The organism is Bifidobacterium callitrichidarum (assembly GCF_003129905.1).
GTDB classification, from domain to species: domain Bacteria; phylum Actinomycetota; class Actinomycetes; order Actinomycetales; family Bifidobacteriaceae; genus Bifidobacterium; species Bifidobacterium callitrichidarum.
Genome location: NZ_QFFM01000007.1, coordinates 1 through 57671, shown reverse-complemented (window position 1 = coordinate 57671; position 57671 = coordinate 1). Strand labels below are relative to the sequence as shown.

Here is a 57671-nt window from a genome sequence, read left to right as displayed (position 1 = left end):
CAGCGTCACGGCTTCGCCGCCGTCGCCGGCCTGTCCGACCACGTCCATATCCGGCTGCGAGCCGATCACCATGGCGAATCCGGCGCGGACCAGTTCCTGATCGTCCGCGATGACCACGCGAATGCTGTTGCTTTCGTTCATGCCTTCCACTCTATCCATTCCTCCTGCGGACGACGGTTTGCAGCCACCCTGATTATTCCCTGAATATTGATTGATATGTGACCAAGCAGGCGATCTCTCGGATGACTCCGCCGATAGCTCTTTCGGCCACAAGTCCGAGCGGCAGGGATCGCGCTGTTCTTGGTCTTAACGGAGCTTTGCTTTTCGGGAATCGCGGTCAGTGCGCGGCCGCATGCAGCTGACTGTCCAGCGACGCCGCCGGCGCAAGCTGCATCGACGGCTGCACGCCCGCATGCGCCTCGTCGCTGAAGCCGGTCTCGCGCAGCACCTTCAACAATCCGCGCATATGGGCCAGCGCTGCACGGCCACGCGCGCCGATCGCCGCGAACGAAGCCGCGATTTGTGTGCCGTCAGGGGCAGGGGAGGCGTTCAGCATGGTCAGGCCCTCATCGGCCTGGACAATCACCGATTCCAACGTGGCCATCACTTCGGCCTGCATGGCGGCACCGATGCGTTCGCGTTCCAAGTTCGCCGCCAACACCTTCTGCCGCTCCCGCTCGGCACGCAACGCATCCTCGCGCTGCTGTAGCACCAGCGCGTTCGACCCACGCGAACGGATCCACCGGGCGGCCGCGATGCACGCAAACCCGGCTAGCATCACCATGCCACCCGGCAGCAGTCCGGAAAGCACGATACCCCACTTGTTCAGCGTTCCGTAGTCGGAGGACAGCACGAATCGGGCCAACGAATTCTCGCCATTCCATCCGGTCATCACCTTGACGCCGAACATCCACGCATCGATCACCAGCGCCGCGCCCACCCAGCGCCACGCCCGTTCCCGGCCGTACAACACCGCCGAATACACGAACACCAACGCGAACATGTCGATGGTGAGTACGGTAGGCACGACCAGCAGCTGCAGGAACCCCATGATTGCCACGGCCAGCGCGCTGGCCTCCGGGAAACGGCGGCGGAACGCCAGCGGTGCCAGCAGGATGACGGTCATCGCCGTGGCCACCGGGTGCGGAAGCCCCGATCCATAGGCCGTCTGCCAGTGCAGATCGCCGAACGTGGCCGAATCGAACAGCATCATCAGCACCACGGCGCATGCCGAATCCACCAGCAGATAGTGGCGTTCGGTCCATTGGGACAGCCGTCCGATCCAATTCAGTCCATATCCGTCGCCCTGATCGAGCGGCTTGGACTTGAGCTTCCGGGCGAACGTTCGCATTCCGGACCATAGCCGCGCCCAGGCGTGGGAGAACGGCGTGAAGGACATGACGCTCGTCCGCGTATGGGCCTCGTCGCTGCCGGGCGCCGTGCCGGATTGTCCATCACCGTTGGAATGGCTGCCGCAGCGGTGTCCGTTCGATTCGACGCCCTTGGAGGCGTCCCGGGGGACGGCGTTGCCTTCGGTGCCAACCGCGGGGGAGAGCGGAATGGTCGCCGTCACGATGAACCCGCCGTTCGGTCCCGGTCCGGCCGTGACGCTGCCGCCCACCGATCCGATGCGCTCGCGCATGCCGATCAGCCCGTAGCCCGGCGTATGCCCGTCCACGGCCGAAGCGGCCCCGCGACCGTTGTCCGCAATCGTAATGGACAACATGTCGTCCGACCAGATTTCATCAATCACGGCACGGGCACCGGGACCCGCGTGCTTGCGCGTGTTCGTCAACGACTCCTGTACTAGACGGAACACGGCCTCGCTCGCCTTCGCGCCGAGACGGTCCGGGCTGACCTGCCCGGACACGCTGCGGGAGACGGCCACGGACCCGTCGAGCAGCGAGGGGATGTCCTGATATCCGTTGCCGGCATGCGTGCCGAACACGGAGAACAGCCGCTGCATGTCATGCTGCGCGCGTTCGGCCTCATGCCGGATCGTACCCATGGTCTTCCGCGCGACCTCAAGATCGGCGGCACCCGCATATCGTCCGCCGTCCGACTGCACGATAATCGTGGACAACGTATGCGCCACCACGTCATGCATGTCGCGGGCGATGCGCGCGCGTTCCGCCAGCGCGGCGATGCGCGTCTCCTCGGCCTCTCGCGCGATAATCGAGGCATTACGCTCCCGCATGGCCTCCACCGTGGCCCGTCGGGCCCGCTGCCAGAACGCCATCACGGTCACACTGAGCATGCTGACGCCGATTATCGCGGCCAGTACGGCGGCGTCCTCCAGTATTTTTACACCGCAGGAACCGGACGTGGAACTGACGGCATCGATCGAGGAAATCCCCGGACATACCGGCAGGGTTGTGGCGGTGGGCAGCCAGCCGGTCCAGGCGATGGTGCCGGCGTCACCGGTACCGAACAGCGGGCCCAGATTGAACGCAGCCGACCACACCGCTCCGGTCAGCAGGCTCATCGTGAACGCCGCCACCACGAATCGCATCGTATGCCGCGTTCTGCCGTACACGAGCACCGAATACAACAGCACCGGGGCCAGAAAGTCGCTGTACACCGCTGCCGGACCGGCCAACAGATGGACGGCGGTCAACCCCACGTACAACCACGCGGCAAGTTCGGGACGTACTCGGCGCAACGTCATGGGCACCACGATCGGCAGTTCCCAAAGCATCATCGAAAGCGTGGATGAGGAGAACAGCAGACCGGGATTGGTCTCCGAAGCCGTGCTGGAGATTATCGGCACGGACAGACCGACGAAGATCACGCCCAGCAGCGCATCGAATACCAGCGTGCGGCCCGACTTACCGGCGAACCAGGCGCGGGCGCGCGCAAACCACCCCAGAGTTTCCATAGTCCCCAAGGCTAACCCGTCCGCAAGCCAGCCGGTATCACCCGCAGGATTGATTTGTGGGCTAGAGTCAAGGACATGACCATGCTGAGCAAATACTATGTACCCGGCCTCGCCATCGAGGACCACTCCATCGATGTGCCGCTGGACTGGACCGGCCATGAACCCGGTCAGGCATTCGACGGCGAAACCATCAAACTGTTCTACCGGGTGGTCACCACGCCCGAACACGTGCACGACGACCTGCCGCTGCTCGTCTTCCTGCAGGGCGGCCCCGGCGGCGCAGGTCCACGACTCAACAGCCCGACCAGCGACGGCTGGATCGAGGAGGCCACCAAACATTTCCGCGTGATCCTGCCTGACCAGCGCGGCACCGGACGTTCCTCCCGCGTGGACACGCACACCATGGCCCGCCTGTCCGCCACCGGTGCGGACGCCCGTGCACAGGCCGACTACTTGAAGAAGTTCCTGGCCGACTCCATCGTGCGTGACTTCGAACACCTGCGCCTGGCCGAATTCGGCGGACGCAAGTGGGTCACGATGGGCCAGAGCTACGGCGGATTCCTGACGCTCACCTACCTGTCACTGTTCCCGGCCGGCGTAATCGCCAGCTTCACCACCGGCGGCATCCCGCACGTGCCGGCCGACGCCACCGAAGTGTACGAGCACACGTTCCCGCGCATGGCCTGTAAGACAGCGCAGTTCTATGCGCGCTACCCGCAGGACGTGGAGCGCGTGGAAACCCTGGCGGACAAGCTGCCGACCGTGGAGGACGTTGCCAAATTCACCGCGAAGCTGAACGATTCGGTGCTTGGCTCCATGGCCGAAACCGACGTCGACCACCGGTTGGGGTTGATCGCCGGCATGGCCGCCCATGGATTCCCGCTGCTGCCGAACGGCGATCCGTTGACCGTGGAACGGCTGCAGTGCCTTGGTTCCGATTTCGGCATGAAGCCGAGCTTCGAACGGGTGCATTGGATTCTCGACGACGCCTTCCTGACCGGTGACGGTTCGTCCTGTGCGGACGCCGATCTTTCCGACGAGTTCCTGGCCAAGGTGATGAACGCCACCTCCTCCCGCCCGCTGTACTGGCCGCTGCAGGAGTTCATCTACGCCAACGGCGAGCTGGACGAACCCATCCGCTGGGCCGCGCAGCGCGTGCGCGACAGCCGGCCCGAGTTCGGCACCGATGTGCGCCCGCTCAACTTCACCGGCGAGGCGATGTTCCCGTGGATGTTCGAGCAAGAGAGTGCGCTGCGCCCGTTCAAGCCCGCTATGGACGTGCTCATGGAGGACACGCGATTCGGCGTGATCTACGACGAGGATCAGCTGGCCCGCAACGAAGTGCCGCTGCAGGCCGCCGTCTACTTCGACGACATGTACGTGGACTCCGGCATGCAGCTCGACACGCTGAGCCGCGTGGGCAACAGCCACGCCTGGGTGACCAACGAATTCGAGCATGACGGACTGCACGGTTCGCTGGTGTTCAAGCATCTGTGGAACGAGGCTTTGAATCGCGGCGACCTCGAGGAACTCTTCTGATTCCGCGGAAACCCGCATGAAAGACCGTATGAAAGAAGGCATTGTATGAGCAATCTCACCATCGGATTCATCGGATACGGCAACATGGCCCAGGCCATCGCCAGGGGGCTGGTCGACGCCGGCGTGGTCAACGGCGGGCAGATCGTGGCTTGCGCCGCCCACTACGACAAACTGGAACGGACCTGCGCCGAAGTGGGTGCCCGGCCGTTGCACAACCCCATCGAAGTGGTGGCCGCCGCCGACGTGGTGGTTATCGCCATCAAGCCCTACCAGATTGAAACCGTGATTAAGCCGTTGGCCGGGGAACTCGCCCGCCCCGGCAAGATCGTGGTCTCCATCGCGGCCGGTTGGGATCTCAAGAAGTACCAGTTGTTGTTCGCCGGTGAGGACGGCGAGGACGCGGCCCCCACGGACATCCATATCCAGTGCACCATTCCGAACACCCCGATGGCCGTGGGCAAGGGCGTGCTCGTGACCGAAACGGACAACACGCTGACCGACGAGGAGACCCGCATCTTCGAGAAGCTGTTCGAGCCGATCAGCCTCATCGAGCGCGTGGATTCCGCGCACATGAACATCGCTATGGTGGTGGCCGGCTGCGCGCCCGCATTCACGGACATGTACATCGAGGCGCTGGGCGACGCCGGCGTGCAGTACGGCCTGCAGCGCGCGACCGCGTACCGTCTCGCCGCCAAGATGGTCGAAGGCGTGGGTGCGCTCTACATGGCAACCGGCACGCACCCGGGTGCCATGAAGGATGCGGTCTGCTCACCCGGCGGCACCACCATCAAGGGCGTGGCCCGGTTGGAGAAGGACGGGTTCCGCGGCGCGGTGATCGACGCCGTGGACGCCATCGTCGGCTAACCTCCGTGTGATCGGCTCCCTTCCCCCGAGGGGAGCCTTCATCGACGACGGCCGAGGGGAGTTCCTGCCACACGCGCTGAGACCGCTCGGTCGCCGCCGGGTTGGGCGGTGTCGCGGCTAAGCTAAGGAATCATGTCTCTTACTATCGGAATCGTCGGACTGCCGAACGTTGGCAAGTCCACCATGTTCAATGCCCTGACCCGCAACAACGTACTCGCCGAGAACTACCCGTTCGCCACCATCGAGCCGAACACCGGCATCGTGCCGCTGCCGGACAAGCGTCTGCCGGTGCTCGCCGAGCTGGTCCACACCGAGAAAATCGTGCCCGCCACGGTGACCTTCGTGGATATCGCCGGCATCGTCAAGGGCGCCTCCGAGGGCGAAGGCCTGGGCAACAAGTTCCTGGCCAACATCCGCGAGGCCGACGCGATCTGCGAGGTCGTGCGCGCCTTTGAGGACGACGACATCGTGCATGTCAACGGCAAGGTCGACCCGGCCGACGACATCGACACCATCAACACCGAGCTGATCCTCGCCGACCTGCAGACCATCGAGAACGCGCTGCCGAAGCTGGAGAAGGATCTTCGCGGCAAGAAGATCGAACCGGCCTACATGGAGGCCGTCAAGCAGGCCAAGACCATCCTCGAGGGCGGCGAGACCCTGGACAAGGCCGCGCGCGAGGGCCGCTTCGACAAGGACTCCGTCTACGATCTGCACCTGATGACCGCCAAGCCGTTCATCTACGTGTTCAACGTGGACGACAACGAGCTGGCCAACGACGAGCTCAAGAAGAAGCTGGCCGACTCCGTGGCCCCGGCCCCCGCCGTGTTCCTCAACGCCCAGTTCGAGGCCGACCTCACCGAGCTCGACGAGGCGGACGCCCGCGAGATGCTCGCCGACGCCGGTCTGGAGGAGTCCGGTCTCGACCAGCTGGCCCGTGTGGGCTTCGACATCCTCGGCCTGCAGACCTTCCTGACCGCGGGCGTCAAGGAGGTGCGTGCCTGGCAGATCCACAAGGGCTGGACCGCCCCGCAGGCCGCCGGCGTGATCCACACCGACTTCGAGAAGGGCTTCATCAAGGCCGACATCGTCTCCTACGACGACTTCGTGGCAGCCGACGGCTCCATGGCCAAGATCAAGGAGGAGGGCAAGCTCCGCCAGGAAGGCCGCGACTACGTCATGCAGGATGGCGACATCGTCGAGTTCAAGTTCAACGTCTCAAAGTAAGTAATTCCAACGATTTTCGCTTGTCAAAATTTGTCAAAAACCACGGCGTGTCGGCATGTTTTTGTACAAGTTTTGACAAGCCGGACATAGATGGGGCGGCATCGAATCCACGTTCGATGCCGCCCCATCTTGTTGGCCTATCGTATGGGTTCTGGTCAGTTGCCCACTATCTTTCGCTTTGATTGCATTAGGTAATCCTCATTGAGGTCAATGCCCACGTACTTACGGCCAAGCGATCGCGCTGCGAGTCCGGTTGTGCCGCTTCCGCTGAATGGGTCCAGCACGACGCCATTACGTTTGCATCCCGCCCTGATGCATCGTTCGGGTATTTCTATTGGGAAGACGGCAAAATGAGCATCATGCGAATAAGCCGGACATATTGGCCAGACATCTCTTAGATTCCGACCGACTTCAATGTCGCCGACCGCTTTGATGGTTTTGGTTCCGCCGCTGCCGCGATCGGAACCGGCAAGATTAGTGTACTGGAGTCTCTTCTTGGAAACGTCGGTCAAAGGAACGCGCACATCATCTATGTTGTAAACGTTCTCAGCGGTCTTGGTGAACAGGAAAATCTGTTCATGATTATGGTTCAATCGATTGCCTGACGCGCCGGGAAGCACTCGTGTTTTATGCCAGATGACTTCGTTACGCAACAGCCATCCATCCTGCATCATAGCGAGAGCCATCCGCCAAGGAAGTCCCATCAGAGAGTGCGCAGGAGCGGGGTCGCGTGCATCTCCTGTCGAATAGCAATCATCAATATTCAGCCACAGAGTACCGTCATCCGCCAGTATGCGCTTTACCTCATGGAATACGCCGACGAGATTCTTAATATATGCGTCGCTCGTATCCTCGCGGCCTATTTCCCTACGGCCACCGCTGTAGTTTCGCTGATTGAAATAGGGCGGGGACGTGACAACGCAATCAATGCTTCGCGCGGGGAATTCGCTCATAACTGCTTTTGCATCCCCCAGGTATAGCCGCAGCCCATTTTCGTGATGCCAGAGACAGCGTGCGGGTAACGAATCGTCCCATTCCATCTCAGTGTCTTGCACCGGAGTGAGGTCGTTTAACACGGTAAAGCCATTAGCGGCTATACGGATAGCACCGATTGTTGTCTTTTCAAGCTCTTGGGCCGCTGCGGTTACCGTCTGCCTGAAACGATTGCGCCCACCATTACCAGTTATGGCGTACAAGTCGTCATAACTAACAGATGCTCCGGCAGGCTGTCGCCGTGCGATAAGGTACAGGTCTACAGACATGGATGACCGCAGTTGCCGTACTATCGAGGAATCCACGCTAATGACATGGGCCAGGCGATGCATGAACTGTCGCGTCAACACGACTTCTCCCTGCTTGTTTTGACGTGAGACTGATAACGACCGCCAACGCTGGCCGTCGTGTTCGGAGTATCGGCAGCTAAGCAGTAATGAGAGCTGGCGTTCTACGCGATCGTATTGCCGACCGCCAACGCTAACGCCCGCCCGGGCCATAAACTCCCGCAAGCCAGAACGACTTATACGTCCTGTTCTGGCATCAACGCATCCATCCTGCTGAATGAGACTGGTACTTATCCACATCAGCACAAGTCGTGCCGTCTTGCCTGACGGAAGAGTCGCCGCTGTGGTGGACACACGATGCCGTCCACGAATTAAAGACTGCTGCCCTTTGTCCCTGTGGGGAAAGGCCATATCCAGACCAAGTTTCGGAAAGAACATCTTCATGGGCGCTCCAAGTCTCACCTTAAACACAGTCAGTATCGACTGCCGCGACAGTTTAACCGTAACAGATGTGCAGAAGGTGATGATGCGCGATATGTGCGGCGAGTCCGCAGATGGGCCATACGCATGAGACAATAGTGCTGTCAAGTAACGCTGGGAAAGGAATGCAGCATGCCGGCACTGGAATGGATGGGCAAGGATAAGGTCATCGGATACCATCGCCAGGTTCCGTACCGTGTACTTGACCAGGTCCCAGACAAGGGCGTGCTTGCCTCTGATGGCACCGATCATGGCAACAAGGTCATCCACGGCGATAATCTGGAGGCGTTGAAATCGTTGTTGCCCGAGTACGAGGGTAAGGTCGATTGCATCTACATCGATCCGCCGTACAACACAGGCAACGAGGGCTGGGTGTACAACGACAACGTCAACGACCCGCGCATCCGCCGCTGGCTGGGCGAGGTCGTCGGCAAGGAAGGCGAAGACTTCTCGCGGCATGACAAATGGCTGTGCATGATGTACCCGCGTCTCCAGATGCTGCGCCTGCTGCTGAGCAACACTGGCGTCATCTTCATCAGCATCGACGACAACGAGGAGGCCGTCCTCAAGAGCGTATGCGACGAGATTTTCGGCCGCAGCTGCTTCGTGTCGAACATCGCATGGCAGCGCACCTACTCGACCCGAAACGATTCCAAAGGCATCGTCAACGAGGTCGAGCACATCCTCGTCTACAGCCGATACCCCGACTGGAACCCCAACAAGCTGGAACGCACCGCCGAGATGAACGCCAAATACGGGAACCCCGATGGCGATGCATCCGCATGGCGTACGGATAACGCATTCGCTCCCGGCGCAGCAACGCATCAGGGAATGGTGTACGCCATACAGCACCCGTTCACAGGTGAGCTGCTGTATCCCGCAAACGGGTCCTGCTGGCGCTACCAGCAGGATGTGATGCTTGACATCATGAACGGCTGGTGCCCCTACGAGCTGCGCAATCTTCACGATGAGGAGAAGCGCGCCCATGTATGCGGCGTGGCGACAGACGATGTTCGACCCGACGTGCCGGCTATCATGCTGAAGGAATCAATGGAGGAATCCAAGAAGAAGTCCGCCATCGTACTGGAACGCGGCCCGTGGCCTCGATTCTTCTTCACCAGAAACGGTCAGGGCGGCATCGCCCGCAAGACCTATCTCGACAGCGTCGGCGGTCGTCTCGTCACCAACCTGTGGCCCTATGCTGAGGTCGGTCACACCGATGAGGCGTCCAAGGAGATCAAGGCCATGTTCGAAGGGCGTGCAGCGTTCGACACACCGAAGCCGACCCGCCTGATTCGCCGCATCATCGACATCGCCACATCGAAGGACTCCATCGTCCTTGACTCGTTTGCCGGCTCCGGCACCACCGCCCAAGCCGTGCTTGAAGCGAACAAGGCCGATGGCGGACACCGGCGATTCATCCTTGTGGAGATGTGCGATTATGCCGATCACATCACCGCCGAACGCGCCCGCAAAATCATACAAGGGTTCGAGACGTCGGCCAAATTCGCCCGGACCGTATATGAGAAGAAGCTGACGGCAGCGAATCTGAAGAACGCAGCGAAATACATAGAAGAGGCGAAAGCCGCTCAACAGCAGGCCATTGAAGCCGGCGAATACGACAAAGTCGGCAATCCCAGGCTGATAGACAACACACTTACCGTAATTGGCGAGACCAGCAAGGGAGAGACAGTACCAGGCATCGATTCCGGCTTCTCCTACTACGAACTCGGTCCGGTACTGTTTGAACCGGACGGAATGCTCAATCCCAAGGTGCCGCGTCAGGAGCTGTTCCACTACGTCTGGTACACGGAAACCAAGGCTGAATACCAGAACCTGACCGATGAGCACCCGTATCTACTCGGAGAGTTGGCGGACACCGTGTATTACCTTGCCTACGACGGTGCAGATGAAAGCGTGCTCGGCTATGACCTGCTGCGCACGTTGCCGCGTCGTGGCTCGACCACCGTCATCTATGCCGATCGATGCGTACTGCCGCAGGACCGGCTTGACGCCCTGAATATCGTCTTTAAGCAGATTCCCCGTCAGATTGCGAGGGTGTGATTAGTATGGAATTGAAGAAATACCAGCGTAAAGTCCTCAATACCATCCGCGAGTATGCGCGTTTGACCGTGGCGCTCGGCACTGGTGCCGCCGCCTACGACCAGCTGCTTGCACAGGACGGGCTGTTTTCCGGCCATGGTGACATCAGATGGTATGTCGATGATGTAAACGGTGCGCCGAAGGTCTGTGTGAAGGTGCCTACAGGCGGCGGCAAGACCTATATCGCGGCGAACGCGCTGCATGTGCTGACCGAAGAGCTCGACGTGAAGACGCGGGCGGTGGTGTGGCTGGTGCCACGCAATGAGATTCTTCGTCAGACGCTTCGCCAGTTGCGTGACCCGTCGCATCCGCTGCGTATGGCGATAGACCGCGATTTCTCCCATCGCGTCGAAGTGCTTGATAAAGAGGATGGCCTTGCCGGACGTGGCCTCAATGGCCCGGCAGTGGAAGACCAGTTGACGGTTTTCGTACTCTCCTATGATTCATTCAAGAACAAGGATGGACGACGTGCGTATGCAGAGAATTCGTCATTGGTCGCATTGACCAATTATCAGAAATCCCAAGGCGATGCAGTGGAAGTCGATGGGGCTGATGATACGGCTCTCATCACTGCACTGGCGGGCATGCATCCGATTGTCGTGGTGGATGAATCCCACCACGCGAAGTCCAACCTGTCCATTGAGATGCTGCGCAACTTGAATCCCTGTTTCATTTTGGAGTTGACTGCCACCCCATCCAACAAATCCAACGTCATCGCACGAGTATCCGCACAGGAGCTCAAGGCAGAGGAAATGGTGAAGCTGCCGGTCATCGTCTACCGCAGGGACGGCAAGACCGAAACCATCCAGGATGCCATCATGCTGCGCAGGCGATTGGAGCAAATCGCCGCGATCAATGAGGAGAAGACCGGGCATCACATCCGCCCAATAGCCTTGCTTCAGGCGGAACGCAAAGGCGCGGATAATGCTGCGACATTCCGCAAACTCAAGGAAAAGCTTGTGGATGCAGGCATTCCCGAAGAGCATATCGCCATCCGCACCGGTGACGTGGACGAACTGGGAGGCACGGACCTCCAGGCACGCGGATGTCCGATTCGCTACGTGATAACCGTCGAAGCGCTCTCGGAAGGCTGGGATTGCCCATTTGCCTACGTGCTCGCCACGGTCGCCAATAAAACATCGCGTACCAGCGTTGAACAGCTTGTCGGCCGCGTGCTGCGCCAGCCGTATGCGCAGCATGCCAAGTCGGGCGCATTGAACACGTCATATGTGCTGACCTCGTCCGCTGATTTCAACGCGACGATAGACCAGGTGGTGGCCGGACTCAATGGAGCCGGCTTCTCCAAGCGCGACGTGTTGGCGGATACGACGGATACAGCCGAAGGTGTCGCATCGGGTCCGGTGCCTGTCCAGGGGCTAATTGACGAGTTGATGCAGCATCAGGGCACTGAAGACGAGACAGGCTCCGAAGACGAGCCTGACGATTTCAATGACTTGGCGATTTCCCTGCCGGATGAAAATGCGAAGCTGCCGGAGTCTTCGCAGGAAGTCCCGGACACTCGCCATGTCTCCATTGACGCAATGATTCGTACATCCGAAGCCGCCGAAGCCGAATGCGCGAAGAGCGCTAAGGATGACGCGGAAACCCTTGCCGGCGGCACTACTGGAATGGGAGACGATATGAACACGTTCCGCATAAGGGATACGGTGGCCGACACCGTACGTAATCTAAGGATTCCCCGTTATCGCCTCGAACGGCAAGCCGGTCTGTTCTCAGACTTGGATGACGCTGAAGGTGAACTATTCGATCGCGACTCCCTGCTTGAGCATTTCATGCTTGCCAAAATCGGCACGGAAGACATCAGACTGGATGCTATGCATGTTGCTGACGCCAAGCAAATCGACATCTCGAGTGATTCCGAGCTCAAAGTTCGTAATCTATCTGATGTACAGCGTCGAGGCATGAAGGAGCTTTTCGCGCGCGACAGCAACGAAGGCCGTCGCCGGAGCGCCAAACTGGACCTGCCCAACCTCATGAGCCCGCAAGTGCAGAAACTGTACGGCGCGCACGGCTTGAAATCATTTATTAACCGCGTTGTGGACCAAATGAGTGATGATGAACTTGAAGGATACGTGGACAACGCATCCGCTTATGCGGCCATAATCAGTCATGCAATCAAGGACAAGGCAGATGCATTCCGCGTTAGGGAGTTCGATGTGGAGCGCCGTCGTGGCGACATCACCATTACGCCTGATTACGCATTCCCATCCTCGGCGTACCTTCCCAATCCATTGACTACGCTCGATCGCACGCTGTACGAAGCTGAAGACGGTGGTATGAACGAGCTGGAACTTCAGATGGCTGACGCTTTGGCCAACTGCGAAGGTATCATCTGGTGGCATCGCGTTGTGGAACGGCGCAAGGGCGAGTTCTACATCAACGGATTCATCAACCACTACCCGGACTTTTTGGCGATGACACGCGGCGGTCGCTTGTTCGTCATCGAAACCAAGGGGGAACAGCTGAAGAATGACGACAGCCGTGACAAACTCAGACTCGGAAACCAGTGGGCCAGCGATGCCGGACCAAACTATCAGTATTTCATGGTGTTTGGTAATAGCCCGATGGACATTGATGGCGCATATTCGTTTGCCACGTTCAAGACCGACTTCCTGAACCACTTGTAAATCGATGGAAAACCATCATCTAATGCAACGAGCGCGAGAAAGAGAAAAATGGGAGTAAGTTCCACATTTCAAGGCTTTTGTTCATCCTTACTCATGGATGAAGATATAACAGATACCATTAGTTTGAGATACCATAGCATTGTCAAGCTGATAAATATTTTTTACTGGGACATTTCCAGTGAGTCGCTCCATGGTTTATACGTCGGTTCTTATGGCAGAGGGACTGAAATCTCGACCAGTGACATCGATATTCTAGTAGAACTGCCGCCTGAAACATTCCATCGTTATAACCATTATGCCAGTAATGGTCAATCTGCTTTATTACAAGAAGTAAAGACTGTAATACAAACTAAATATTCAAACTCGCATTTACGAGGTGATGGACAAGTTATCGTTATTGAATGGTCTGATGGAATTCGCTTCGAGATTGTTCCTGCATTCTCCCAAGATTCTGGTAATGCATATTACTACCCGGACACACATAACGGAGGTTCATGGCAAGTAACAAATCCCAAGGATGAAATCAATGCGCTGAATAGTCTTTCATCATACTATGAGCATTCGCCCAAAGATTTATGTCGCATGCTTCGTGCATGGAGAAATGCCAATAATGTCAACATTTCCGGCATCGCAATCGATGCGTTAGCTTATGACTTTTTCTTGCTTAATGATGTACCAATTGAAAAGTACAAAAACTATTCCAAATATGGGGAGATGACTCGCGATTTCTTCGCGTACCTTGTAAAACATGGCAACGATTCCAGCTTATTTGCTCCGGGAAGTCTTTCAACTATAGACTTTTCCGTAGATGTTACAGCAAAAGCAAATATTGCATATGAGCATGCTAAAGAGGCTCAATATGACGTAGACCTTGGTATTGATTCATTAGCAGAAGATGAATGGAAGTCTATATATGGTGACCAATTTAAAGCCAGATTATCGTGAGCGGCTTCGGTCTGAGCTGGTAACGCGGTACGGAAAAGTGGTGTACACATTCACCGCGCATGAAAAAGACGCGCACCGGTTAAGGGCGGAAGACCGTAGACTCCGGTGGTGCCAACTCATCCTCTCAGCAATAACTGCGGGTGGTTTTTTGGTGACTGTATTCCCTACATGGGCTAAAGCTATTGGGGCGGTTTTTGCCGTTGCTCTCGTGATTGTAAATGCCGCAACAAAGAATTTTAATCCGGCGGCGAAAGCTGAGGAACATCAGAAGGCGGCCGATCGCCTATGGATAGTACGTGAGGAATATGAGGCACTACTTACAGATTTTAACGAGCTGAGGGATGACGAGATTCGTGAGAAGCGTGACAACTTGACTAAGACCGTAGCGAACATCTACGCAACGACGCCGCGAACATCTGAGAAAGCGTATCAGGAAGCGCAACATGCGTTAAAGAAAGAAGAAGAGCAGACCTTCAACGAAGGCGAAGCCGAACGGTTCCTGCCGCCTGTATTGAGGCGGCAATGACTGCCTGTCAGGCCGCGATCGTCGGAACGTTCATGCGACTTCTTCTCGTTCATACAAGCCAAACAGCTGGCAACGGCTGTATTGATTGTTATATAGAAACAACTGGCACGTAGTGGTGGGGCCGCCGAACTGATTGTTCGGGGGCCCCACCACTACGTGCCAGTTGAGATTATGACCGAAAATCGGCTTCGCCGTCATCCGCGTTAACGGTTTCGTATTGAACATATTGGCGGAGGTCGGTCAGCCAATTGAATGTGACGGACTGCTCCAGCGTCCAGTCCACGTTACCGGTTCGCGCACGTTGCAAGTAACGATCGCAGAGCCGTCGCTCATCAGCATCTTGAAGCACTTGAGCGATGATGCCGGTGCGAGAGATGAGACGCGCGCCTGATGTGGCGTCTATTTGTGGCAGGATTTGGTCGAGCTCGTCCTTGCTGGTTTTTACGAAAAGTTCATCCGGCTTGAAGGCATATTTGCAGGTTTCTTGTATAGCGGATTTCAGCAGTTCGGGATGCCTGTTAAGTTTCCTTTTTTGTTCCGACGTCATATTTTTTCCCTTGATGCTGATAGCTTCGATATCAATTACCGCTCCGTTGGCCCAAGCCTGCTTTTCAGCTTCCCGAGCGGCATCATAGGCGACTGTACCCGGCTCGCATTGTTCAACTTGAGCCTGGGCTTGCTCAATGGTTTGTTCCACATCGGTGCGGCGCATGCTCAGAAACCGTTTCCAACGGCCAGTCTGGAAATCATCGTGTGCTATCCCTTTTGCCCGGTCCTGCCTGATGACGGAGTTCACGGCTTTCTGGACGGCGCTGGTCCACTCCAACTTCCACCACAGACGGTCTTTGTATAAGTGATTGGCCTCTACGATGTCACCTTTGTAGTCGTGTCCATTCTTAATGTCGTTGCTATGAAGCTGGTCATGGTAATAGGTTCCCAACGTCGCGAAAATCATGTGGGCGTGTACGTGCCATTCGCCGCCCGCCCGAATGTCGGTTATCTTCTGGCGAAGTTCATTTAGTTGTGTGTCGGTCAAGTCGTGCATAGATTCGTGTTGCTGTAGCTGGTATTCCAGTTCGTGCAGTCCTGCGTTGATGTACCGATTGGTCGCTTCGTCGCTGCGCGTGGTGCCGACGATGCCTTGCGTGAACACTCGTTCGCGTTCGCTCATAATACGGCCGGTATTCGTGTGAGTGAGCTTACGGACGGCGAGATTGAGCACGCGGATACCGAGCGCAAGGTCATCGAAGTTGGGCATAGTCGCCGTGAAGAAGGCAGGTGTCGCAAACCGCATCCTGGCAATACGCTCATACAGTTCATCAGGCAGTAAATCCTGGTAGCATTTGGGGTTAAACAAACAATCGAGTGCCGCGCCAACGCGCAGTTGGTTGCGCACGGCCCGTCTTCCCATACAAATATTGCAGGTCTTCTGGTTGCAGAACCATGCGTGCGCCAACAGGCTGCGTCGAACACTTCCGTCGGTCATGGTCTCGAACGTTAGCTTATCCGCGCAATCCGTCAGCTTCGCTGCCACCTTTACGTTGCCTAGGCGTTGGTAGCTCGCGACGACACGACTCTGCTGCTTTTTCTGGATGGCGATGTTCTGTGCGGTCCTGTTGTCCTCGATGACATCTTCCAACAGGTGACGACTACTGATGTCGCGGTGGAGCTTGCCGAGAATCGTCTCTGAATCGGATGACTCTTGCAAGGCGCAGTCTTCAAGTGTGAGATATGGGCCGTAGACTGTGGAAGTGCGGCCGCCGGGGAGAATCGTTTGGTCGGGATAGGAGATGATGAGCCCCAGTCTCGCTCGTGTCATTCCCACATATAGCAACATGTCCGCTTCATCGCTGCGATCGCCCCATACGGCTCGACTCACGCCCACCAGAACGACGATGTTTGCCTCATCACCTTTGTATGAATGGATGGTGCGGAAGGCATCCTCGTTTATTGGCATGCCGCGTTCTGCAAGCGTTCGTTTCAGTTCTCGGAACTGGCTGCGACGCCACGCAAGGAACTTGATGTTGCTCGCCGCAGTATGCCCATCGGACAACAGGCCTTCAATAATGTCGGCGATTTTTTCTGCTTCGTCCTGTTCATTGTTCGCTCGTATCAGCTGTGGTACCATGCCGGTCGTGGCATTACTGGAGGCCTTGATGTGGTCCCCGAAGATGCGATTTGCGACATTGACTATTTTCGGTGCGCATCGGTGATTGATAGGAAGCTCTAATGTCTGGTCGAAGTTTGTGCCGTCACGAAACCAGTCGGGCGTCGCACCTTGAAAGGTCATGATGCCTTGCCGCCAATCACCGGCGATGATGGTCTGCATCGTCGTGGCGGTGATGCTTTCTACCAGTTGTATTTGCGTAGGATTAAGGTCCTGGGCTTCATCCACGCCTAGTATCTCAAACTGGAGGCCAGATTTTGGGTAGTGCTGCGCGGCGAGTAACTCGATGGTCGGCCATTCGGCGCTGTAAATATCCTTGCATTGTTTGGTATATTCCTTCAGGATGGCTTTGAGGTATTCGGATTCGGGCTGTTCGTCAGGATGCATGGCATAATACGTCGTGTCATGCATCATTTGTTTCAGCGTGATGCGTTCGTGCGGCTGTTCTTCCATGCAGGTTTTTCGGATATCGGTGAGGATTGCTCTCTTGTCAGCGTCGGTGATAGCGTTGATATGTATGCCAGCAGCTTTTAGTATCCGCAGAGCGAGTGAATCGAGTGTGCTCACGCTGGCGCCGTACACGCCATTGCGTGTGAGTGCACCATCGATGACGCGCGTCGCCTTGCGAGTGAACGTGATAACGGCGATGTGTTTCGCGTCGTGAAGCGTGGCTGCGGCCGCGATTGCGTTGGCGAGTGTCCGGGTCTTACCGGCTCCGGCCGACGCGACGATGCGCAATAGATGGTCTGTGTTCCTCGCTGCCAGCAGCTGCCAGCGGGACATTTCCAGTTCGCCGTCATGGATTCGCTTTTGCAAAACGCTATTACGATGCGCGCGTTCAAGTTGACGCTCATCTTTGGCGAGTGTGAGCCGTTGCGCGGTAGATATTGCTGTTGAGGACATTACGAAACACCTCCATGTTTCAGTTCCGCGGGAGGGAAGCCCGTGTTATCGTCAGTTGCTCTTACGTCGGCCGATGCCATTATGGTGGCGGCCGACGTTTGGTTTTAAGGGAATATAGAGAGTCCTGTTCCGGCTGCTATTGCCGCGGCACGTACAAAGTGATGCATGCCATGCCGGATGATACCGTCGGAATGTGTTTGCACATCCGTCATACTCTGGTCGTCAAATCGACGCCGCCCCACAACGGTCCACCGTTGGAATCGGCCATCACAACATGTGCCAGCTGTTCGGTGCCGGTCGCCGCGATACCACGACGAATCGCATGAGCGATAGCCTCGTTGGTCGCAATCCAAACGACCAGTGCGTAAGCGTCGCGGCTCTGCCGAGTGGAGTATCCGGCCATCGTGGCGATGTAATCGTTCACGGGTTTGCGCGTCAGCTCGACCTCGATGGCGATGGATTGATGGAATGGTCGGGCAAGAACCAAGTCGGGTCGATGGTCGGTCAGTGAGATAACAGCGCTGTCTGATTCGGCATACACGTTACTGACCATGCGTTGCTCGCGCATGCTCCATGCCTCGCCGTGTGCCATGACAATCCACGGCCACGATTGATATGGATTCCCTCCAGCCCATGCCCTGTATGCGACATCATCACGTTGCGTATCCATCAGATGCAACATCTGCGCCACGGCCTGGTCTCGTTTACCAGACTGGCGTAGCCGGCTTTCGGCCATGCGCAGGTCTGCTTCACAAACCAGACCTGCTTCATAATCCTCCATCTGCACGCGAATGTTTTCCCATTCATCGACGGGCAAACGCAGCACGTTATCGCCATGTGCCAGTTGTGATGCGATGCTCGATACTGCCAGCGCGTGTGCCGAAGCATCTGTAGCTCTCAACGGCGGTGTTTCCAATCCCAACAACGGAATCAGTTTGGGCGTCGGCGTGAACACGACGTGCGCACTCGGGCCGGTGATGACGCGCACATAACCGCGTTCCGCATAGGCGCGAAGACGACGGCTGACCCTATAGCGACTTGACAACGCAAGTCCGGAAAACCGGACGGCACTCAGAATGCTAAGGCAACGGAACCTCACCAATGCTTCCAATGTCCTCCGATCGCCTTTGGTTGGGCGCAAGGTGCTGGTCATTTCGGTGTCCTTCCCCTAAGTACGGATGATGGTATGAAGTCGTCAGATACGATGTATGACGACTTGCCAGTCAATATCGCAGAACGCGCATTAGATACCGCGTTCGATGAGGCCGGAAACCGCCTGACGTCGATAACGCCGGTGGAACGGGATTATCGCCATAACCACGTCGGTGAGCAAATCACGCATAACCGCCGTCAGAAAGACAATAAGAACGGCAGAAAAGCAGGTAGTACACTTCCGGCGTCGGGGCATGGTCATTTCATTGGAGAGCCGTCGTGGTCTGAGATATATGGGCCAGCTCTTTGTCGCCGCATACGCTTAGAGCACGCTGGACCGGGAGAACGACCCCGCCGAAATGCCGGTAGGCGATGCGGCAGTAATGAAGCGCGGCGGCGGGGCAAAAGCGCGAGCGACTTTTTCTTTTTTTCGACGATATGTCCTTGACAACATTTCTCCGGAAAGGAGCAGCCATGCCAAGCGTCAAAGACCCCGCGATAATCCATATCGTCAGCCCCGAAGAAGCCGAGTTCTGCGTCAATCCCAACAAGTGCATATTGGCACATCATCGGATGAGCGAACTCAATGAAGCGCAAATCATCTCCGTTTATGCATCGGCCGGTATCGACATCACGAAACCACATCCGCTGAGAAAAAAATAATGCGAGACGTATACCTTAAGCACAACTTGTTCGCGTTTTCTTGGATAAATATGCGTGCACGTTGTGCTTAAGGTTCAATGGCGACTGGGAATGTATGGTTACTGTTTGTCAGTACTCAAATCCAGTTGGAGGTATGGCTTCCTTGACCATATGCGCATAACGATCAAGAGTAAACGAAGCGTTCTTATGCCCGAGCTCCGCCGCTACCTGTGGAATGGGCACGCCTGCTTGTATGCGGCTGGATGCCGCGAAATGACGTAACCCATGATAGGTCCAGCCTTTTCTGTTGTGTATTGAGTTTTTACGGTGAAGCGGGTATTCACCAGTGTTGGCGGATACGTAATCAAAAATCGGATTGAGACTTCTTTCAACAAAGTTAGCTTCGGTCATGTATCCGCAGGTACCAGGCACTATGGCGGTGTTGTTCGTCCATCCAGGTATGGGGCGTATGGCCGGCAGACCGTCCTTGGTCATACGTGGATTGGAACGTGCCGGGAATAGGAGCATTTCACGGAACTCGTCTATACGCTTATTCGGCGGTATGTCGGCGAGGGCTGGCGAGTTCCACAGTTCGCGGAAACGTTCGAGAAGCATCCATCCTATAGGCACATACCCCTTGGTCCACAGCAGGCCGGCTTCTTCGTCAGTGCATGTCCAGAATGACACGTTGTTCTGTGACTCCGGCTGCTGCTTGAAACGTGCGACGATGTTGCCAATTGCCTCGCGCTGGCTGACGTGCGTTCGATTTGCTATGTATTCCCAATTAGGAAGGAAATACGGCAAGTGCGCTACACGTTCTCTGCCGATACCCATTTTCGGCGGCTGAATAAGGTACTTCGTTCCCGCCTGTGTTATCTGTTCTTCGATGCTGATCCGCCCGTTGTAATCCGCACGGCTGTCCCAGACGGGAAACGTCCCTGTCTTGCTTTGGCTCCGACGAACGGCGTAGACATCGGTGCTGGCGGGAACCGCCTTGCCCTCGATAGTAACAGTTCGAGTATCGTTATGAATGGCGAGGCTGGAAACGAACATGCGCGCTGCCTGTTCGCGGGTCAGGAAATGCCTGACACGCAGCGGTAGCATTTCCCCTACGCGGAGACCGCCGGCTGCACTCAAAGCAAACGCAAGGCCGATGAGTCGAAAGCGTTCGCCACAAGCTACCACCTCTGCTGCTTTGCGTTCATTCTGATGATGTAGGTGCCTTGGTATGCTGCGTCGGATGTCACCGGCATACACGGGAATGTGCTTCGTCTGTTTTTTCGGCATGTTTGCCGATCGTGTTTGAGCATCTTCCTCATCGACAGGGAGGCCCAAACGAATACGAGCGTCAAGCGGGGTAATGTCCATGATGCCATCGAAGGCGTCAGGTGACTCATTGAACATGCGCGTAACCTCTCGTGCGCTGCTGGTCTTTTTCCCCGTCATAGGGTCTATAAGGGTTGATTTCCCTCTACGCTGTCCGGGCATTGCATCATCCAGTGGCGTAATGCTCATGGTGCTGTACGCGGCAGTGATGATGTCGGCAATGTATTTACCACTGGGAATGTCGCGCTCGTCAACGGGCTTGGTGCGGCCCTTGTATGCTTTCCCCGTGATTATGAGTTGTGAAGAATAAAATGTTGCATCGTTTCCGGTCCACCGTTCAGCTTGTGCCATAGTTCCTTTGATAAGGCTCTTAATCTTACGCTGACGCTCGTTGTTCAACGTAGGTAACGTGATGTCGCGAATGTCCGATTGCGTGATACGTGTCACTGGTTTGCTGCCAAGCACCGGCGCAAGATGCTTCTTATACAGGGAAATCATTCCCGCTCGAGTGCCGTCTGACCAGTTGCTTCCTTTCACGGTGGACATTTCGTAGAACATCTCTTCAAACGTTGGAGGTTGGATGTTTGCCCGTGTCTGCGTGACATCGCCGAGCCCCCTGCGGGCTGCCTCGATGGCTGCGTCCTGAGTCGTGCAGTTCGTAGTCCGCATTTTCCCCGTTTTCGGATCGCGCCATCGAGGTCTCCAGTATGGTGATGCGGCGGTAGGCGCAGTCATGGAGGCACGGCCATTCAGTATCGAGATTGCCTTGCGATTCTTCCTAACAGGTTTCTTGCCGCTCGTCATGCTGCTCCTTCATTTTGACATTTTGTTGTCAAAGGTCATTGCATCAATCTTAGCAAAGTGTTGGAATAGTAGGAAAATCTACATAAAAACTAATAATCACAAAGAGTTCAAGTTTAACGTGTCCAAGTAATTGCAGTAGCGTTCGCCGTATAGCCTCGAGGGCCTTGGAATCCAAACGATTCCAAGGCCCTCGGTTATTCCTGTTATAATTGCTCTTTTTGCCGGACACGATTATGTGCATCGCTGTAATGCACGAACGGGGGCCGTTATGAGTCTTAAGTTGCCGATTCTCGTTGTTACCGATCTCGATGGCACGTTACTCAATGAGAGCCAGCAGGTCTCTTCTCGGTTACAAAACATGCTTGACCGAGCTAAAAATGCTGGTGTTCTTTTTGCCGCGGCGTCAGCGCGTCCGTTCCGCTTAGCAAAGCAGATACTAGAACCGGTATTGCCTTTATTTTCCGCTTTTCTTGTATCTAACGGCGCACAGATTGTGGATACAGCCACGTGCCATGTTATTCATTCCGAACCGCTTGATGAGAGACAGTGTGTTGACATTATTGCTATGCTGAAAAATAAATACCCACAGGCTGGATTCGGGTGGGAGTACAGGGAAGGATTCGGTTGCGATCAAGCATTTTGGGATCTGCACGCGCAGGGAGGAATACTGCGTGATCCGAATCCTCAACGCATGTCGTCAATTCCAAATGCTCCTGTTCTTGAGCTTGTCATGGCAACACCTGACTACAAAGCGGATCAGTATATTGACGGTTGCCGTGAGCTAATTGGTAGGGACTTTACGGTTACCGATTCCAGTGGCGGTGTTATGGAAATCTCAAATGCCAATGCGAACAAGGCGCATGCTTCACAAATCTGGGCAAAAAGCTTGGACGCTGATTTGAGGAATGTTATCGCTTTTGGTGATGGGCTCAACGATGTTCCACTGCTGCGCGCGGCAGGGATGGGCGTCGCTATGACAAACGCTGATGATCGGATCAAAGCTGCCGCTGATACTGTTGCTCCGTCCAACCAGCAAGATGGGGTAGGGGTTTCCTTACCAACTTATTAAGGGATGAGGGTCTTTTCTAACAATGCTGGAGCACAACGAAACCTGTTGCTGACTTGAACCCTATTGCGTGATCATGACCATGCACAGGTCGATTACCAGCGATGACGCTCTTGCTACGGGAATATACTCAAGACAGAGCTTTAACTCATATGAGATATCGGATGGGAGGTGTGGCATGCCGGAGTTGAGTCGTTTCTTCGGAATCATCATCCGCATGATGTATCAGGACGAGAGCGAACATCACAAGCCGCATGTCCATGTGTACTACGGCGACTTCAAGGCATCCATCGGCATCGACGGCGAGCTGCTGGCCGGCTCACTGCCCGCCAAGCAGTACAAGCTGGTGGCCGCATGGCTGGTGCTGCATGAGGATGAGCTGTACAAGGCATGGAACGAGGCCGTGTCCGGACGTCCGTTCGACCGTATCAAGCCGCTTTCGTGAGGAAGGGAGCCCGTCATGTTCGAGGTAAACGGCATCCTGTATGCGGATGAACCCGCCCGGGAGTTGGAAGTCCGGTCGGCTCGTGTCACGGATGATCATGTCATGCTGGTGACGTTCTCCACGGGCGAGACGCGCCTGTGCGATTTCACCGAAATGTACGACGACGTTCCCGCCTTCGCCCCGCTGCGGGATAAGAAGACGTTCGAGGACTTCCATATCGATCACGGGATTCTGACTTGGTGTGACGGTGACATCGACATCTCTCCCACGTATCTGTACGAACACTCATACGAGTACGCCGCTTATGGCGAACTGGTTTCGGCGTGATGCCGTATAGCGACATGGCTTGAGTTCAAGTTCAACGTCAGCAAGTGATTGCTGAGTAGTGTCAAGGGTCTTGGAATTCCAGTGATTCCAAGACCCTCGTTTTCCGTTGGTGCGGGCTTCCCGTCATAGGCCGTACGTCGGCCGGAGTCTGACGGGGGAGACGCATCCTGTCCTGCATCGTATGCGGTTCATGGCGTGTCACAGACGGCGGGAATTCCGACCTGAACGGATCGTCGCCGATAGTATGGTTTGTGTTGGCTCACAGGCCATAGTCAATGGAGAAGAACGGTATGACTGATATGAACGAGCTGGACAAGTGCATGGCGGGGGAAATCTACGATTGCCACGATCCGATTTTTCTCGAATACAAAAACACCGCACGTCGGCTGCTCGCCGAATACAACCGTCTGCCGTACGACGCGAAGACGCGCAAACGGGAGATCCTCGAATCATTGTTCGGGTCAGTCGGTGAGAACGTGTCCGTCGGACTGCCGTTCATCTGCGACTACGGGCGCAACATCCGCATTGGCGAGAACGTGTCCGTCAACATGAACTGCACGTTCGTCGACTGCAACACGATCGACATCGGATCGGACACGCTCATCGCTTCGAACGTACAGCTGTACACGGCAACGCATCCGGTCGAGCTCGCTGACCGTCTCGTCGACGGCTGGAAGCCGGGCGACGCGCACTACCGGTGGAACACGTACGCCAAGCCGATTCGTATCGGGCGTGGCTGCTGGCTGGGAGGAGGCGTCATCGTGCTGCCCGGCGTGACCATCGGCGATGGCACGGTGATCGGAGCCGGTTCGGTCGTCACGCGCGACATTCCCGCGAACGTGGTCGCCGTCGGCAATCCTTGCCGTGTGCTTCGTCCGATCAACGGCTCCGATCGGGCCAATTCGTCCTGGGCCATAGCCTGACAAAACGACGGGTGGGTGGCTGGTCGCATTGTGGCGGCATCCTCATCGTGACGTCTTACGGGATATGAGTGCGACAATTCCGAGAGTGATGACGATGATTGTGGCTGCCGCGGCGAAGCTGCCGATCATCGCGGATTCGTAGGCGCGGGAAGCAGTTTGCCGTATCATGTCGCCTGCCGGGCCTGCGAATCCGGCCGCCTGCTGGAAGTCCAATGTCACGGAACCGGCGGATTGCAAGTGCAGTCCGCCGGGCTGCACGAGATTGCGGAATTCCGCCATATACAGTCCGCTCTGTATGCTGCCGAAGATTCCCACACCGATGATGGATCCGAATTGACGGAACACGGTCAGCAGACTGGAACCGGCGCCGGACTGCTCGATCGGCACCCGGCCCATGGCCCAGGTCAGCATCGCCGGCTGGCCGGCACCCAGTCCAAGGCCGGCCATAAGCTGCCCGATCATCACCGTCGATTGCTCCATCATTCCGCTGGGCCACCACATGGCGGCGCCGATCGTCAGCATGCCTGCGGCCAGACATCCCAAGGCCAGCAGGCTCGTGCCGCGCGAACCGATTCGGGAGACGATCCAGTCGTTCATCCGCGCTCCCACGATGGATGCGATGACCAGCGGCATCAGCAGCATTCCTCCCACCAGTGCGCCGTGGCGTAGCACCGTCTCCAAATAGGCCGGCATGATGAAGATGATGCCGTACATCGAGAAGTTCAGCATCATCAACGCCGGTGCGCAGGCGGCGAACGACGGGTCCTTCATGAGCCTGAGTTCCATCAGCGGATTGCGGGACACGCGATCATGCAACACGAATCCCGCTATCAGCACGGCGCCGACCGCCATCGGAATCCAGGCGCTCGCGGCCAGAACACCATGCTGGGCATTGACCAGACCGGCCGAGAACAAGGTGAATCCGGCAAACATCATCGCCACCGACATCCACGGCACCTGCAACGACCGGGATCTGCGCGATGCGCTCGCCGGCGGAACGTTCATCCGGATGAGCACGATCACGGCGAGGAACACCACGCCGTCGAAACCGAAGATGCCACGCCATCCCAACGTCGCCGTGAGCGTTCCTCCGACGAGCGGGCCGAACGGCACGCCCAAGGTGCCGGCTATCGCCCATGCGGTCATGGCGTGGGACAGCTCGGAGCCGCGGAACAGGATGCCGAGCAGCGCCTGCCCCATCGGGATGACCACGCCGGCACCGGCGCCCATAATCGACCGCGACACGAGCAGCATCGGCACGTTTCCTGCCATAAGGCCGATTGCGGATGCGACGACGAACATGCCCAATCCGACGATCATGGTCTTCAGGTGGCCGAGCCTGTCGCCCAGGAATCCGGCCAACAGCACCACGGCCGCGAACACGAGATTGTAACTGGAGACGACCCACTGTTGCTCCGCCATGCCCGCTCCGAACGATTCGGCGATATTCGGCAGAGCCACGTTGAATGCGGTGGTGTTGATCATCATCACCAGCTCGGCCGCGCATAAGCAGATCAGGGAGCGGTTCAGATTCGGATTCTTTCCTCTCGTATCATCCATCATCCGATTCCTTTAAGATACTGACAAGTTTCTTATAAGCCGCACATGATTATAGATATCCATAAATAAGAAACGCCATGGTATCTTGTAAAAGGCGGTGTGAAACAATTATCGGCACAACAGCCATGCCAGTATGGAGATGAACCCATGGAAGCGAACACCGAACCGAAGCGGACACGTCGTCGGGGCAAGGCCTTGGAGATGGCTATTCTGGAGGCCGCGTGGGAACAGTTGTATGCATGTAGTGCCGAAGAGTTCACCTTCGACAACGTGGCCGCCAGGGCGCATACCAGCAAGCCGGTGCTGTACCGCCGATGGCCGAACCGTACGGAACTGTTCGTCGCCGCCGTGAGGCAGCATCGCGGCCGCGCCGCCATCGAACGCCCGCGCACCGGCACGCTCAGAGGCGACGTCATCTCCATTCTTCTGCAACTCAATCGCAAACAGTCCGACGCGGTGATGGTGCTGGCCAAATTCGGCGTCTACGCCAACTGGCTGGGTGTCAGCGCACACGAACTGTATGAACGCACGATGATGAGCGACCAGCCCAGCATCATGATGGCCATCGAAAACGCACGGGCACGCGGCGACATCACCTGCGAACTGCCCGAGTCGCTGCTGCGCATGCCGGGGGAGCTCGGACGCGCGATCATCCTGCGCGACATGCGGCCCCTGTCCGAAGTGGACATCGTCGCCACGGTCGACGAGCTGTTCCTTCCGCTCGTGGACCACTACGAACACCAATCGAGAGCGGCACTACGCGAGTCACACTGATGTGATTACTGATGCGCTTACCGGTGTGACTGGATAGTCTGGCGCTTTGGTGCTTGAATTGGATTGAAGAGGGAAGAGACCCGGCAGAGACGCGGGGGAGAGGGGAAGCGCGATGATCTGTCCGAATTGTCATGCTCAGATGCCGCAGGGTTGCCGGTTCTGCACGGAATGCGGTACGCCGTTGACGCCAATCCCCAATCCGGTGCCCGGGCCGGTACCGTTGCCGGACAATACGGCGACAGTGGTGCAGGCCAAGCCCGGTCCGAACAAGCTCATCGTCGCGTTGTCGGCATTGCTGGTGGTGCTGATCGTGGCGGCGGTTTCGCTGTTTGCCACTTACCGGCTTGAGATGTGGGGTGGCAAGACACTGCCCAGCACCGAGACGATTGCCAAACAAGTGGCGGCAAGGACCGGCACGTCGGTCGCCAAGGTGCAGGCCAAGGACGTCACCGAGGCGTTGAAGATCAAGGGACTCAACGCCGAGACCGTGCCGGTATTCTCCGGTGAGGAACGCGGCACGTTCCTGGGCTACGACGGCATGAGCCAGGGCCAGCGCGTGGAGGCCGGCACCACGGTCAAGGTACAGGAGTCGGCGGGCCCCGGCGTGCCGAAGGACACGATCGGCAAACAGGCAACGGACGTGGTGAATACATTCGCGGGCATGAACGTGCCGGTGCATTACAAGAAGGTGCCGGTCAAGGATCCGTCCAAGACCCCGGAGGGTTCGGTGGCGGTCACCTATCCAGCCGCGGGCCAGGGCCTGCCGGACGAGAACAAGGACGACGGCATCTACATCGGCGTGGCCTCAAAAGGCGACGGCATTCCCGTGGACATCATGGGCATGAATCGGAACGAGGCCGTGGATTTACTGGAATCGCAGGGATATACAGTCGATCTGGAACCGCACTATTCTTCCAAGCAGTACGTGGGCAAGATCTCCGGCTCCTACCCGGGACCCGGTTCCACACCCGACAAAGACGATGCGGTGACGCTCTACTACGGTGTGGATCAGTCCAGCAATGAGACCCTGCTGACCAAAACGGGAGGCGGCGTCCGGTATGCCAGCATGGACTCCGTCCCGATGATCGGCATGTACTGCAAGAGCACGGTGACGGACACCTCGAAGGACTGCATCACCCTTGAACAGACGAGTGGCCCATGGGACACCGGTTCGGACAACACGTTCCTGCACATCAAGGGCCATGACCTTTCCACTCCGATGGATGCGTTGGGACTGACCAATTTCTCCCAGGATGTCAGCGGTGCCATGGTCGAGCCGGCGGACAATGTGCCCGAGAACGAGCTGCCGATGAGGAACCATCTGCTCCTCAAGGACTGGGGCATGTTCGAATTGTATTCGGGCATGGGACTGCCCAACTGCGGGGATGAGGTGTTTGGTGCCGGTTCGGTTGGTGAATACTGCATCGACGGCAAGTACTACAACGCCATCGAGAACGGGGATGGCAGCCTGGATCCGCCGGGCGGTTCCGACAACTACAAAGGGCCGACGGGCTCCGTCTACAGAATGAAGGACTTCCTGGTCTACTTCCCGGTCGGCTCCGACCTGTCCGCGTTGGAGGATTCCGGCTACTTCGATGCCGATTCGCTGGCCAAGGCCAAGAAGCAGAAGGCCGTGGATACGAGCCGCCCGTTCATCCTGCTGCGGGACACAAGCCAATATGACAAGACCGAGGTCTCAGCCGACGACTACACGACGCCCGACCCGTTTGTACCGACCAATACCCGATGGAACGGCTACAAAAGCGATCTGATCAAGATGAAGCCCGCGCCAAGCGACGCGACCGTCTATTACCTAGTCGAACAGGACGGCGACCTCGACTGGAGTTCCCTGCCCGACGCCGACGTCAAATGAGTCGTCCAATGCCGTCCGCGCGCCGCGCCATACAGGTTTCCTGTATCGCGCATTGCGGCAGCGCCATGGATGCCGAATAATCAAGGCATCGGCGCATATGACGCAGGAAGGCGGGGAATCATGGGAAGCGCATCGCATAACCCGGGCATCGGCTCAGGCGGACTCGCACGCATGACCACACGCATCCTGACCATCGTCATTGCGGTCGCGGCGCTGCTGGCACTGATCCCACTGGGCCGCATGTTGCAGGTGCGCGCGGCATATGCCGATGCCGCCATCTCGTCGTCCGACCGTTGGACCAATCATTGCGGCATCGACACCACGGCGGATGCGGCGTTCGCCGTCGACCGGACGCGCACCGTCATGGTCAACGGCGAGGCGAACCCGCTGCTGTGCACGTTCCGCGACCCGTCCGCGGCATTGGAACAGCTGAACCGCACCGCGGACCTGTCCGCCAGCAGGCATCACTGCGTCGTGCCACTGACCCCGTTGACCTGGCAATGCTATGCAGCCTGGTCCAAAGGCGTCGGCGCGCAGGACGACCCGCAGATCGCCGCGTTCTTCGACATCTACGAGAACGGCGCCGATAACGACCGCATCATCACCGAACTGGCAGCCATGCAACGACGTTCCACGGATGGCCGGCTTACCGACGACCAACTGAGTGAACTCGCCATGCTGTTCCCCGATTACGCGCCGATCAACCGGTACGTGCGCACCTACGCGGACGATACGGCGGCGTCCGCGACGATCCGATGACGGCGAGTCCGTCCATGCCGCATCGAAACCGAACGCCATGCGCCGTCACGTTGGCGGTCATCGTCATCGCGCTGGCCGCCATTGCCGGCGGGTTGTGGCTTCACCGGTACGCCGACCGTCCCGCCGATACGTCGCATATCGACTACTCGTTCTCCGCATCCGGCAAGTTCACCGACGCGCAGCTCAAGGCGGCCGGGCACAAGACCGCCGAAGTGTTCTCGGGATTCACCGGTTGCACCATCGAGCGGATCTCCTACGACGAACACCGTGCCGACGGACTGCTCGACCTCGAGGACCAGGCCAAAGCCGCATCGCCGTCCTACACCTCGGCCATCTACGACGCCTACAAACGGTACGGCCGGGACCGCATCTTCATCGCCACCGTCGACTTCACGTGCGACGGCAGCGACGCATCGCTGAGTGCCGGCGAACAATCGATGACCGACTATCTCTATCTCGACGATGACGGCAAAACCTGGGTCGAAATCGACCACGGCAACGGCTGACGCAACCATTCATGAACGCGGTATGCGGATGCGGTGGGCATGTATGGTCGGGTGTGATCCGTGACGGTGGGTGTAGAAATCCTGCGAATGGCGGGTGATGTATTCTCGATTCCGATGGTCCGGGGCGGTATCGTCGCGGGTGTGGATCTGAATAATATCGATTTGTCGAACCTGGATTTGTCCGCATTGGATCGAGTAGCGCTATGGTACGGCGGTCTGCCGTCCTCCGTGCAGACGGCGCTCACCCTCGTCGTGGGCGCGGTCGTGGCGTACGCGGCGTTTAAGATTGTGGCCAAGATCGTCAAGGGCATCATCACCTCGGTCATCGTGGCGATCCTGGCGTTCCTGCTGACCACCGTACCCGGCAACATGATCCTGTCGCACGCCTACGATCGCGTGGAACAGCAGGTCACCGCCAGCCTCTCCCAATCGCACTGAACGCCTTTATTTCAGTACGGTAGCTGATCTGGTTCCTTGCCGCTGGGTGTGAAAGACGGACCTGCATCCTTCCGGGAAGGCTTGGACAAGGGCTCTGGGCCGATTGGTTTTCCCGCAGGCGGAGTTCCGGATGCTTTACGGCGGCCGGGATTATTGGCTTTATGAATCATCAGCGCCACGGGCAATACGGCGGTGAATCCCAGGCACATCATCACTAAGAGGGACCACAGCACGAAAGCGGCATTATCACCCTTCACGATATAACGGCTCGGATCGGCCGGGTCGTACAATACCGTGACGGCCTGGCCGACCTTGTATCGCGGCGGAGACGATGCTACCGAGGCCTTCTGCTCATACGCCTGTCCATTGACGCTGTACCGGAACACCGGCGTCCATGTATCCGAGGAATCGTCATCGGACTCATCGGCGGGATTCAACACGAGCTGCGTTACGATGCCGTCCGTCAGCTCGGTGCAGTCTCTTTGGAGCTGCACCTCATGGATCAGGGATGGCAAGGCGATCGTCACCAGCATGATCGCGCCGACCAGGCTGAAGAGCCCACAGATGAGAGCCCATGACCATTCCTTCTTGGAGCCGGCCGTGCTGTTGCCGGAAGCATCGCGATGATTGACGGTGTTGGTTGGTGCGGATGTGCCGCTCTGCTCCGATGCCATGATTCCTGCTCTCTGTGAGCGCCTGTGATTACTGCAAACGAGGCGACGATGACGTTGCGAAAACCACCTGATTCAAGCGTATCAGTCGCTTCCGGTGCGCTCGCCGGGAATCGGGTATGTCTTGCTTCTCTGGAGATGGCATAATCGGGCGTATGCGAATTGTGATTCAGCGTGTGTCCCACGCCAGCGTGGACGTCGTCAATGATCTGGGAACCCTTGACCCCACGTTCGAGCCGCAGCAGATCGGTCCCGGCTACATGATCCTGGTCGGCGTCTCGGATGCCGACGGTGATGCCGAGATCGCCTGGCTTGCGCACAAGGTGCTCAATCTGCGCGTCTTTGAGGACGAACAGGGCAAGATGAACCGCTCGATCCAGGATATCGGCGGCGAGATTCTTTCCATCTCCCAATTCACGCTGTACGCCGACGTGCACAAGGGCAACCGTCCCAGCTTCATCAAGGCCGGCAAGCCCGAACACGCGGACATCACGTGGATCAAGTTCAACGAGGCGCTGCGGTCCGGGGGAGTGCCGGTCAGGGAGGGCCGTTTCGGCGCCCACATGCGGGTCGGCCTGGTCAACGACGGGCCGGTGACCATCATCGTCGACACCGAAACGGATATGCCGCACAAGGGCTAGCAAAAGGCTCTGCTAAAACCGGGATTGGCGTGAATCCGATGAGATTACCCCTCAGTCGGCTTCGCCGCCGGCTCGTCCTGCAATCAACGACGAACTCCGTTCGCAGCCCATCGGCTCGGCTGTCGCCTCGCACATTGCCTACAAACGGTCCTGCCGTTTGCTTCACGGCAATGTCCTGACAAGGGGAGCCGAGAGTAAGGGGGCATATCGATCTTGGCTGATTTGCTGGCGGCCCCCATTGGACAGGGAATCCTGCAAAAAGGTCAGTCGTAGATCGGCGTACGACGCTCGCGTGGATAGTGACGGCGATGGTTGATGATGCGCTTGCCGCCCACACCGGCCTTGCCGCCCGGACCCCACGGTCCGCGCGCCTCGGCCTTGAGCTGCGTCAGGTGATGCTTCATGGCCAGCAGCATGATATGCGTGTCCTCCAGGCCAAGGTGACGTTCCGCATCATCTTCGCGCAGCGCGCCCTGGCGCTTCGCATAGGCATCGAGTGTGTTGTCGCCGTCCGGATGACCCTCGCAGGGAATCGACCCCTCATCCCACAGACGGCTCATCGGCAGCGTATCGATGATGGTCACATGGCCGTTGCGGTACGCCTCCGCGTAGCCGGCCACATTGAGCATGAAGAAGCTGTGCTCGAACGTGGCCATATGCGCCACGAACGGCTGCGAGGTCAGGCGCTTGAGCAGATCGGCCTGCGCGGCCGGATCCTCATCGAACAGCGGGTACTCATCGCCCGTGCGTTGGCTGATATCGATGCCGGTCAGCTGGATGATGAACGCATTGCCGTGCCGGGCCGCCTCGGGCGTCACGCCGAACGAGAAACGATGCTGGTCGTAGGCATCGCCGCCCTGGTAATAGTCCTTGTCGTAGCTGTAGCCGCTCGGCGCGTCCGCCGGACGGGGCGACTTCATGTTCATGTATTCGAAGCCCACGTCGATGATGTACGCACGGTACGGTTCGGTGCCGTTGGTCTCCAGATCGATGCCCATGACGTTGTCCACGTCGCGGCCGGGCAGGAACACCTCGCGCCAATACTCCTTCGGAGCCGCGGCCATGTGCTCGGCCGTATGCTCGGCGGCCGCGTGACGGAACTGCGCGTACCGGGGCTCGGCAACGGCGGTCTCGTCCGTGGCCACCTGCTCCACGCCCGGCACCGCGGGATTGTCGTCGTTGATGACCGGCTGCCCCTCGATGAGATAATCCGGGCTGCCGGCGTCCGAACTGGAATCGGCCGGCGCGGACTCGTCGGGACCGGCCTCCACGGAGCCGTACTTCACCTCGTCGGCGTTGATGAGCGCCATCTGACGGTGGTGACGGGCCTCCTCGCGGGCCGCACGGTCGGCCTTACGCTGCTCGGCGCGCGCGTTGACGATCTCGGCGGTACGGTCCTGGATGTCGTCCACGACCACGCCGTCACGCGCGGCGGTCAGCACCGGCACGGTGACACGCTGCCGATCCTCGTCCGCAACGGTCCACAGCCCTTCGGCCACGCCACGGTCGCGCAGCAGCGCGATCTGGTCGTTGAGACGACGGTCCGCGTACGCCAGCGCGCGCGGCAGTTCGTAGGTCTTGATGTGACGGTCGAAATCACGCATGAACACCATGCTCATCTTGGCGATGATCGCCTCAAGCCTGTCGCGGATCTCCAGATCCGCCTTCAACAGGTCGTGCACGCTCGAATCGGCGCCCGGCTCCAAATCCGCGGGGCCCGCCACGCCGATGCCATGTTCGAGATCGAGCGCACGCACCCAATCCCAATCGATATCGTTGTTATCCGCATCCTTCAACATGATGTACGACCACTGGCCGATGCTCTCCTTGGCGGAGGTCAGCCACGAACGGTCGATATTTGAGTTATTCCCCATGACTCCCCATCGTAGTGCGTTCCGGTTTCGCCTTCGGCAAGCCGAACGGTCCGGAGGCCGAGCCAAGGCTGAACGGCCGGTGAATTCTTCGGTTCGGCTACGGGCGGAAGCATGCGACGCCCGCGCGTTTCGGATAGGGTGGAGGTCATTGGCTTCCGGCGGATTCGCACGCGGGCAGACCTGCCGACGGCAATCGGCGACGTACGGAACAGGTCCGCGCCCGCACGGCGCGTGGCCTTGCGAATCCGTCGCCGTGGCATTGGAAATTATCGTAATTGTTATAGAGAAACGAGGAACCACCATGAGCATGCCGCTCGATTTGTATGTGATCCGGCATGGCGAGTCCGAGGCGAACGTGATCGTCCAGGCGGGCGAGCAGGGCGACGAATCCCTGTACACGCAGGACAACGTGACCGTGCCCGACCGCTCCTGGCGACTCACCGCCACCGGCCGCAAGCAGGCCGACTGCATCGGCCGCTGGATCGTGAGCCAGCAGCAGCTGTTCGACCGGTACATGGTCTCGCCCTACGTGCGCACGCGCGAGACGGCCGCCACCATGGCCCTGCCCAAGGCCAAATGGGAGGAGAACCGCGTGATCCGCGAACGCTCCTGGGGCGAGATCAACACCATCACCAAGGCCGAATTCAAGAACAACTACGCCCGCAACTGGATGTTCAAGAACACGGACCCGCTCTACTGGCGTCCGCCGGCGGGCGAGTCGATCGCGGACGTGGCCGAGGACCGCGTGCACAACGTGCTGACCTCCCTGAGCCGCAAGTCCGACGCCGAATCCGTGGTGATGGTCACGCACGGCGACTTCATGCTGGCCCTCATGCTGACCATCGAGGACCTTTCCGACGAGGAGTTCCTGCACCGCGCCGACTCGGACGACTGGAAGATCACCAACTGCACCTGCCTGCATTACACGCGCCGCGACCCGGAGACCGGCCGCACCTCCAAGCGCGTGCGCTGGGAGCAGACCGCCCGTCCCGTGCTGGACGAGGAGACCGGTCGCTGGGAGGTCAAGGTGGAGCCGTGGCGCGAATTCAAGCGCCCGTACCTGTCCAACGGCGACCTGGTGGACGTAGTGCGCACCGTGGACCCGCACCTGCTGGAGTACTACGGCAAGTAGCGGGCGGTCGGACGGCGTCCCGCGTCCGCATCCGGTAACGGAATGGGACGATGAGGACGAGTCTGCCTTGGCGGGGACTGTATGTTCGCGTTCCAACGATGAGGCCGCGAACATACAGTCCGTTATGACGCTCCTAAAGACTGTATGTTCGCGCGAGGTTCGTAGGCGCGCGAACATACAGTCTTTTTCTTATCTGCCGCACCGGCACGCAGCCGACTCGTCGACTCGTCGGGATGAAATGTGCAGGAGCCGTGAACAGGCTAGAATGGCGGACAGCGTGCGGCCGGCGGTATGGCCGCGCCCCCAAGCCAAGAGCGAGGAGAGAAGTAATGTCCAACATATTCCAATGGCAGTTGCACGGCGACGGCAAGACGCTGCACCCGGGCGAGGTGGTCGAGCCCGACGAGCGACTGACCTGGGTGCGCACGGCGGGTATCGGCGCCCAGCACGTGATCGCCATGTTCGGCGCCACCTTCCTGGTGCCGATCCTCACGGGCTTCGACCCGTCCACCACGCTGTTCTTCACGGCCATGTCCACCGCGCTGTTCCTGCTCATCAACAGGAACGTGCTGCCGAGCTACCTCGGCTCGTCCTTCGGCTTCATCGCGCCGATCACCGCCGTCACCACGGCGAACAAGGGCATCGCCGTGGCCAGCTTCGGCATCATGATCACCGGTATTCTGCTGGCCCTCGTGGGCGTGCTCGTGCATTACGCGGGCGCCAAGTGGATCGACATCATCATGCCGCCGGTCGTCAACGGCGCCATCGTGGCCATCATCGGCTTCAACCTGGCCCCCTCCGTGTGGACCAACTTCCAGGCCGCGCCGGACACCGCCGTGGTGACCCTGCTGGCCGTGCTGCTCGTGGCCGTGCTGTTCAAGGGCCTCATCGGCCGACTCAACATCCTCATCGGCGTGCTCATCGGCTACATCTACGCCTGCATCCGCGGCCAGGTCGACTTCTCCGCCATCGCGGACGCCGGCTGGATCGGCTTCCCGAAGTTCCATCTGCCGCAGGCCGACTTCTCCATCCTGCCCATGTTCATCCCCGTGGTGCTCGTGCTCGTGGCCGAGAACGTGGGCCACGTCAAGTCCGTGGCGCAGATGACCGGCCGTGACTACGACAATCAGATCGGCACCGCCCTCATGGCCGACGGCCTGGGCACCACGCTCGCCGGTCTCGGCGGCGGTTCCGGCACCACCACCTACGGTGAGAACATCGGCGTGATGGCCGCCACCAAGGTGTACTCCACCGCCGCCTACTGGTGCGCCGCCGCGTTCGCGCTCATCCTCTCGCTGTGCCCGAAGTTCGGCGCCGTCATCAACACGATTCCCGCCGGCGTGCTCGGCGGCGTGACCACCCTGCTCTACGGCATGATCGGCATGATCGGCATCCGCATCTGGGTGGAGAACAAGGTCAACTTCGACAAGCCACTCAACATCATGGTCGCCGCCATCACGATGATCATCGCCATCGGCCAGTTCGCGTTCACCGTCTCCGGCATCTCGTTCAACGGCATCGCCATCGGCACCATCGTGATCCTGGTTGCCTACCACGGCCTCAAGGCCATCGGCAAGGCCACCGGCACCATCGAGAAGAACGATCCGGACATCCTGTAATCACTCAGTCCGTACGGGGCACATCACAATACCCCCGAGAAGTAAGCCCACGGTGTGGTTCCGGTCCGCACCGTGGGCTTTGTTTTGACTCCATAAAACCAAGATTGACATGGGCCTTCATTCTCGGCTCCCCTTGTTAGGGGAGCTGTCGGCAGAGCCGACTGAAGTGTAGTCAGACATGAATTCATATCAATCTTGGTTTAACGGAGCCTGTGTCTTTGGGGCGCGATCCCGCAAAGTAGGGGGCTTGGGCTAGGCTCGGGTGGTTTGCATTTCTTACGCGATCATTATGCGTACCTGTACCATGAAAGGCCACTGTGCCCCATAACGATGTTGATGATTCCCGCAGCCCGATGATGCCCATTACCGGCACGTATGCCGACTCGGACGCGGATACTGATGATATGAACGGCGGCGAGGACACCGCCCCCACCTTCGGCGAACTTGGCGTGCCCGGCCCGCTTGTGCGCGTGCTCGCCGCCGACGGCAAGAAGACCGCATTCCCCATCCAGTCCGACACCCTGCCCGATTCGCTCGCCGGCCGCGACGTGCTCGGCCGCGGCCGCACCGGCTCCGGCAAGACGCTCGCCTTCTCCATCCCGCTGGTCGCGCGACTCGGCTCCTATGATTCGCTCGGCGAGATCGCCATGAGCGAGTTCCGCCGCGAGATGAAGCGTCGCAAGCAGGCACGTCTCGAGGAACGCCAGTCCGACGATTTCCTGCCGCACCCGCGCGGTCTGGTGCTGGCCCCCACGCGCGAGCTCGCCAACCAGATCAACGACGTGCTCCTGCCGCTGGCCCGCATGTACGGCATGACCACCACCACCATCTACGGCGGCGTCAAATACACCCGCCAGATCCGCGACCTCAACGCCGGCGCGGACATCCTGGTGGCCTGCCCGGGCCGACTGGAGGACCTGCTGCACCAGAAGGCGCTCACGCTCTCCAGCGTCGAAGTCGTGGTGATCGACGAGGCCGACGAGATGGCGGACATGGGCTTCCTGCCGCCCGTCAAGCGACTGCTCGAACAGATCCGCCCCGACGCCCAGCACATGCTGTTCTCCGCCACACTCGACCACGGCGTGGACGAGGTGGTGAACCTCTTCCTGCACGACCCCAAGGTGCACAGCGTGGACGAGCCCAGCGCGGACTCCGATCTCATGACCCACCACGTGTTCGAGGTCACGAGGGCCGAAAAGCCGGCGATCGTGCGTGCGCTCGCCTCCGGCACCGAACAGCGCATCCTGTTCACGCGCACCAAGTTCCAGGCCAAGAAGCTGGCCAAGAGCCTGACGCAGAGCGGCATCCCCGCAGCCGAACTGCACGGCAACCTCAACCAGAACCAGCGCGACCGTAACCTGGCCGCCTTCGAATCCGGCGACGTGCATGTCCTGGTGGCCACCGACGTGGCCGCGCGCGGCATCGACGTGTCCGGCGTGGACCTCGTGGTGCAGGTCGAGCCGCCGGACGACCCGAAGTCGTTCGTGCACCGCTCCGGCCGTACCGCTCGCGCGGGCCGTACCGGCGACGTGGTGACTCTGGTGCTGCCCGAGCAGCGCCGCGATGCACGCCGCACGCTGAAATTCGCCGGCATCAAGGTCAAGCCGATGGCCGTGACGCACGATTTGCCCGAAGTGACCGAACTCGTGGGCGAGACCGCGCCTGCCGTGTACGGATGGAACCTGGACCAGTCGCAGCCCGTGGGCGGTCAGCGCCGTGGCGGGGGAGCGAAGCAGAGCCAGTCCGGTGCAGGCAAGGGCAAGCAGAAGAACAAGGTCGATGCCGCCGAGCAGGCCGAGCGTGCCCGCCGCGCCGAGCAGGAGGACAAGGCCCGCAAGAAGGAGCGCAGGCGCCGTCGTGCGGCCGAACGTGCCGAGCGTGCCGCCCAAGCGAATCTTGCGCAGGTCGAAGGCGAGTCCGTTGATTTCGACAAGAACGGCGAGTACCGTGACTCACGCCGTAACGGCCATAACGAGCACTCCGCTCGCGATGAGCGTGACGATAGGGGCGCCCGCAAGACGCAGTCGAACAGGAACCGCGCCGAACGTCGGGCGCACCTGAGCGATCCGCAGGCCGAACGCCGCGATTATCTGTTCGAACATCCCGAGGAGCGTCGCGGGGGCCGACCGGACGTGACCGGCAAGCGCAGGAAGGATCGCAGCGAAGACGAGCGTCAGCGCGACGGCCGGCGCCATGGCGAGAACCGTCGCGACATCGAGCGTGGCGAAACCGGGCGGCCGGGCAAGCGACGCAACGGCGAAGGCGGCGGCAAGCGCATCCATCGCAAGGACGAGAACCGCATCATCGTCGACGAGCGCGGCGAGGCCGCGAAGCGTCACGAGCGTCGCATGATGGCCAAGTACGGCAATACGGAAGGACCGCAGCGCCGCCATTCCAAGCACGGCAAGACGCATCGCGCGCCCTTCCGCATGGGCGGCACCCGCAACGGTCGGAGGTAGAACGGCATAGCTTTTTGGCTCTGGTACGCCAAGATTGGCGCGGCTCCGATGGAACTACCCCTCAGTCGGCTTCGCCGGCGGCTCCCCTGACAAGGGGAGCCGAGAAATAAGAGCCTCGCCAATTGTGGTGTGCCGGAGCTTACTTTTGGCTCCCCTCTATGAGGGGAGCTGCCGTCGAAGACGGCTGAGGGGAGCCGGACACTCATACGACCGAATCAGTAGTGATACAGCACCGTGCCGTCGGGGCCGGTGATGGTGAACGTGGGGGAGCCCTCCACGCTCAGCGAGACGGTCAGCGAGTGCTGTCCGTCCGCGCTCACCGACCGGTATGCGAACCGCTTGTTTTCCAGCGTGATGGCCTCGGTGCGCGCGTCCAGCAGCCACGGGTTGCGCCGGCGCAGGGCGATGAGCGCCTGATGCATCCGGTAGACGGGCTCACCGAGCCGGGACAGCTGGTCGGGGGAGTCGGGGAACTTCGGACGCACGTCGTCGTCGCCTCCGAACCGCTCCTGCTTGACGCCCACATACCCCTGCTCGTCGCCGTAGTAGATGCTCGGCACGCCGCCAACCGTCATCAGCACTGCCAGCGCCAGCGCGGCCTTCGGCGCGCCGATCTGCGAGGCGATGCGCGTGACGTCATGGTTGCCGATGAATGTCTGCGGTACGAAGGAATCCAGGAAGGCGTTGTGCCGCTTGAGGTTCCAGTCGAGCTCGAAGAAGTTCTCCGTCTCCAGCGCATGCTGGACGGATTTCCACAATTCGTACTGCGTGACCGAATCCATCGTCGATTCCTCGACGATGCGCGGGTAATCGCCGTGGATCACCTCGCCGAAGATCCACGAATACGGGTGCTCGGCCTTGACCTGTGGCAGCACGCGGGCCCAGAACGCGGGCGGCACGGCGTACGCCGCGTCCAGACGCCAACCGGCCGCACCTCGGTCGAGCCAATGGTTCATCACGCGGGTCACGTATTCCACGGTTTCGGGGGAGTCATGGTCGAGATCGACTAGGTCGCCATGCCCCTCGAACACGTCCAGCGCGGGATTGCCGTCACTGTCCAGATGGGCCTTGACCAGTCCGTGCCATGGATTGCCGTGCGGGTCGAGGGCGCCGGACGCCTCGTCCAGGGCCGCCTGCACGGCCGGATGCGAACGGCTCACATGGTTGAACACGCCATCCAGGATCAGTTGAAGGCCCATGTCCCTGCAGGATTCGGCGAGCCGGTCGAACGCCGCATCGCCGCCCAGCCGCACGTCCACGCGCATATGGTCGAGCGTGTCGTAACCGTGCGTGCGCGACTCGAAGATCGGTCCCAAAAGCAGGCCGGACGCACCCAGATCGCGCGCGTAACCCAGCCAGTCGACCATCGAATCCAAGCCGCGGTCGTGGAATTCGCGCGGGCCCGACGGGCGGATGTCCGCGCCGCAGAACCCCAGCGGATACACATGCCAGAACACGCCGTAACGCACCCAATCGGGCAGATCGCGGCCCTTGTCCGTATTCACGACCATCGCAACACCTCCTGCTGCCGGTATGTTGACACTATGTCCATTCTCTCACAAATGACGTGAAAGTTCGGGGGAACGCGCATATCGGGGGTGTGGTTCCGCGGTGTCGGTTCATGGGGAACGCGCGAAAACCGGTGAAAAGACCACATGCTGGAACGAAATATAAGACAGGCCTATACCCCCGCTACTGTTGCCAAACAATGCCACAAGCAGCGACGCAATCCCCGCACAGGGCCGCAAAGAAGAGCAATTTCAAAGAAGAGAGCCCGTATGCCGTTTGCTATCCGGCATGACGGGAAGAAATACGAGGGGTCATCATGACCGAAGCGACAGCCCAGGTTCCGGCACCGGGCAAGTTGGAATTCAAGGACGACTACACGCCCGCGGAAGCCGCGCGCGTGATCCGCAATTCGAAGGGCCTGCCCGTGGGCGTGCGCCCGAAGATGGTATGGACCTGGCAGAAGGCGCTGCTGTGGGCCGCCGTCGCCATCGTATGCGCCTGCGGCTGGGCCATCCTGGCCGTCTCGCGCGGCGAACAGATCTCCGCCATCTGGTTCCTGGTGGTGGCGTTGAGCTCGTACGCCATCGCCTATCGTTTCTATGCGTACTACATCCAGATCAAGATCATGCGCACCGACGACGCGAACGCCACCCCGGCCGAGCGCGTGCATGACGGCGCGAACTTCGAACGCACCGACCGCCGAGTGCTCTTCGGCCAGCACTTCGCCGGTATCTCCGGCGCCGGCCCGCTCGTCGGCCCGATCCTGGCCGCCCAGATGGGCTACCTGCCCTCCACCCTGTGGATCATCCTCGGCGTGATCTTCGCCGGCGCCGTGCAGGACATGCTCGTCCTATGGATCTCCGCCAAGCGCCGCGGCCGTTCGCTCGGCCAGATGGCCTCCGACGAGATGGGCAAGTTCGGCGGCATGATCCTATCCGTGTTCCTGGTGGTCATGACCGCCATCGCCATGGCGTTCCTGGCGCTCGTGGCCATCAAGGCCATGGCTGCCTCCCCGTGGGCCGTGTTCTCCATCGGCATGACCATCCCGATCGCCCTCATCATGGGCTGCTACCAGCGCTTCCTGCGCCCCGGCCGCGTGATCGAGACCACGCTGCTCGGCTTCGTGCTGCTCGTACTGGACATCGTGGCCGGCGGCTGGATCGCCTCCATCCCGGCCGTGGCCGAGGTGTTCACGCTGACCGCCCAGCAGCTCGTCATCGCCCTGGTCATCTACTCGTTCGCCGCCGCCGCGCTACCGCACTGGCTGCTCGTGACCCCGCGCGACTACCTGTCCACCCTGATGAAGATCGGCACGCTTGTGCTGCTCGTGGTCGGCATCATCATCGCCAACCCGTCCGTCAAGGTGCCGGGGCTGACCGAACTCGCCTCCGGATCCACCGGCCCGACCTTCTCCGGCAACCTGTTCCCGTTCCTGTTCATCACCATCGCCTGCGGCGCCCTCTCCGGCTTCCACGGCGCGGTGAGTTCCGGCCTGACCCCGAAGGCCGTCGAGAAGGAGAACCAGATCCGCATGATCGGCTACGGCTCGATGCTCGTCGAATCGTTCACCGCCATCATCGCCCTGATCGCCGCGATCACCATCTCGCAGGGCGTCTACTTCTCCACCAACATGTCCGCCGCGCAGATCTCCGCCGCATCCGGCGTGAGCGTGACCGCCACCTCCACGCCGAGCGAACAGGCCGAGGCCGCCGTCAAGGCCGTCGATTCGATGACCGTGAGCGACATCGAGGGCAACCAGATGAAGGTCACCTGGGATTCCGTGGACGAAAACGGCGACGCCAAGACCTACGAAGGCGCCGAAGCGCTGGAAAAGGCCGCCTCGGACATCGGCGAGAAGACCATCGTCTCCCGTACCGGTGGCGCCACCACATTCGCCATGGGCATGGCCAACTTCCTCAAGTCCTACCTGGGCGGCCATGATTCGATGGCGTTCTGGTACCACTTCGCCATCATGTTCGAGGCCCTGTTCATCCTCACCACCGTGGACAACGGTACCCGCGTGGCCCGCTACCAGATCGGCGAAATGCTCGGCAACGTGCGCAAGCTGAGGAAGTTCGCCGACCCCACGTGGAAGCCCGGCAACATCATCACCACGATGATCGCCACAGCCTTGTGGGGCGGACTGCTGTGGATGGGCGTGTCCGACGCGAACGGCGGCATCAACGCCATGGTGCCGATCTTCGGCATCTCCAACCAGCTGCTCGCCGCTGCCTGCTTCGTGCTCGTGACCGTATGCGTGGCCAAGCTGGGATACAAGAAGTACCTGTGGATTCCGGTGCTGCCGCTCGTGTGGGACATCGCCGTGACCTTCACCGCCGACTTCCAGAAGATCTTCGGACCGCTGAGCTACTTCACCGTCGCCTCCAAGTACCAGGCGCAGATCGCGTCCGGAGAACTGAGCGGCGAGGCCCTGACCAACGCGCAGGCCGCGCTCAACAACGCCTACCTCGACGGCGTGCTCTCCGTGTTCTTCCTGGTCATGATGGGCATCTTCGTGATCGTGGGCGTGGTATGCGTGGCCCGTACGTTCGCCGCCGGCAAATTCGGCGCCGAGACCACTTCCGAGGAACCGTTCGTGGAATCCCAGTGGTTCGCTCCCTCCGGCCTGATCGCCACCTCGCTGGAAAAGAAGGTGCAGCGCGAATACAGCGCCAAACTGCATGAACTCGCCCAAAGCGAGCAGGCGGCCGCGTGATGCCGGGGGATATCGCGGAACGACTCGCGCACGCATGGCGAGGCATCGTCTGGTATCTGCGGGAGATCAGCGGCGAGGCGAGGTACGGCCATTACCTTGAGCACTTCGCCGCCGAACACCCCGGCGAAAACCCGATGAGCGAGGTCGAATACCTCCGCGCCCGCGAAGCCTACGACCGGCTCCACCCCAACACCAGCTGTTGCTGCTGACGCAAAGCCCCTCCCCGTGAGGGGCTTTCTTATGAACGAAGCCACACACAACGCCACGAATACCGCTACGTAGTCACCAATCGGTTACAATCGGTGTGACGACTTTCCGCCACCCCCGAAGAAGAAGGTGATGACTAGCCGTGGACGTATCCCTGGCCTACTTCATCCAACAGGTGTTCTCCAACCCGGCGCTCGCCGTGACAACGTTGCTGACGCTCGGCGTCATCTTCGTCAACGGATGGACGGATGCTCCCAACGCCATCGCCACCTGCGTGACCACCCGTTGCATGCGCGTACGTTCCGCGGTCATCATGGCGGCGGTGTTCAACTTCCTGGGCGTCTTCCTCATGACCCAGTTCAACGCCTCGGTGGCTTCCACGATCTCCACCATGGTGGATTTCGGCGGTGACACGCATGCGGCCCTCATCGCCCTGTGCGCGGCGCTTTTCTCCATCGTGGTCTACAGCGTGGGCGCCTCCATGCTCGGCATCCCCACCTCCGAAAGCCACAGCCTCATCGCGGGCCTGACCGGCGCGGCCATCGCCATCCAGGGCGGTATCGCCGGCGTCAACATGGGCGAATGGGTCAAGGTGCTCTACGGTCTGGCGGCAAGCCTCATCATCGGCTTCGGCATGGGTTGGCTCGTGTGCAAGATCGTCACCCTGATCTGCGCCGGATTCGACCGACGCCGCACCAACGGCTTCTTCACCTACGCGCAGATCGTGGGCGCCGCGGCCAACAGCTTCATGCACGGCGCGCAGGACGGCCAGAAGTTCATCGGTGTGCTGTTCCTCGGCATGGCGTTCTGCAACGGGCAGTCGAGCGTCGTCGGCGTGGTGATCCCCGTATGGCTCATGATCCTGTGCAGCACCATCATGGGCGTGGGCACCAGCGTGGGCGGCGAGAAGATCATCAAGTCCGTGGGCATGGACATGGTCAAACTGGAGAAATACCAGGGCTTCTCCGCGGATCTTTCCAGTGCGCTGTGCCTGCTCGTCATGACCGTGCTCGGCATCCCCGTCTCCACCACGCACACCAAGACCAGCGCCATCATGGGTGTGGGTGCGGTCCGCCGGCTGTCCGCCATCAACTTCGGCGTAGTGCGCGACATGATGCTCACCTGGGTCTTCACGTTCCCCGGATGCGGCCTCATCAGCTTCGCCATGGCCAAACTGTTCATGTTCGTGTTCTAGAAAGGAACCCCGCAATGGCAAGAAAAAACGATTCCTTCTACTTCGACGGGTTCCGTGAGAGCGCGGAATACGCATGCCAGGCCGCGCACCTGCTCTCCGAGGTCATGCACGGCTACGACTCCGAACAGCTCAAGGACAGCATGGAGGAGATGCACCGCATCGAACAGGCCGCCGACAAGGTACGTCACAGGATGATGGACGAGCTCGTCACCGCCTTCATCACCCCGTTCGACCGCGAGGACATCGGCCAGCTGAGCTACGTGCTCGACGACGTGATCGACAGCATCGAGGGCGTGCTCGACCGCATGTACTACGACAATGTGACCGACATGCGTCCCGAGGCCCTGCAGCTGACGGACATGGTGGTTCACGGCTGCGAGCAGATCGCCGGGCTCGTCGGCGAACTGCCGCAGTTCAAGCGCTCCAAGACGTTACGCGAGCGCGTGTTCGCCATCAACACCATCGAGACCGACGCCGACCACGTGTTCATCGAGGCCATGCGCACGCTGCACACCACCTGCACCGACCCGCTGCAGGTGTTCGCCTGGCACGACGTGTTCCGCCACCTCGAACAGTGCGCGGACAACTGCGAAGCCGTGGCCAATGTGGTCGACGGCATCGTCATGAAGAACAGCTGATGTCATTTTCTTGGCTCCCCCTTGTCAGGACGTTGCCGTGAAGTAAACAGCAAAGCTGTTTACAGGCAATGTGCGAGACGACAGTCGAGCTCATGAAACGCGGATGGAGTCCGTCCCTAATTGCAGGACGAGCTGTCGGCGGAGCCGGCTGAGGGGTAGATCCCGAGCAATAAGAAAACTCATCGATTGTTGTTCCGTCTCACCGGTGCGAGTTGATCCAGAGGATGGCGAGCTGGGTGCGGTTGGTGAGTCCCAGCTTGTCCAGCATGGCGCTGATGCGGTTGCGCACGGTGCCTTCGCTCAGGAACAGCTTCGCCGCGATGTCACGGTTGTCGAATCCCTGCGCCACCAGCGCCGCAATGTCACGATTGCGCTCGTCCATCGCATCCAGCGCGCGTCGGTCCGCGGCCAGTGCGGCGGGGGATTCCGGTTGAGCCGCATTGGACGATGCCGTGACGACGTCTCCATCCGATGCCGTCATACCGTCGATGCCGGTCCGTCCGGAGGCCCGGCCCGCTCCGTGCACGATGTCGCCGCTGCCGGTTGCGGATTGGTTGCCGTTGCCCGCCGCGGAACCGGTGAGTTTGCCGAGCACCTCGGCGCCCAGCACCACCTGACCGGCCATCACCGCCTGCAGGGCCGGCGCCACAGCGGTCACATCCTGCTTGATGAGATACCCCTTGGCGCCGAGGGCCATGGCCTGCGCGATGTACGACCGGTCCGCGAACGTGGTCAGGAACAGGATGCGCGCGGCGGGGTCCTTCCTCAGAATCTCGCCGGCCGCGTCAAGACCGCTTTTGCCGGGCATCTGGATGTCGATGAGCAGGATATCCGGGTGGTTGGCCGGGGTCTCGAAATACCGTGCCACTGCGGTCGTGCCGTCGTTCGCGGTCCACAGTACGTCCGCCGCGCCGGTGGCCGTCAGAATGGTCTGCAACGACTGGCAGACGATCGGATCGTCATCCACGATTGCGATTCTCATACAGTGCCTTTCGCTTTCCCGTCATTCGACACTTTTGCATGGTTCCACGCCCGCTTCGGTACCGAAACGAACACCCGCCAGCCGCCATCGTACGGTCCGCACAACGCCGTACCGCCTATGGCCCGCACACGCGATTCGATGTCCGCCAATCCCATGCCGCGAGGCAATTCATTGGCCGATAGCCTGTCGCCAGGCCGGTTGACGGAACCGGTACGAGACGTTCCGCCAACCGTTGGTTTCGCCGGGCCCTCATCCTGTACGACCAACTGCCAGAACGCGGGGAAATCACGCAACGTGACCTGTGCGGTACGAGCCTGGCTGTGATGCACCACATTCGACAAGGCCTCCCTGATCACCGTGGCGAAACAGCGGGATACGGGTGCCGGGGCCGAGGTGACATCGTTCTCAAGCCGGATCGAGAACCCGGGGGAGACCCCCTCGAACGAGTGAACCGCCGCCTCGATCTGTGCGGCGAAATCAGTGCCGTCATCCTCCAGATCATGCACGGACCGGCGCACCATCGTCATCGCGTCATTCAGCGTCTCGCCAAGCGCGCCGAAACCTTGTGCGGCCACGGTATCGCCGGTCGCATCGGCCACGGCGCGGCCGGCCTGCGCCTGCATGATGGCTCGGGTCAGCAGATGGCCCACATTGTCATGAATCTCGCGTGCGATGCGCGTACGTTCGCCGAGCGTGGCCATGCGCACCGACTGCGCCCGCTCCTCGTCCACGTCCGCGAGCCGCAGGCGATTGGCGCGGGCCGATTGCCGAGACCGATCCTGCAAGGCGCGCAACTGCCGCCGCAATGAGTCCTCATGCGTGGTCCTCGCCCCCAGTGCGAAGCCCAGCACAGTGGCTCCCACAGTGAGCATGAACGATATCGCGCCTTTTGCGAAGGATGGTTGGGAGCTGTCTTCGGTGACGAGGATATGGCATGTCGATACCGCCAGCGGAAGCAGCCACAACCATCGAGAGGCCAACGTGACATAGGGGAGCGCATCCCGCCAGCGTGATGCGAACGTATTCGTCGTACTGGTCGGCATCGTGCCGGATGCGGTCGTGGGTGATGCGGTTCGCGCCGAAACAGATGGAACGCAGGATGTCAGGCGAGCCGCATCATAGGCGATGACGGGCAGGAACACGGTCCATGAAGGCAACGCCGCGGCGGCCATCTCATATGCGCACGTCGGCAGCCAGGCCCAGGGCCCACGCGCCAGCCATTCGGCAAGCCCCGTCGCGGACGCCGCGACCAGCAGCCCGGCGATCATCCCCGCATACCCCATCACGGAGATATCCTGCGCGCCCTCGCTGCCGACGGCATACGGCATCGCCAGCAGCGCCACGCCGAGCGCCAGCAGCAACCCCTTCTCCGCCATCGTTCGCATAAGACCTCCGAGGCACAAATCCTTCCCTACGGATAAGCCTACTCGTTAAAGTCGGGAAGAGGCTGCGGGCTGGGATGCTTTCCCAAGGCGTGCGTCTAACCTGACATGTTATTGAGCAGGATAGTACCATGATTGGTATTCCCAGCAGCTATTCAATGTGCGAAGAGGCAAAGGAGACTCTGATGGCGAACGATCATTTGTCCGAGCCGGAAAGCGACAAGAAGTTTTCCGTATTTGACGAGGCAATGTTCGAGCATGCAGTCATTCAACGTCTGCAATCTCTGGGCTACGAATGGCTGTACGGGCCGGAAGTGAAGCGCACGGATGAGTCATATCGTGATGTTTTGCTGCCTGGCGTGTTGGAAGACTGCCTACGCCGGATCAATCCGGGAATCCATCCGGCTGCCCTTGCGGAAGCCGTCCGAAAGGTGTCGGATATCGAAGGTGTCGATCTGCTGACACGCAATATTCAGTTCATGGAATACCTGCAATCAGGTGTAGAAGTATCGTTTTTCGACGGAGAAAAGATGACTCCCGACCATGTGCGGATCATTGATTTCGAGCATCCTGATCGAAACGTATTCAACGTGGTAAACCAATGGACGTACGTTGAGTATGAGGAGAAACGGCCCGACGTAATCGTGTTCGTAAATGGCATGCCATTGGTGGTGTTTGAACTGAAATCACCGTCGCGCGAGAATGTCGACGCATCGGATGCATACCTGCAGTTGCGTAACTATATGAAAGTGATTCCGTCACTGTTCGCTTATAACGCATTCTGCGTGATGACGGATATGAGCGATACCCGTGTCGGAACCATCACGGCCAGCGAGGATCGCTTCATGCAGTGGAAGACTGCTGACGGCGATTACTCGAAGATTGCCAACAAGATCGTTATCCGATGGACCACGCTGCTCGATGGCATGTTCCCCAAAGACCGGCTGCTTGACATTCTTCGCAACTTCATCTGCTTCTCCAAGTCGGAGGACGGAACCGCAAAGATTCTAGCGGCGTACCATCAGTACTTCGGCGTTCATAAGGCTGTGGAGAGCACCTTGCGCGCCATGAACAGCGATGGCAAAGCCGGCGTGTTCTGGCATACACAGGGTTCCGGCAAATCATTGTCGATGGTGTTCTACGCACATTTGCTGGCTGAACAGGTGAACAGCCCGACGATTGTGGTGACCACTGACCGTACCGATTTGGATGGGCAGCTATATGGACAATTCGCCAAGTGCGCAGATTTCCTGCGCCAGCAACCACAGCAGGCGGTCAGCCGTGACAATCTTGTCGAACTCCTGAACAATCGGCAGGCGAACGGCATCGTATTCACGACGATGCAGAAGTTCAGTGAATCCGATGAACCGCTATCAGAACGCCGCAACATCGTGGTCATGGCCGACGAAGCGCACCGCAGTCAGTACGGACTGGAAATAAAACTCCATGCGGATGGTACTCATTCAGTGGGTGATGCGTTGAAAGTCAGGCAAGCGCTCCCGAACGCTTCCTATATAGGATTTACCGGCACTCCGATTGAGACTCAGGATAAATCCACCCGCGAGATATTCGGTGATTACGTGGACGTGTACGACATGACCCAATCGGTCGAGGACGGTGCCACTCGTCCGGTGTTCTATGAGAGTCGTGTGGTTTCGCTCAAGCTGGATGAAAACATACTCCGCGAATTGGATAAGCAGTACGAGAACATCTCGGATGATGCCGATGAGATGGCTATTGATCGCAGTAAACGTGACTTGGCGACGATGGACAGTGTGTTGGGTGCTCCTGAGACCATCGATTCCCTATGCCGTGACATCGTGAATCACTATGAGGAGAATCGCGCGGACGAGCTGACGGGTAAGGCGTTGGTCGTTGCCTATTCACGGCCCATTGCTATGCGTATGTACAAGAAGTTCCTTGAACTGCGCCCGCAATGGAAAGACAAAGTGCATGTGGTCATGACGTCTTCCAATCAGGACCCGGAGGAATGGCATAAGGTCATCGGCAATAAAGCCCATAAAGATGAGCTCGCTAAAGAGTTCAAGGATGATGACAGTCCGTTCAAAATCGCCATCGTAGTGGATATGTGGCTGACTGGTTTCGATGTACCTTCGCTATCCACGATGTACGTCTACAAGCCTATGAAAGGACACAACCTCATGCAGGCTGTGGCACGAGTGAATCGTGTGTACAAGGGCAAGGAAGGCGGCCTGATCGTTGATTACATCGGCATCGCTGGTGCCCTGAAACGCGCGATGCACGACTACACTAAGCGTGATCGTGAACGGTATGGCGACATGAACGTGGCCGACACCGCATATCCGTTGTTCCTTGACAAGCTGAGTGCGTGCCGAGACTTTCTACATGGTTTGGATTATCAGAACCGAATCCATACCAATTCTGCCGAACAGATGGCTGAAGCCATCGCGGACGGTGCGGACTACTTACTTGATCCCGAGCGGGAGAAAGATCGTAAGGACTTTATCAAGTGCGCCAAGGAGATGGCCCAAGCATTCGGCTTGTGCCGCAGCATGGTCGCTGATGAATTGAAGATCGAAGAAGCGTACATCGATGTGTTGCGCACGCAGATGCTGAAAGTGCTGAACGTTAATCCCGGCAATCCGCGCATGTCTTTGAAGGAGATCAACAAGCAAATCGCCGCCATCATGGAGCAAGGCGTACATAACGAAGGCGTTATCGATCTGTTCGAAGACCGGACAGTTGAGGTCTCGCTGTTTGATGAATCCTTCCTTGCCGAAGTCGCACAGATGAAGCAGAAGAATCTCGCGATGGAATTGTTGCGCAAGCTGATTGACGATCAGGTCAAGGCATATCGCAAGAAGAGCGTGGTCATGGCTGGCAAGTTCTCCGAGATGCTGCAGCAATCGGTTAATGCATATCTCAACGGCATGCTCACCAACGCCGAGGTCATACAGCAGCTGTTGGATATGGCCAAGGAGATCATGGCCGCGCGGCAGGAAGGTAAGACGCTTGGTCTGGATGATGAAGAGCTTGCCTTTTATGATGCACTGACTAAGCCACAAGCTATCAAGGATTTCTACGAGAACGATGAGCTGGTTGCTATCACCCGAGAGCTGACTGACACGTTGCGCAGGAACCGCACGATAGACTGGCAGAAGAAAGACGATGCCCGCGCTCGCATGCGTAAGTCAATCAAACGATTGCTGAAGAAGCATAAGTACCCGCCGGATGAGGTGCCGGAGGCCATCGAGACGGTGATGCAGCAGTGCGAGTTGTGGGTTGACTACGGAGAGGGAAACTGATTCATGGCGAAAAAGACAAGCACCAAAGCCCTGGGCTTTGAGGAGCAGATTTGGGACGCGGCTTGTAAACTGCGTGGCAACATCGATGCTTCGGAATACAAAAATGTTGTACTCGGTTTGATTTTTCTCAAGTACATCTCGGATAACTTCGAGGCCAAACACGCCGAATTGGTGGCCGAAGGCGAAGGATTCGAGGAAGACCGTGACGAGTACACGTCCGAGAACATCTTCTGGGTGCCGAAAGAAGCCCGTTGGGAAGTCGTGGCCGCGGCTGCACACACTCCTGAAGTCGGTAAGGTCATCGATGAATCAATGAGGCTCATCGAGCAGGAGAACAAGAAACTCAAGGGCGTGCTGCCCAAGAACTTCGCACGTCCTGAACTGGACAAGCGCCGGCTTGGGGAAGTGGTCGACCTGTTCACCAACGTGAAGATGGCTGAGAACGGAGACACCCATGATCTGCTTGGCCGCACTTATGAGTATTGCCTGTCGCAGTTCGCGTCTCAGGAGGGTAAGAACGCCGGCGAGTTCTACACGCCGAAATGCGTGGTGAAGACTCTGGTGAATGTGCTTGAGCCGTTCAAGGGGCGTGTCTATGACCCGGCTTGTGGTTCGGGCGGCATGTTTGTACAGTCGGCCGAGTTCGTGCGTAACCATCAGGGCAACATTAATAACATCTCCGTCTATGGTCAGGAGTCGAACCCGACAACGTGGAAGATGGCCACGATGAACCTCGCCATCCGTGGCATTGATGCCGATCTTGGCCCAAAGAACGACGATACGTTCTTCAACGATCTGCATCGCACCGAGCGATTCGACTACATTCTCGCGAACCCGCCATTCAATCTATCCGATTGGGGTGGCGATAAGCTCAAGGACGATCCACGCTGGGAATACGGCGTGCCGCCCGAGGGCAATGCAAACTTCGCATGGATGCAGCACATGATTCACCACCTGTCGCAGTCTGGCCGTATCGGCTTAGTGCTCGCCAATGGCTCGCTGTCGTCGCAGACGAACAATGAAGGAGAGATTCGCAAGAACATCGTCAACGCCGGACTGGTGGAGGGTATTGTTGCCATGCCGACGCAGTTGTTCTTCTCCACGCAGATTCCAGTGTGCCTATGGTTCCTGCGCAAAGGGCGTCCTGCTGATTCCAAGACGCTGTTCGTAGATGCTCGCAACATGGGCACGATGATTAGTCGCTCACAGCGTACGCTCACTGATGAGGATATTCAGAAGATCGCATCCACGTTTGATACGTTCCGTGATGGGACGCTGGAAGAGGAGAAAGGCTTCTCCGCCGCAGTGTCTATCGAAGACATTGCCAAGCAGGATTACATTCTTACTCCCGGCCGCTATGTCGGCATTGCTGAGCAAGAAGAGGACGATGAGCCATTCGATGAGAAGATGAAGCGTCTGACCGGAGAACTCGCCAAATGCTTCGAGGAATCCAACCGACTACAAGCCGAAATCAAGAAGAATCTGGAGGCGATTGGGTATGGGCTCTGAGGTCAATCTTTCGGAATTGTGCTTGACTGGAAAAGGACGGTACGGCATTGCGGCTTCGGCGGTAGACTATTCGCCAAACTTACCTACATATCTCCGTATTACAGATATTAACGATAATGGAACCCTTAATTTGTCTGGGCTTAAATCTATCGATGATACGAACTCAAAAAAATATGAGCTTCGGGAAGGGGATATAGTTTTTGCTCGGACAGGAGCGAGCGTCGGTCGGAATTATCTATATGATGTTCGTGACGGAAATTTTGTGTTCGCCGGATTCCTTATCGGATTTACTCTAGATAAAGCGTTGATTAACCCTCGATGGGTAAAATACTATTGTCAGAGCAAGAGCTACCAAGATTGGGTAACGTCACATATAAGCGGAAGTACACGGGGAAATATCAATGAACGTGCATTTGCTTCTCTTCCTATTCCGGTGCCCTCAAGGGATTATCAAGATAAGGCAGTGACTCTGCTTGATTCTATCGAAGATTCTTGCCGTGCTCTCACTCAGACAAACGGCCATTTGTACCCATCAGAATTTGTGTTGGCGGCGTAGGCAATTCGATTCTCGACACATCAAGCTCGCCAGACATCAGTTTGGGCAGCAGGGCATCACGTAATTCTGTTAGTAGAGATATTTGACTGCAATTCGTCCGGTATAGGCGGAATTCATAGTCAAATGATGGAGCTGCATCGGGCCATTCAACAGGAATCGACTTCATATTTTTCTGATTAAGTTTGGGCTGCACGGCTCCCGTTATATATTCCGTAATGCGTAAATCAGATAGTGCGACATAAAGTTGCTCCGTAGTGACACCTTTCGTGCCAGCAAGAACATGCGCATGATTATTCACCCAATATTTTCCCCACACGTATTGAAGTGAGGGATGTCCGAATGCATCAGTCACAGTACCGTCTTCCCCCATGAGCAAACGAACATCGTCAAAGAGATAGCTGCTCACGTAATCCATGACGCTTGCCGCTCCATAATATGGATATCTACCTTTCCTCTTCTCACGTTCTTTCTTACTAAGAGGAATTCGTTTGCTGTCTTCAACCCGAATTATCTCTCCCAAGGAGATCGAGGATTTGCCCTTTTGAAGAGCCTTTCTCCACCGGGTAATGCACAGCTCCAACAAATGGCCGTTTGTCTGTCAGCATCGTTGTTTTCTGCGATTCACATTATGCCTATATGTATTCATACATGCATCGAGGCGAAAGGCTCCACATGATAGGAAGCAACACCATCGAGTCAATCTTGAAATCCATGCAGAACACGTTGGATGCGCGACAGCTCAGACAGCTCAAAGCCGTGCTGTCAGCCAATCTCAGCACAGATAATCTTGCTGGCAATGACAACGAAGCAATGGAACTGCTGAACTCCTTCCTTACCGCCAAGGAACTTGAAGGATGCAGCGAACGCACATTGAAATACTATGATTCGACACTTACTCACTACATCAGAAAAACCACCACTCCCCTAACTCAAGTGGATACCGACCAACTTCGAACCTATCTCGCCGAATACCAGACGACACATGCTGTGGGGAAGGTCACGGTAGACAACATCCGCCGTATTCTTGCCACTTTCTTCTCATGGTTAGAGGATGAGGACTATATCGTCAAAAGCCCAGCGCGCAAGATACGCCGTGTGAAAGCTCCGATTAGAGTCAAAGAAACCATTTCGGATGAGGATATGGAGCGTCTACGCGACGGCTGCGAAACGCCACGAGATCTCGCGATGATCGACTTGCTCTCCTCCACCGGCATGCGAGTCGGCGAATTAGTGAAGCTTAACCGTGACAGCGTCAACCTCAACGAGCGTGAATGCATCGTGCAGGGCAAAGGCAATAAGGAACGAAAAGCCTACTTCGACGCCAGAGCCAAACTTCATCTTGAAGAATATCTGCGAGGCCGCGATGACGCCAACCCCGCCCTGTTCGTCAGTCTCAGCGGTGACCACGAACGCATTGCCATTTGTTCCGTGGAAAGCAGGCTCCGAGCTCTCGGCAGAAAGCTGCAACTCCCCCGCATACATCCACATAAGTTCCGTCGCACCATGGCCACCAATGCCATAAACCGCGGCATGCCAGTGGAACAGGTTCAGAAACTACTCGGACACGTCAAGATAGACACCACCATGCAATACGCATTGGTCAGCCAAAGCAACGTGAAAGCGTCGCATCGCAAGTATCTGGGGTAATCAGCGTTATCCCCCTATAATCGAAACCAGCACAAATCAACCCGGTAAAGCCGAAAGGAGACGCACTGTGGCTACATCGTGCACCCGTTCAGAGCAGGCAAATACTGCATATCTCAGTGCAGAGAACGGCTTCACCGTGTTTGAATACGGCAAGGCTCGTATTCAGTTCCGCGCTCCCTACTCATTGGAACGGTATACCAATGTCAAGCAATGGGATAACGGATACCTCGTCGTGGATGCAAAATACAAGCATAACAACGCGCCAGAAGAGGAATACATCGATCTGAAACCAGTACTTACAAATCTGTACATCGATGCCAACCATTTCCTACAACCAATCAAGAAAGTAAAGATAGCTCGCAACTGATAAAGAACAATGTATAAAGGCTCAAGCTTTTGAGCATTCGTCAATACTGAGTGGCCACGTAGAACAACGAGCATAGACACCAACTCTTGTTGTTTGTTGTTGCGTTCTCTCGGTTAGGGGTGTAGTCTGAAACAGCGAAATAAGCTGGACTACGTTCAGTTCGCTGAGGCCATCCCCACAAAACGGGATGGCCTCAGTGCTTTCAGCGACAGGAGAAAACATGCTGCACAAGCCCTACAAAAGTCTGGACGAGCAGATCGCCATTCTCCGGTCACGTGGAATGATAGTGCATGATTCCGCAGTGCACGCTCTCAGACGAGAAGGCTACTATTCCATCGTCAACGGCTACAAGAATCTGTTCCTCGACGCAAATTTGAAACACACGAATGAGGATCATTACTTACCAGGAACCACTTTCGACGACCTATTTGCATTGTTTTCATTCGATCGACAGCTTCGCGGATTACTGTTTGAGGGTATTACTCAAGCGGAAGCATCGCTGAAAGCAGCCTGCGCCCATGAATTCACTAAACTTCATCCCGATGAGGTAAATCCATATCTTATCCCAGACAATTACAGCCAATCTCGTCGTTCCAGCGCCATGACACTCATCAACAAAGTATTTACAAAAATTCTTGAGCTTGATGGCAACCCGCATAACAAGGGCGAATACGGCGGCAAAACTTACATTCGACATTGTATGGAAGATTTAGATGGTCAGGTGCCGTTCTGGGTACTGGCCAATGACCTATCGCTGGGACAGACTGTCTGGTTTTTCCAGACACAGACAAAAGAGGTCCGTCTCGCGATTGCGGAGAGTTTTACTGCACTATATGCCGACACTCACGCCAAGCCTCGGGTGATTACAATCAAACAACTTGACCGCATATTCAATCGACTTGTATTCTTCAGGAATCTATGCGCCCACGACGAACGCTGTTATTGTGCTCACTACGACAATCGCCTCAATGAATCCGTTTTCCAAACGGTATGCGATTTGGCATATCTAATGGACAAAGAATCTTATGGCACATTCTTCCAAAAGTTCTTCTCTCTAATCGACGGCATCACAGAGACCATTCCCCGGCAAGCGCAAAGCATTATTACAGCGATTGGCATCCATGATCGCAGCCAGCACCTAATCTAGGAGACTTTACAATGACTCGTCTTAAAAATCTATGCACAAAAATCGGTAGTGGAGCAACACCAAAAGGAGGGAAGGACTCATATCAAGGCGGAGACTACGCACTTATACGTAGCCAAAATGTACTAGATTGGCAATTCTCCGATAACGGATTAGCCTTCATCAACGACGAGCAAGCATCCAAACTCGATAATGTTCAGATTAGGCCCGGCGATGTACTACTTAACATCACTGGAGATTCTGTTGCACGTACTTGCATTGTCCCAGATAACATTCAAAAAGCTCGCGTCAATCAACATGTGTGCATTATCAGGCCAAGAGCTGGGCAGCTTGACAGCCTGTATTTACTCATGTTTCTAGAGCATCGCAAAAACTCTCTTCTACAGATTGCCTCCTCAGGAGCAACAAGGAATGCCCTGACCAAGGCAACCATAGAAGCTATTGACATTAAGGTACCAGACTATGACAAACAGTTAAAACTAACCGCCTTGGTCAGGAGTATCAGCGCACAAATTGATAACCTCACTCAGACAAACGGCCATTTGTTGGAGCTGGCCATGACCTTGTATAAGGAATTGGCTAGTGCCATCGATTCCAAAACAGCATTGAAGGCTTGTACCAGACTGGTATCTCGTGGCGTAACTCCAAAATATGACGATTCTTCTTCCTACACCGTGTTGAATCAGAAATGTATTCGGAATCATTCCGTATCGTTGGTGCCTTCCAGGAAGATGACGCCACCTAAGAAAAGTGAGAAGCAGCTTCAATATGGTGATATTTTAATCTGTTCGACGGGTACTGGAACTTTAGGCCGTTGTGCTCAAGTACTTTTTAGTCCAACAGAAATGACCGTCGATTCACATGTGACAATCGTTCGTCCTTGTAGCATGCGATTCATGCCTTTCCTTGGATGTTGGGCACTCTCTTCGGAACCATTGTTTGAATCATTGGCAAAAGGAAGTACCGGACAAACAGAATTGTCTCGATCTGAACTTGAATTATTAGATGTTCCTCTTCCTGACGAGAAGAGTCTTGATTCTTTCTATAAAGAAGTAATCCCTATATTTAATTTATTACAGACAAATTCAAACAAGATACAAAATCTTGTCGCTCTTCGAGATTCTTTGCTACCTAAACTCATGTCGGGTGCAATCGATGTATCGAAGATCGAACTACCTACGCCGCTAGAACAAGGCTCTCCGACAAATGGCCGTTTGCCTGCTTAGCAAGTCAACATCGTGACAAATGTCATCGCCGGGAGCGTACGGCGTGACGTTTGTGGGTGGGAGTCGCGGCGCCCGCTTGGGATGATGGAGTCATCCAAGGAAGGGAGCGAACATGGCAACCGACATCACAGCCCACACCGACACCGGGCCCACCGCACCGGCTGAGACGAACGAAGTGGAGACGACCACGGCAGTCCACGTCAGCCAGCTCGTCAAGCGGTACGGCGACATGGTGGCGCTCGACTACTTCGACCTCGACGTGAAGCAGGGCGAGATCTTCGGCCTGCTGGGCCCTAACGGCTCCGGCAAGACCACGGCAATCAACTGCATCCTCGCGCTGCTCACCTACGATTCTGGCACCATCCGTGTCTTCGGACAGCCGATGACGCCCACGTCATACGACCTCAAGCGCCGCATCGGCATCGTTCCGCAGAACGTGGCCGTGTTCAACGAACTGACCGTCACCGAGAACATCGACTACTTCTGCTCACTGTACGTGCCGAAGAAGGCCGAACGCGCGCCCCTGGTCGAAGAGGCCATCGAATTCGCCGGACTGCAGGACTTCCGCAAATTCCGGCCCGGCAAGCTCTCCGGCGGTCTCCTCAGGCGTCTCAACATCGCCTGTGGTATCGCCCACAAACCCGACCTCATCTTCTTCGACGAGCCGACCGTGGCCGTCGACCCGCAGAGCCGCAACGCCATCCGCGCAGGCCTCCAGAAGCTCCCCAAGGCCGGCGCCACCGTGCCTGGCTCTT

The 57671-nt window shown here is 58.0% G+C and carries 46 protein-coding genes (1 of these 46 running past the window's edge); 33 read left to right on the top strand and 13 right to left on the bottom strand.

Annotation, left to right across the window (positions count from 1 at the left end; genetic code table 11):
- Both DF196_RS04430 and DF196_RS13810 read right to left on the bottom strand, forming a co-directional pair.
- On the bottom strand, positions 1-141 hold the 5' end (the start) of the coding sequence (locus tag DF196_RS04430; protein ID WP_109056729.1) for a response regulator. Its footprint begins 657 nt before the window's first position; the window shows 141 of its 798 coding nt (coding positions 1-141); it begins with the start codon at positions 139-141; its stop codon lies off the left edge, out of view.
- Positions 142-337: 196 nt separating this feature from the next.
- Positions 338-2878, bottom strand: coding sequence for a sensor histidine kinase (locus DF196_RS13810; RefSeq protein ID WP_241519582.1), 2541 nt, complete (start codon positions 2876-2878; stop codon positions 338-340).
- 75 nt (positions 2879-2953) lie between these two features.
- On the opposite strand from DF196_RS13810, the gene DF196_RS04420 reads away from it, so the two are divergent.
- The 3 genes from DF196_RS04420 (at position 2954) to ychF (ending at position 6508) form a co-directional block, all read left to right on the top strand.
- Entirely contained in the window at positions 2954-4417 is a 1464-nt protein-coding gene (locus DF196_RS04420) for an alpha/beta fold hydrolase (protein WP_109056679.1), read from the top strand.
- A 45-nt stretch (positions 4418-4462) separates the two neighbouring features.
- A complete protein-coding gene (gene proC, locus DF196_RS04415; RefSeq protein ID WP_109056678.1) occupies positions 4463-5281 on the top strand; it encodes a pyrroline-5-carboxylate reductase in 819 nt (272 codons plus the stop codon).
- Between the two features lie 132 nt (positions 5282-5413).
- The gene (ychF, locus tag DF196_RS04410; protein WP_109056677.1) at positions 5414-6508 is read left to right on the top strand and encodes a redox-regulated ATPase YchF; all 1095 of its coding nucleotides are present in this window, start codon (positions 5414-5416) and stop codon (positions 6506-6508) included.
- Between the two features lie 155 nt (positions 6509-6663).
- Here ychF and DF196_RS04405 read toward each other — a convergent pair whose 3' ends face one another.
- Positions 6664-8232, bottom strand: a complete 1569-nt coding sequence (locus DF196_RS04405) for a DNA-methyltransferase (RefSeq protein WP_158276264.1) — start codon at positions 8230-8232, stop codon at positions 6664-6666.
- Between the two features lie 168 nt (positions 8233-8400).
- On the opposite strand from DF196_RS04405, the gene DF196_RS04400 reads away from it, so the two are divergent.
- The 4 genes from DF196_RS04400 to DF196_RS04385 are packed head-to-tail and all read left to right on the top strand — an operon-like array spanning position 8401 to position 14490.
- Positions 8401-10332 (top strand): site-specific DNA-methyltransferase, encoded by a 1932-nt coding sequence (locus DF196_RS04400; protein WP_109056676.1) that lies wholly within the window; start codon positions 8401-8403, stop codon positions 10330-10332.
- A gap of 5 nt (positions 10333-10337) precedes the next feature.
- Positions 10338-13019, top strand: coding sequence for a DEAD/DEAH box helicase (locus DF196_RS04395; RefSeq protein WP_109056675.1), 2682 nt, complete (start codon positions 10338-10340; stop codon positions 13017-13019).
- A 48-nt stretch (positions 13020-13067) separates the two neighbouring features.
- A complete protein-coding gene (locus DF196_RS04390) occupies positions 13068-13964 on the top strand; it encodes an SMODS domain-containing nucleotidyltransferase (RefSeq protein WP_109056674.1) in 897 nt (298 codons plus the stop codon).
- A complete protein-coding gene (locus tag DF196_RS04385) occupies positions 13933-14490 on the top strand; it encodes an SLATT domain-containing protein (RefSeq protein ID WP_158276263.1) in 558 nt (185 codons plus the stop codon). Before DF196_RS04390 ends, DF196_RS04385 begins: the two co-directional genes overlap by 32 nt.
- A 169-nt stretch (positions 14491-14659) precedes the next feature.
- On the opposite strand, the gene DF196_RS04380 is transcribed toward DF196_RS04385, so the two are convergent.
- Together DF196_RS04380 and DF196_RS04375 are read right to left on the bottom strand one after the other, a co-directional pair.
- Positions 14660-17560, bottom strand: a complete 2901-nt coding sequence (locus DF196_RS04380; protein WP_109056672.1) for a UvrD-helicase domain-containing protein — start codon at positions 17558-17560, stop codon at positions 14660-14662.
- Positions 17561-17768: 208 nt separating this feature from the next.
- On the bottom strand, positions 17769-18713 hold the full coding sequence (locus DF196_RS04375) for a hypothetical protein (protein ID WP_109056671.1): 945 nt from the start codon (positions 18711-18713) through the stop codon (positions 17769-17771).
- A gap of 473 nt (positions 18714-19186) precedes the next feature.
- Between DF196_RS04375 and DF196_RS04370 the strand changes: the two genes are divergently transcribed.
- A complete protein-coding gene (locus DF196_RS04370; RefSeq protein ID WP_109056670.1) occupies positions 19187-19375 on the top strand; it encodes a hypothetical protein in 189 nt (62 codons plus the stop codon).
- Between the two features lie 108 nt (positions 19376-19483).
- On the opposite strand, the gene DF196_RS04365 is transcribed toward DF196_RS04370, so the two are convergent.
- Positions 19484-21484, bottom strand: a complete 2001-nt coding sequence (locus tag DF196_RS04365) for a tyrosine-type recombinase/integrase (protein WP_109056669.1) — start codon at positions 21482-21484, stop codon at positions 19484-19486.
- A 268-nt stretch (positions 21485-21752) separates the two neighbouring features.
- On the opposite strand from DF196_RS04365, the gene DF196_RS04360 reads away from it, so the two are divergent.
- The 4 genes from DF196_RS04360 (at position 21753) to DF196_RS14040 (ending at position 24245) form a co-directional block, all read left to right on the top strand.
- Complete coding sequence (locus tag DF196_RS04360) at positions 21753-22553, top strand: HAD family hydrolase (RefSeq protein WP_109056668.1); 801 nt, start codon at positions 21753-21755, stop codon at positions 22551-22553.
- Between the two features lie 175 nt (positions 22554-22728).
- Positions 22729-22995, top strand: coding sequence for a DUF4160 domain-containing protein (locus tag DF196_RS04355; RefSeq protein WP_109056667.1), 267 nt, complete (start codon positions 22729-22731; stop codon positions 22993-22995).
- 15 nt (positions 22996-23010) lie between these two features.
- Positions 23011-23322, top strand: a complete 312-nt coding sequence (locus DF196_RS04350; protein ID WP_109056666.1) for a DUF2442 domain-containing protein — start codon at positions 23011-23013, stop codon at positions 23320-23322.
- A 290-nt stretch (positions 23323-23612) separates the two neighbouring features.
- Positions 23613-24245, top strand: a complete 633-nt coding sequence (locus tag DF196_RS14040; RefSeq protein ID WP_206603779.1) for a sugar O-acetyltransferase — start codon at positions 23613-23615, stop codon at positions 24243-24245.
- 42 nt (positions 24246-24287) lie between these two features.
- Here DF196_RS14040 and DF196_RS04340 read toward each other — a convergent pair whose 3' ends face one another.
- Positions 24288-25808, bottom strand: coding sequence for an MFS transporter (locus tag DF196_RS04340; RefSeq protein WP_109056665.1), 1521 nt, complete (start codon positions 25806-25808; stop codon positions 24288-24290).
- 144 nt (positions 25809-25952) lie between these two features.
- Here DF196_RS04340 and DF196_RS04335 point away from each other — a divergent pair, with 144 nt between their 5' ends.
- The 5 genes from DF196_RS04335 (at position 25953) to DF196_RS04315 (ending at position 30155) form a co-directional block, all read left to right on the top strand.
- Positions 25953-26579 (top strand): helix-turn-helix domain-containing protein, encoded by a 627-nt coding sequence (locus tag DF196_RS04335; protein WP_109056664.1) that lies wholly within the window; start codon positions 25953-25955, stop codon positions 26577-26579.
- 139 nt (positions 26580-26718) lie between these two features.
- A complete protein-coding gene (locus DF196_RS04330; protein WP_241519581.1) occupies positions 26719-28452 on the top strand; it encodes a PASTA domain-containing protein in 1734 nt (577 codons plus the stop codon).
- A gap of 120 nt (positions 28453-28572) precedes the next feature.
- Entirely contained in the window at positions 28573-29211 is a 639-nt protein-coding gene (locus DF196_RS04325; RefSeq protein WP_109056662.1) for a hypothetical protein, read from the top strand.
- Complete coding sequence (locus tag DF196_RS04320) at positions 29208-29717, top strand: hypothetical protein (RefSeq protein WP_158276262.1); 510 nt, start codon at positions 29208-29210, stop codon at positions 29715-29717. The genes DF196_RS04325 and DF196_RS04320 overlap by 4 nt, the downstream gene beginning before the upstream one ends.
- 87 nt (positions 29718-29804) lie before the next feature.
- The gene (locus DF196_RS04315) at positions 29805-30155 is read left to right on the top strand and encodes a hypothetical protein (RefSeq protein ID WP_109056660.1); all 351 of its coding nucleotides are present in this window, start codon (positions 29805-29807) and stop codon (positions 30153-30155) included.
- Between the two features lie 11 nt (positions 30156-30166).
- Here the strand turns inward: DF196_RS04315 and DF196_RS04310 are convergent, their stop codons facing one another.
- The gene (locus DF196_RS04310) at positions 30167-30829 is read right to left on the bottom strand and encodes a DUF3592 domain-containing protein (protein ID WP_109056659.1); all 663 of its coding nucleotides are present in this window, start codon (positions 30827-30829) and stop codon (positions 30167-30169) included.
- Positions 30830-30981: 152 nt separating this feature from the next.
- On the opposite strand from DF196_RS04310, the gene dtd reads away from it, so the two are divergent.
- Entirely contained in the window at positions 30982-31467 is a 486-nt protein-coding gene (gene dtd, locus DF196_RS04305) for a D-aminoacyl-tRNA deacylase (protein WP_109056658.1), read from the top strand.
- A gap of 263 nt (positions 31468-31730) precedes the next feature.
- Here dtd and DF196_RS04300 read toward each other — a convergent pair whose 3' ends face one another.
- On the bottom strand, positions 31731-33341 hold the full coding sequence (locus DF196_RS04300; protein WP_109056657.1) for a 3'-5' exonuclease family protein: 1611 nt from the start codon (positions 33339-33341) through the stop codon (positions 31731-31733).
- 301 nt (positions 33342-33642) lie between these two features.
- On the opposite strand from DF196_RS04300, the gene DF196_RS04295 reads away from it, so the two are divergent.
- From DF196_RS04295 to DF196_RS04285, 3 genes are all read left to right on the top strand, one after another.
- Positions 33643-34473: a histidine phosphatase family protein gene (locus tag DF196_RS04295; protein WP_109056656.1), complete on the top strand. Its 831-nt coding sequence runs from the start codon at positions 33643-33645 to the stop codon at positions 34471-34473.
- 329 nt (positions 34474-34802) lie between these two features.
- Positions 34803-36092, top strand: a complete 1290-nt coding sequence (locus tag DF196_RS04290; protein ID WP_109056655.1) for a uracil-xanthine permease family protein — start codon at positions 34803-34805, stop codon at positions 36090-36092.
- A gap of 356 nt (positions 36093-36448) precedes the next feature.
- Entirely contained in the window at positions 36449-38551 is a 2103-nt protein-coding gene (locus DF196_RS04285; protein ID WP_421728444.1) for a DEAD/DEAH box helicase, read from the top strand.
- A gap of 215 nt (positions 38552-38766) precedes the next feature.
- On the opposite strand, the gene DF196_RS04280 is transcribed toward DF196_RS04285, so the two are convergent.
- Positions 38767-40062 carry an alpha-amylase family protein gene (locus DF196_RS04280; protein ID WP_109056654.1) on the bottom strand — a complete coding sequence of 432 codons (1296 nt, stop codon included), beginning with the start codon at positions 40060-40062 and terminating at the stop codon, positions 38767-38769.
- A gap of 314 nt (positions 40063-40376) precedes the next feature.
- Between DF196_RS04280 and DF196_RS04275 the strand changes: the two genes are divergently transcribed.
- The 4 genes from DF196_RS04275 (at position 40377) to DF196_RS04260 (ending at position 44816) form a co-directional block, all read left to right on the top strand.
- Positions 40377-42776 carry a carbon starvation CstA family protein gene (locus DF196_RS04275; protein WP_109056653.1) on the top strand — a complete coding sequence of 800 codons (2400 nt, stop codon included), beginning with the start codon at positions 40377-40379 and terminating at the stop codon, positions 42774-42776.
- Positions 42776-42985, top strand: a complete 210-nt coding sequence (locus DF196_RS04270) for a CstA-like transporter-associated (seleno)protein (RefSeq protein WP_109056652.1) — start codon at positions 42776-42778, stop codon at positions 42983-42985. Before DF196_RS04275 ends, DF196_RS04270 begins: the two co-directional genes overlap by 1 nt.
- Positions 42986-43125: 140 nt before the next feature.
- On the top strand, positions 43126-44178 hold the full coding sequence (locus DF196_RS04265; protein WP_109056651.1) for an inorganic phosphate transporter: 1053 nt from the start codon (positions 43126-43128) through the stop codon (positions 44176-44178).
- A 14-nt stretch (positions 44179-44192) separates the two neighbouring features.
- Positions 44193-44816 carry a DUF47 domain-containing protein gene (locus tag DF196_RS04260; protein ID WP_109056650.1) on the top strand — a complete coding sequence of 208 codons (624 nt, stop codon included), beginning with the start codon at positions 44193-44195 and terminating at the stop codon, positions 44814-44816.
- 199 nt (positions 44817-45015) lie between these two features.
- Here DF196_RS04260 and DF196_RS04255 read toward each other — a convergent pair whose 3' ends face one another.
- Both DF196_RS04255 and DF196_RS04250 read right to left on the bottom strand, forming a co-directional pair.
- The gene (locus DF196_RS04255) at positions 45016-45798 is read right to left on the bottom strand and encodes a response regulator transcription factor (RefSeq protein WP_109056649.1); all 783 of its coding nucleotides are present in this window, start codon (positions 45796-45798) and stop codon (positions 45016-45018) included.
- Positions 45795-47081: a sensor histidine kinase gene (locus tag DF196_RS04250; RefSeq protein WP_421728443.1), complete on the bottom strand. Its 1287-nt coding sequence runs from the start codon at positions 47079-47081 to the stop codon at positions 45795-45797. Before DF196_RS04250 ends, DF196_RS04255 begins: the two co-directional genes overlap by 4 nt.
- 284 nt (positions 47082-47365) lie before the next feature.
- Here DF196_RS04250 and DF196_RS04245 point away from each other — a divergent pair, with 284 nt between their 5' ends.
- Genes DF196_RS04245 through DF196_RS04235 form a run of 3 tightly spaced genes read left to right on the top strand, consistent with a single transcriptional unit; the run spans position 47366 to position 52532 of the window.
- The gene (locus DF196_RS04245; RefSeq protein WP_109056647.1) at positions 47366-50467 is read left to right on the top strand and encodes a type I restriction endonuclease subunit R; all 3102 of its coding nucleotides are present in this window, start codon (positions 47366-47368) and stop codon (positions 50465-50467) included.
- Positions 50468-50470: 3 nt separating this feature from the next.
- Positions 50471-51976 (top strand): class I SAM-dependent DNA methyltransferase, encoded by a 1506-nt coding sequence (locus DF196_RS04240; protein ID WP_109056646.1) that lies wholly within the window; start codon positions 50471-50473, stop codon positions 51974-51976.
- Positions 51966-52532: a restriction endonuclease subunit S gene (locus DF196_RS04235; protein ID WP_109056645.1), complete on the top strand. Its 567-nt coding sequence runs from the start codon at positions 51966-51968 to the stop codon at positions 52530-52532. The genes DF196_RS04240 and DF196_RS04235 overlap by 11 nt, the downstream gene beginning before the upstream one ends.
- Here the strand turns inward: DF196_RS04235 and DF196_RS04230 are convergent.
- Entirely contained in the window at positions 52480-53052 is a 573-nt protein-coding gene (locus tag DF196_RS04230; protein ID WP_158276261.1) for a restriction endonuclease subunit S, read from the bottom strand. The two genes, DF196_RS04235 and DF196_RS04230, sit on opposite strands and share 53 nt — an antisense overlap.
- A 155-nt stretch (positions 53053-53207) precedes the next feature.
- On the opposite strand from DF196_RS04230, the gene xerA reads away from it, so the two are divergent.
- The 5 genes from xerA to DF196_RS04205 form a co-directional block, all read left to right on the top strand.
- Positions 53208-54179 (top strand): site-specific tyrosine recombinase/integron integrase, encoded by a 972-nt coding sequence (gene xerA, locus DF196_RS04225; RefSeq protein ID WP_421728442.1) that lies wholly within the window; start codon positions 53208-53210, stop codon positions 54177-54179.
- Positions 54180-54246: 67 nt separating this feature from the next.
- Positions 54247-54546 carry a DUF7724 family protein gene (locus DF196_RS04220; RefSeq protein WP_109056642.1) on the top strand — a complete coding sequence of 100 codons (300 nt, stop codon included), beginning with the start codon at positions 54247-54249 and terminating at the stop codon, positions 54544-54546.
- A gap of 220 nt (positions 54547-54766) precedes the next feature.
- The gene (locus DF196_RS04215) at positions 54767-55693 is read left to right on the top strand and encodes an Abi family protein (RefSeq protein WP_109056641.1); all 927 of its coding nucleotides are present in this window, start codon (positions 54767-54769) and stop codon (positions 55691-55693) included.
- Between the two features lie 11 nt (positions 55694-55704).
- On the top strand, positions 55705-56916 hold the full coding sequence (locus DF196_RS04210) for a restriction endonuclease subunit S (protein WP_109056640.1): 1212 nt from the start codon (positions 55705-55707) through the stop codon (positions 56914-56916).
- Between the two features lie 112 nt (positions 56917-57028).
- Positions 57029-57671 (top strand): ABC transporter ATP-binding protein (locus tag DF196_RS04205; protein WP_241519580.1); only part of this gene is annotated, 643 nt, incomplete at its 3' end.

Bases quoted from the DNA above. Each gene is read 5' to 3' on its own strand.
- DF196_RS13810 (WP_241519582.1), bottom strand. From the start codon at position 2,878: ATGGAAACTCTGGGGTGGTTTGCGCGCGCCCGCGCCTGGTTCGCCGGT.
- DF196_RS04420 (WP_109056679.1), top strand. From the start codon at position 2,954: ATGACCATGCTGAGCAAATACTATGTACCCGGCCTCGCCATCGAGGAC.
- proC (WP_109056678.1), top strand. From the start codon at position 4,463: ATGAGCAATCTCACCATCGGATTCATCGGATACGGCAACATGGCCCAG.
- ychF (WP_109056677.1), top strand. From the start codon at position 5,414: ATGTCTCTTACTATCGGAATCGTCGGACTGCCGAACGTTGGCAAGTCC.
- DF196_RS04405 (WP_158276264.1), bottom strand. From the start codon at position 8,232: ATGAAGATGTTCTTTCCGAAACTTGGTCTGGATATGGCCTTTCCCCAC.
- DF196_RS04400 (WP_109056676.1), top strand. From the start codon at position 8,401: ATGCCGGCACTGGAATGGATGGGCAAGGATAAGGTCATCGGATACCAT.
- DF196_RS04395 (WP_109056675.1), top strand. From the start codon at position 10,338: ATGGAATTGAAGAAATACCAGCGTAAAGTCCTCAATACCATCCGCGAG.
- DF196_RS04390 (WP_109056674.1), top strand. From the start codon at position 13,068: ATGGGAGTAAGTTCCACATTTCAAGGCTTTTGTTCATCCTTACTCATG.
- DF196_RS04385 (WP_158276263.1), top strand. From the start codon at position 13,933: ATGGTGACCAATTTAAAGCCAGATTATCGTGAGCGGCTTCGGTCTGAG.
- DF196_RS04380 (WP_109056672.1), bottom strand. From the start codon at position 17,560: ATGTCCTCAACAGCAATATCTACCGCGCAACGGCTCACACTCGCCAAA.
- DF196_RS04375 (WP_109056671.1), bottom strand. From the start codon at position 18,713: ATGACCAGCACCTTGCGCCCAACCAAAGGCGATCGGAGGACATTGGAA.
- DF196_RS04370 (WP_109056670.1), top strand. From the start codon at position 19,187: ATGCCAAGCGTCAAAGACCCCGCGATAATCCATATCGTCAGCCCCGAA.
- DF196_RS04365 (WP_109056669.1), bottom strand. From the start codon at position 21,484: ATGACGAGCGGCAAGAAACCTGTTAGGAAGAATCGCAAGGCAATCTCG.
- DF196_RS04360 (WP_109056668.1), top strand. From the start codon at position 21,753: ATGAGTCTTAAGTTGCCGATTCTCGTTGTTACCGATCTCGATGGCACG.
- DF196_RS04355 (WP_109056667.1), top strand. From the start codon at position 22,729: ATGCCGGAGTTGAGTCGTTTCTTCGGAATCATCATCCGCATGATGTAT.
- DF196_RS04350 (WP_109056666.1), top strand. From the start codon at position 23,011: ATGTTCGAGGTAAACGGCATCCTGTATGCGGATGAACCCGCCCGGGAG.
- DF196_RS14040 (WP_206603779.1), top strand. From the start codon at position 23,613: ATGACTGATATGAACGAGCTGGACAAGTGCATGGCGGGGGAAATCTAC.
- DF196_RS04340 (WP_109056665.1), bottom strand. From the start codon at position 25,808: ATGATGGATGATACGAGAGGAAAGAATCCGAATCTGAACCGCTCCCTG.
- DF196_RS04335 (WP_109056664.1), top strand. From the start codon at position 25,953: ATGGAAGCGAACACCGAACCGAAGCGGACACGTCGTCGGGGCAAGGCC.
- DF196_RS04330 (WP_241519581.1), top strand. From the start codon at position 26,719: ATGCCGCAGGGTTGCCGGTTCTGCACGGAATGCGGTACGCCGTTGACG.
- DF196_RS04325 (WP_109056662.1), top strand. From the start codon at position 28,573: ATGGGAAGCGCATCGCATAACCCGGGCATCGGCTCAGGCGGACTCGCA.
- DF196_RS04320 (WP_158276262.1), top strand. From the start codon at position 29,208: ATGACGGCGAGTCCGTCCATGCCGCATCGAAACCGAACGCCATGCGCC.
- DF196_RS04315 (WP_109056660.1), top strand. From the start codon at position 29,805: ATGGCGGGTGATGTATTCTCGATTCCGATGGTCCGGGGCGGTATCGTC.
- DF196_RS04310 (WP_109056659.1), bottom strand. From the start codon at position 30,829: ATGGCATCGGAGCAGAGCGGCACATCCGCACCAACCAACACCGTCAAT.
- dtd (WP_109056658.1), top strand. From the start codon at position 30,982: ATGCGAATTGTGATTCAGCGTGTGTCCCACGCCAGCGTGGACGTCGTC.
- DF196_RS04300 (WP_109056657.1), bottom strand. From the start codon at position 33,341: ATGGGGAATAACTCAAATATCGACCGTTCGTGGCTGACCTCCGCCAAG.
- DF196_RS04295 (WP_109056656.1), top strand. From the start codon at position 33,643: ATGAGCATGCCGCTCGATTTGTATGTGATCCGGCATGGCGAGTCCGAG.
- DF196_RS04290 (WP_109056655.1), top strand. From the start codon at position 34,803: ATGTCCAACATATTCCAATGGCAGTTGCACGGCGACGGCAAGACGCTG.
- DF196_RS04285 (WP_421728444.1), top strand. From the start codon at position 36,449: ATGCCCATTACCGGCACGTATGCCGACTCGGACGCGGATACTGATGAT.
- DF196_RS04280 (WP_109056654.1), bottom strand. From the start codon at position 40,062: ATGGTCGTGAATACGGACAAGGGCCGCGATCTGCCCGATTGGGTGCGT.
- DF196_RS04275 (WP_109056653.1), top strand. From the start codon at position 40,377: ATGACCGAAGCGACAGCCCAGGTTCCGGCACCGGGCAAGTTGGAATTC.
- DF196_RS04270 (WP_109056652.1), top strand. From the start codon at position 42,776: ATGCCGGGGGATATCGCGGAACGACTCGCGCACGCATGGCGAGGCATC.
- DF196_RS04260 (WP_109056650.1), top strand. From the start codon at position 44,193: ATGGCAAGAAAAAACGATTCCTTCTACTTCGACGGGTTCCGTGAGAGC.
- DF196_RS04255 (WP_109056649.1), bottom strand. From the start codon at position 45,798: ATGAGAATCGCAATCGTGGATGACGATCCGATCGTCTGCCAGTCGTTG.
- DF196_RS04250 (WP_421728443.1), bottom strand. From the start codon at position 47,081: ATGGGGTATGCGGGGATGATCGCCGGGCTGCTGGTCGCGGCGTCCGCG.
- DF196_RS04245 (WP_109056647.1), top strand. From the start codon at position 47,366: ATGGCGAACGATCATTTGTCCGAGCCGGAAAGCGACAAGAAGTTTTCC.
- DF196_RS04240 (WP_109056646.1), top strand. From the start codon at position 50,471: ATGGCGAAAAAGACAAGCACCAAAGCCCTGGGCTTTGAGGAGCAGATT.
- DF196_RS04235 (WP_109056645.1), top strand. From the start codon at position 51,966: ATGGGCTCTGAGGTCAATCTTTCGGAATTGTGCTTGACTGGAAAAGGA.
- DF196_RS04215 (WP_109056641.1), top strand. From the start codon at position 54,767: ATGCTGCACAAGCCCTACAAAAGTCTGGACGAGCAGATCGCCATTCTC.
- DF196_RS04210 (WP_109056640.1), top strand. From the start codon at position 55,705: ATGACTCGTCTTAAAAATCTATGCACAAAAATCGGTAGTGGAGCAACA.